The following is a 47,101-nucleotide window of genomic DNA, read 5'->3' on the forward strand; positions in this document are numbered from 1 at the left end:
ACTGATGTCGACTTCCGGAATGGTCTTGGAGCTGACGCTCAGGCGATCCGAGGCGCCGACGCCGCCGACCGGATCGGACTTGTTGTCAGGACTGAGATTGACGGCGCGCACGCGCACCAGCCAAGGGCTTTCTTGCGCTGCGACAAAAGGAGAAGCGGTAACGGTCCCGGCCAGGGCCAACAGCATTGCGATCTTTTTCATAATGATTTCCCCACACTTTTCTATCGACGAAAAGCGCATTTGTGAATGAAGTTGCGACGCAGCGAAATGTACGCTTGAAGAAAGGGAAAAGATTTGATGTCGATCAAAAAACGAAAAGAAGCGGCTCGCATTGCCTGGGCGACGTGCATGATTACGGTCGGATATGCCTTATATAGACTGCGTTTGCGCGCATTTTGATGTAGGTCAAGGTATGTGTGTAGGAGAATCCCTACACTGGCGGGGCCAGGCTCGCAGCCTCCTTGTTATCTTTGTCTTCGCGTTTTCCGCTGCGGCCGCATCTGGAGCTAAACAATTATGGTGGCATCCGCTATACCAATGGTCGCCGGGCCATCTGTCGAATTCGACGCACAATTGGTGCGCAAAATGAGCCAGTCCGGCCCACGATACACTTCCTATCCGACCGCGGATCGCTTTGTCGACACTTTTGGCTATCGCGATTACCTGCAGGCGGTGGCGGGGCTGCGCACGCGCGGCAGCCGCAATCCCTTGTCGCTCTATGTGCATATCCCGTTTTGCGAGAACATTTGCTACTACTGCGCCTGCAACAAGATCATCACCAAGAATCGCGACAAGGCGGCGACTTACCTGAGCTACCTCAAGCACGAGATCGAAATGCAGGGCAAGCTGTTCGACGGCATGAACCACGTCGAGCAACTGCATCTGGGCGGCGGCACGCCCACCTACATCTCGGACGCGCAAATGGCCGACCTGATGACGCATTTGCATCGCTGGTTCCGTTTCGCGGAAGATGAGGCCGGCGAATACTCGATCGAAGTCGATCCGCGCACGGTCTCCGCCGAGCGCGTCGCCAGCCTGCGCCGGCAAGGTTTCAACCGCCTCAGCCTCGGCGTGCAGGATTTCGATCCGCTGGTGCAGAAGGCCGTCAACCGCATCCAGCCGGAACATCTGACGCTGGACATCATCGACGTCGCGCGCCAGGAACGGTTCCGTTCGGTCAGCATCGACCTGATCTACGGCTTGCCGGGACAGAATGTCATCAGCATGGCGCAGACCCTGGCCAAGGTGGTCCGCGCCAGGCCCGACCGCATATCGCTGTACAACTACGCGCATCTGCCGCATCTGTTCAAGCCGCAGCGCCGCATCCTCGAACAGCATCTGCCGGGCGCCGAAGCCAAGCTCGACATGCTGGCGCTGAGCATTCGCCGCCTGACGGAAGCCGGTTACGTCTACATCGGGATGGACCACTTCGCATTGCCGACCGACGACCTTGCGGTGGCGCAACAGCAGGGGCGTTTGCATCGCAACTTCCAGGGCTATTCCACCCATGCCGAATCGGACATGGTGGCCTGCGGCGTGTCGGCCATCAGCGCCGTCGCCTCGACTTACAGCCAGAACGTCAAGACGCTCGAAGCCTACTACGACGCCATCGACAAGAACGAGCTGCCCATCGTGCGCGGGATACGCCTGAACATGGACGACGTGTTGCGTCGCCTGATCATCCAGCGCCTGATGTGCAATTTCGAGTTATCGATCGCCTCCATCGAGACGGCGTATCCGATCACGTTTGCGTCGTATTTCCAGAGCGAACTGGAAGAATTGCGCAAGCTTGAGGAGGACGGCCTGGTGCTGATCGACGAGGAGTGGATTACCGTCACGATGAAGGGCCGTCTGCTGATCCGCAATATCTGCATGGTGTTCGACCGCTATCTGCACACCAAGCCGACGGAACAACGTTACTCCAAAACCATTTGAGCGCGCCATGAGCAGCTTGAGCCTGCTTCCCGTATTCATGATCGGCCTGCTCGGCAGCGTGCATTGCATCGGCATGTGCGGCGGCATCGTCGGCGCGTTTTCGCTGGCGCCGGCGCCGGTGCGCGCGTTTCCCGTGGCGGTCAGGAACGAGATCGCGGGTTCCGCGAATGCCGCCAATTCCGTACTGGCGCGCACGCTTTCCTACAATCTGGGCCGCATCGGCAGCTATGCAACCGCAGGCGCGCTGGCGGGCGGTCTTGCCGGCGGCGTACGCCTGTTGCCCGGCATGATCGTCTGGCAAACCGGTGCCTATGTGCTGGCGCATCTGATGCTGGTGGCCCTGGGCCTGTACCTGATGGATGCCTGGCGCGGCCTGACGCGGCTGGAGGCGATCGGCCAGATTCTCTGGAAACGCATACGGCCGCTGACCGGTCTGCTGCTGCCGCTGGACAGTTCGCTCAAGCTGGTGCTGGCCGGCAGTCTGTGGGGCTGGCTACCGTGCGGGATGGTCTACAGCGTCTTGCTGACGGCGATGCTGAGCGGCTCGGCGGCATCGGGCGCGGCGGTAATGCTGGCGTTCGGCCTTGGCACGCTGCCGGTATTGCTGGCTGCCGGCGTGTTCGGCGCGCAGTTGCGCAGCGTGTTGCAGCGCCGCGGCGTGCGCGTGGCAAGCGGAATGATTGTGTTGCTGTTCGGCGTGTTCGGGCTGCTGCGCGCCACCCACGGCCTGACGCCGGATTGGCTCGCGGCGCTGTGCGTGAGCCCCGTCCATAGCGTGGGGGCGCCATGATTCCGGTCGAGCGCGGCGTGGTTGATGCCGTCTGTTTTCATTGCGGCTTGCCGGTCGACGAGGGGGCTTCGTGGCGCGTCGTCATCGACGGCGTCGAGCGCGCCATGTGCTGCCCGGGCTGCGAGGCGGTGGCGCAAAGCATCGTCGACAATGGATTTTCAAATTATTACGCGACGCGCAGCGGCTTTGCGGCGACGGTCTCGGCGCAGGACCTGGCGCCGCCCGAATTACGCCTGTACGACAGTGAACAGGCGGAAGCCGGCATGGATGCGGACATCGGCGAAGCCGTCTACTCGGTCCGCAATATCCGCTGCGCCGCCTGTATTTTCCTGATCGAATCGCGCCTGGCGCGCCTGCCGGGCATCGTGAGCGCGGAAGTCAACGCGGTCACCGAACGCCTGCTGGTGCGCTGGCGCGTCGGCGCGTGCAAGCCCAGCGATATCCTCGCCGCCATGCGCGCCATCGGCTACGCGGCCTATCCCTACGATCCGGTACAGCATGGCGAGCAGCTTGAGCGCGAGCGCAAGACGCTGTTTCGCCAACTCTTCATCGCCGGTCTGTCGATGATGCAGGTGATGATGTATGCCGTGCCGATCTACCTCGCCGGCGAGGGTGGCATGGATGCCGACATGGCCGGCCTGATGCGTTGGGCCGGCTTGCTGCTGACCGTGCCGGCGCTGGCGTATTCGGCGCAGCCGTTCTTCTTCGGCGCCTGGCGCGACATCCGCAATCGCGCGCCGGGCATGGACGTGCCGGTGGCGCTGGGCATCGCCGCCGCGTTCGCGGGCAGCGCGCTGGCGACGTGGCGCGGCGAGGGCGCGGTGTATTTCGATTCGGTGACGATGTTCATTTTCCTGTTGCTGTGCAGCCGCTACCTGGAACTGACGGCGCGGCGCAAGGCGGCGTCGGCGCTGGACAACCTGCAGCAATCGTTGCCGGCCTCGGCCTTGCTGATGGCGGATTATCCGCAGCGCACAACCGAGCTGGTGGCGGCGACGCAGTTGCGCGAGGGCGACGTGATCCTGGTGCGCCCGGGCGACGCCTTGCCGGCCGACTGCACCGTGATCGAAGGCGAATCGTCCGTTGATCTGTCGCTGCTGACCGGCGAAAGCCGGCCGCAGAACCGCATCGTCGGCGACGCCATTCCCGGCGGCGCGGTCAATGTGGCGCAGGCGTTGCTGGCGAAAGTCACGCGCAGCGTCGGCGACAGTACATTGTCGGTGCTGGTCAGGCTGGTCAACCGGGCCGGGCAGGCCAAGCCGCAACTGGCCTTGTGGGCCGATCGCGTCGCGGCGTGGTTCGTGGCGTGCTTGCTGTTGTTATCGGTAGCCGTGTTTTTCGCATGGCAGATGGTCGATCCGGCGCGCGCCTGGCCGGTGGCGATCGCCGTGCTGGTGGTGTCGTGCCCATGCGCCTTGTCGCTGGCCACGCCGACCGCGCTGGCGGCGGCGACCGACCGCTTGTTGCGACAAGGCATCCTGGTGGTGCAACCACATGTGCTGGAGACGCTGCATCGCGCCACGCACATCGTCTTCGACAAAACCGGCACGCTGACCACAGGCAAGCCCGCGCTGCAAGAAATCGTGCCGCTCGGCGCGCTGTCGGCGACGGACTGTCTGCGCATCGCCGCCGCCATGGAGTGCTCCAGCATGCATCCGCTGGCGCAGACCATATTGAAGGCGGCTGAAGGACTTGCCGCTGCGGAAGCCACGGCCCTGCGCCACGCGCCCGGCCAGGGACTGGAAGCGATCGTCGACGGCGTGCTCTGCCGCCTGGGGAATTTCGCTTTTGTCCATGCCCTCATCCCCACGGCGTCGACCATGCCGGCAGCCGATGCCGAAACCGAGGCCGAAGCCAGTTACGTCTTCCTCGCCTCCACCAACGGCTGGCTGGCGCGCTTCGACATCGCCGACGCGATACGGCCCGAAGCGCAGGCGGTGGTCAGCCATTTCCACAAACAGGGCAAGAGCATCGTCCTGCTCAGCGGCGATCGCCATGAAGTGACGCAGCGCGTGGCGGACAGGCTGGGTATTCCGACCGCGCTCGGCGATTGCCTGCCGGAAAGCAAACTATCCTTTGTCCAGCGCCTGCAGCAAGGCGGCGCGGTAGTGGCGATGGTCGGCGACGGCATCAACGACGCCGCCGTGCTGCGTGCGGCGGATGTCTCCTTCGCCATGGGCAACGGCGCGGCGCTGGCGCAGACCCATGCCGATTGCGTGCTGCTGTCGGGAACGCTGTCCTCGCTGTGCGAGGCCGACAAGGTCGCCGCCCGGGCGCTCTCGATCATCCGCCAGAACCTGGCCTGGGCCACGCTCTACAACGTCGTGGCGATACCGGCCGCGGCGCTGGGTTGGCTCAATCCCTGGCTGTCCGGCATCGGCATGTCGCTCAGCTCGGTGGTGGTGGTCCTCAATGCCTTGCGCCTGCGCCGCTCGCGCAACACACAGAACACGCGCAACATTCACCGGCAAGGATGACCCGGCATGGAAGCCCTTTATCTGCTCGTTCCTCTCAGTATCTTCGTGGTCTTCGCGGCAATCTGGCTGTTCTTTCGCATGTCCGACGGCGGCCAGTTCGACGATCTGGTCAGTCCGGGCTGGCGCATTCTGCAGGATGACGACAGGGCGCCCGCGCCAATTGTGCAAGCCGATAAAGATGTTTTGAAAAACAACGCAAGCGCCGATTGATCGTCATCAGTTTGATTCACATCAAGGACGTCGGCGCGGCATAAATCTACTCTTCGGGTATCTTGTCGCCAATCCTTGGGATCGGCGACAGGATCTCGACAAAAAATTCCGGGAGAGAGTGTGGAAAAAGAACTCAATTACAACTACAGGGTGGTCAAGCAGTTCACGATTGCCACCGTAGTATGGGGCGTCATCGGCATGTTGGCCGGTGTCTTCATCGCAGCGCAACTGGCCTGGCCGGCGCTCAATTTCGACATTCCCTGGCTGACTTATGGTCGCCTGCGTCCGCTGCACACCAACGCGGTGATTTTCGCGTTCGGCATCTGCGGCCTGTTTGCGACCTCGTATTACGTGGTGCAGCGAACCTGCCAGGTGCGGCTGTTTTCGGACAAGCTGGCGGCCTTCACGTTCTGGGGCTGGCAACTGGTCCTGGTGTCGGCTGCCATCACCTTGCCGATGGGCCTGACGCGCGGCAAGGAATACGCCGAGCTGGAATGGCCGATCGCGTTGCTGATCACCGTGGTCTGGGTGAGCTACGCGGTGGTGTTCTTCGGCACGCTGATCAAGCGCAAGGTCAAGCACATCTACGTCGCCAACTGGTTCTTCGGCGCCTACATCATCGCGGTGGCCTTGCTGCACGTCGTCAACGGCGCCAGCATGCCGGTGTCGATGTGGAAGTCGTATTCCGCCTACGCCGGGGTGCAGGACGCCATGATCCAGTGGTGGTACGGCCATAACGCGGTCGGCTTCATCCTGACGGCCGGTTATCTCGGCATGGTGTACTACTTCATTCCCAAGCAGGCCGAACGGCCGGTGTATTCGTACCGCCTGTCGATCGTCCACTTCTGGGCGCTGATCTTCACCTACATGTGGGCCGGTCCGCACCATCTGCATTACACCGCCTTGCCCGACTGGACGCAATCTCTCGGCATGGTGTTCTCGCTGATCCTGCTCGCGCCATCGTGGGGCGGCATGATCAACGGCATCATGACTTTGTCGGGCGCCTGGCACAAGCTGCGCTCGGATCCGCTGCTCAAGTTCATGATCGTCTCGCTGTCGTTCTACGGCATGGCGACGTTCGAAGGACCGATGATGTCGATCAAGACCGTCAACGCCTTGTCGCACTACACCGATTGGGGCATCGCTCACGTTCACTCGGGCGCGCTGGGCTGGGTCGGCTTCATCACGATGGGTTCGATCTATTACCTGATCCCGCGCATGTCCGGCAAGCGCGAGATGTGGAGCATGCGCCTGGTCGACCTGCATTTCTGGGTGGCGACCATCGGCGTGGTGCTGTATATCGCCTCGATGTGGATCGCCGGCGTGATGCAAGGCCTGATGTGGCGCGCGGTCAATGCCGATGGCACGCTGACCTACACCTTCGTGGAAGGCGTCAAGGCGACGTATCCATACTATGTGATCCGTTTCACCGGTGGCCTGCTGTACCTGTCGGGCATGCTGATGATGGCTTACAACACGTTCAAGACGATGCGGGACGCGCAGCCGGTTGAGGCTCGGATTCCGGCACTGTCGACTACTCACGCCTAAGCAGGAGCATTGAATGAAATTTTCCCATGAATGGATCGAAAAGAATCCCTGGCTCCTGATCGCGCTGGTGCTATTGGTGGTCAGCGTCGGGGGGCTGGTGGAAATCGTGCCGCTGTTCTTCCAGCGCTCGACCACCGAGCCGATTGCCGGACTCAAGCCGTATTCGCCGTTGCGCCTGGCCGGTCGCGACATCTACGTCCGCGAAGGCTGCTACAACTGCCACTCGCAGATGATCCGGCCCTTCCGCGCCGAAACCGAGCGCTACGGCCACTACTCGGTGGCGGGGGAATACGTCTACGACCGTCCGTTCCAGTGGGGTTCGAAGCGCACCGGCCCCGACTTGGCGCGCGTCGGCGCCCGCTATAGCGACGAATGGCATCGCATCCACCTGAACAATCCGCGCGATGTGGTGCCCGAGTCGAACATGCCGGGCTATCCGTGGCTGGCGAAAACCAAACTCGATCCACAAGGCATCGTGCCGAAGATGCGCGCCTTGCGGCGCCTGAACGTGCCGTACTCGGAAGACGAGATCAAGGCGGCGCCGGAAGAACTGGCCGGCAAGACCGAGGAAGATGCTCTGATCGCCTACCTGCAAGGCCTCGGCACCCAAATCAAGACAAGAAACTAGGGGAAAAACATGGCTATCGACAATTTCACGATACACGCCAGCAGCATCATGACCGTGGTCAGCTTGGCGACCTTCCTCGGCATCTTGTGGTGGACCTTCAGCGCCCGCCGCAACGACGACTTCGCCGAGGCAGAACGCATTCCCTTCGCCGACGAATTCCTGGATGCGCCGGACCAGACATCCCGGACGGAGGACCGCCATGTCTGATTTCACAAGCGGTTTCTGGAATATCTACATCACTGGCCTGACCATCATCAGCATCCTTGGCTGCGGCTTGCTGCTGTGGTCGCAATCGAAGGTCAAGGTCGAGAAAAAGCCCGGCGAGGATCCTGCGTCGGTCGGCACCACCGGCCACGTCTGGGACGGCGACCTGACCGAACTCAACACGCCCATGCCGCGCTGGTGGATGTGGTTGTTCTACCTGACCATCATTTTCGCGCTGGTTTACCTGTTCCTCTATCCGGGGCTCGGCACCTACGCCGGCAAGCTCGGTTGGAAGTCGAGCGAGGCGTATCAGGGCGAACTGAAGAAAGCCGACGCCGAATACGGTCCGCTGTTCGACAAATACCTGCAACAGGACATCAAGGCCGTCGCCGCCGATCCGCAGGCGCACATGATCGGCGAACGGCTGTTCCTGACTTACTGCGCGCAATGCCACGGCTCGGATGCGCGCGGCAGCAAGGGCTTTCCCAACCTGACCGACAAGGACTGGCTGTACGGCGGCGATCCGGAAGTCATCCAGACCACCATCCTGCACGGCCGCAACGGCCAGATGCCATCGATGGCGGCGGCATTGGGTTCGGACAAGGATGTCGAGAACGTCGCCAACTATGTGCTGAGCCTGTCGGGCTCGACGCATGACCCGATCAAGGCAGTGTTCGGCAAGCCCAAGTTTGCGGTCTGCGCCGCCTGCCACAACGCCGGCGGCACCGGCAACCAGGCCCTGGGCGCGCCCAACCTGAGCGACAAGATCTGGCTATACGGCGGCGGCATCGAGACCGTGATGGAAACCATCCGCAAAGGTCGCAACAACACCATGCCGGCATTTGAAACCTTCCTCGGCCCGGCCAAGGTACACGTGTTGGCGGCCTATGTCTGGAGCCTGTCGAATGCACCATCCACCGCAGACCAGAAGTAGGAGTTGAGTTTTTCATGGACAAGCCGCCGCCGGAAATCGCCGTTGTCAACATGTACGCCGCGCGCGAGGAAATTTATCCGCGCGAGATAAAAGGCCGCTACGCCAGCCTGCGTTGGGTCTGCCTCTGGCTGACCCAACTGGTGTTCTACGGTGTGCCGTGGCTGAGCTGGAACGGCCGCCAGGCGGTGCTGTTCGATCTCGGCGCACGCAAGTTCTATATCTTCGGCATCGTGCTGTGGCCGCAGGACTTCATTTATCTGGCGACGCTGCTGATCATCTGCGCCTATGCGCTGTTCCTGTTCACGGCGGTGGCGGGGCGCGTATGGTGCGGCTTTTCCTGTCCGCAGACCGTCTATACGGAGATATTCCTCTGGATAGAACGCCGCATCGAAGGCACGCGCAGCGCGCGCATGCGCCTGGACCGCCAGCCGTGGGGCGTGCAAAAGCTGCTCAAGAAGGGCGCCAAGCATGCCGTCTGGGGCGTACTGGCCTTGTGGACCGGGCTGACCTTCGTCGGTTATTTCACGCCGATTCATGATCTGATGGCCTCCGCCGTCGCCATGACGCTGGGACCGTGGGAAGCCTTCTGGATCGTCTTCTACAGCTTCGCCACCTACGGCAATGCCGGCTGGATGCGCGAGCAGGTGTGCAAATACATGTGTCCGTATGCGCGCTTCCAGAGCGCGATGATCGACAAGGACACGCTGATCATCACCTATGACCGCCAGCGCGGCGAACCGCGCGGCGCAAAAGTGAAAGGCGAAGAAAAGGGCGCTCAGAGCACCGGCGACTGCATCGATTGCTCGATGTGCGTGCAGGTGTGTCCGACCGGCATCGACATCCGCGAGGGCCTGCAATACGAATGCATAGGTTGCGCCGCCTGCATCGACGCCTGCAACGGCGTCATGGAAAAAATCGAAGCGCCGCTGGGCCTGATCCGCTATTCGACCGAGCATGCCATGACCGGCGGTTTGACACTCAAGGAAATGCAGCGCCGCGTGCTGCGTCCGCGCGTCTTGATCTATACCGCCTTGCTGGCGCTGATCGTGACGGCGTTCTGCACCGCGCTGGCGCTGCGCACGCCGCTCAAGCTCGACATCATCCGCGATCGCGGCATGATGTCGCGAGAAGTCGAAGACGGCCTGATCGAAAACGTCTATCGCCTGCAGATCATGAATACCGGCGAAACGCCGCATCGTTTCCAGATCACCGTGTCCGGCATCGACAGCATCGCGCTGGCGACGCCGGCCGAGGTGGAAATCGGCGGCGCCACGACACAAGCCGTTCCGGTGCGGGTGCGCGTGGCTCATGGCAAGGGTGAACACGGTTCGAACAAGATCACCTTCACGCTGACCTCCATTGACGATCCGCAATTGCAGGTGCGCGAAAAAGCCGCCTTCTTCGTACCGAGATAATGTTGAAAGGGAAAATCATGCAAGCGACGCCGACAATCCGCCCCTGGTACACCCATCGCTGGCCTTGGTTGCTGATGCTGGGCCCCGCTCTTGTGATCGTCGCCGGGACATTCACGGCCTGGCTGGCGGTGACGCGCGAAGATGCGCTGGTGGTCGGCGATTATTACAAGGAAGGCAACGCCATCAACCAGGACTTGCGCCGCGATCGCGTCGCCACCAGGCTTGGCGTGTCGATGCGGCTGGGATACGATCCGGTTGCGGGCAAATTGCAAGGCAACGTCCGCAGCAAGGGAGTGCCGCTGGAAGGAAAGCTGCAACTGCATCTGGCCCATCCGACACGGCCCGAGAAAGACATCCGGCTGGCGATCGACACCGACAGCCGCGGCGATTTCAGCGTCGCTCTGCCGATGCTGGAACTGTCCCGCTGGCAGGTCTTGCTGGAAAACGACAAGCGCGACTGGCGCGTGGCCGGCGTCTGGCACTGGCCGCAGCAACGCACCATCGACCTGGCGGCGGATCAGCCGTAACGGATTGAAGGACAAGCGAAAAACGAGGAGACTGCCATGCAACGCATTGTGCCGAACATCCTGTGGGCGTCGTTTCTGACGGCGATTGCAGCCGAAGGCTGTCTCTTTGCCTGGTTCGACCCGGATGAATTGCTGAATCTGGTCAACCAGCGCGACCGGCTGGCGGCCTATACCGCGGGGTTCTTTTTTCTGTGGCTGTTTTGCGCGATTTCGGCGGGGGTGGCTTTCCTGCTGAACCTGCCCGGACGGCAAGAGACTTTGGCTAGGCCAACGGACAGCTCTCGGTCCCGGCCGCCAACGCCCTGAGCCGGACCGGATCGAGCAACTGGATTTCGCGTTTGTCGACGCCCAGCCAGCCGAGCTTTCTGAAGCGCGAGACGAGGCGGCTGATGCTTTCTATCGTCAGGCCGAGATAATTGCCGATATCTTCGCGCGACATGCGCAACTGGAAGCAGGTGGAAGAATAACCGCGCGCCGCATAGCGCGACGACAGGTTGACCAGGAAAGCCGCGAAGCGCTGTTCGGCGCGCATGTTGCCGAGCAGTAGCATGGCGTTTTGCTCGCGCGTGATTTCCTGGCTCATGATGCGATGGAAATGGCGCAGCAGCGTCGGGATCACGCCGAACAATTCTTCCAGGCGGTGAAACGGAATCTCGCACACCTCGCTGTCCTCCAGCGCGGCGACATCGCAGTGATGCTTGTCGGTGCTGATCGCATCCATGCCCATCAACTCGCCGGCCATCTGGAACCCGGTGATCTGCTGCTCGCCGCCCGGATTGAGCTGAAAAGTCTTGAAATGGCCGAGCCGGATCGCGTACAGGTTCTTGAACGGATCATCCATCCGATACAGGCTGTCGCCGCGCGCGACGCGGCGGCGACGGCCGATGATCTGGTCGAGACGATTCATGTCGGAGTCGTCCAGTCCCATCGGCAAACAAAGCTGGTGCATGCTGCAATTGACACAGCTTGTCTTCATCGCATGGAAGGAAGGCGGTCGTTGTATCAAATGAAGTTCGCTCATGGCTGTGGATGGCGGACATGCGAGTGTCCACCTTGATGGTTATTCTAGTCAATATAGCGCAGGCATACCCACGGCAGGCGCATGATGCTTGGGTTTCTGGCGTCTCTTTGATCTGGATCAAGGGAAGAGTTGTAAATTGGGAGCACGAGCGGCTTGCGGCAATCATCAAATACGGAATTGAGGTTTTCTTTTTGGAAACAAACAGTTCATTTCCATGCGTAACCGACGCCTCGTCGGGAACATGTAAAGTTCTCCGAAACGCAGCCGTAAAGCAGATAGCGGACACCCGCATGCAGCTTGATGCTGCCCACTGCACGCATTTCGGACTTTTACATGACAAGTTTATCGGTAGCGGCCGCCTCCGCTTTGACCGCACCATCGTCGGCGGCACGCTCCGTTTTGCCTGCGGGCGGCGCCTCGGTGCAAAGCGGCGCGTCTTCCTCCGCATCCACCTTCGTTACGCTCGGCCGGAGCGGCGCGGTTGCCGATGCCACCAATATGCAGACCTATTCTGCATCGGGCGCCGTGTCACGCTGAGCATCCAGACCGCGAACGGCGCCCAGGTCGACCTGACTCTCGGCAGTCAGGACAACGGCCTGGCCGTGCAGGTGCAAGTCAGCAAAGGCAAACTGACCGACGCCGAGCGCGATGCGCTGCAAAAACTGGCGGGTGGATTCCAGGACGCCATCGACGGCCTGGCGGCGGTGCCGCCGCGCCTGAATCTGGGCGGACTGACGCAGTTCGATCCGGCGTTGCTGTCGTCGGTGGATTTGCATGCAAGCGTACCGGCCGGCGGTTCGGATAAACAGACGATCGATTTTCATGCCGACAGCAAACAGCGGACGGTCAGTGCCAACGGCCCGTCCGGCGCAATGAAAGTCAGCGTGGATACGAGCAATTCAGCCATCCTCGGCAGCGCCGCGCAACAGAAGCAGGCGATCGACCGCTATCTGAAACAGTTCGACGCCGCGCAAAACCGCGGCCACGGCGGCGCCTCGCTCATGGGGATGTTCAAGGACGCCTTCCGGGAAATGAACAGCAACATCGGCACGCAGCAGCAACAGCAGCAACAGCGCGCGCAGAATCCCTCGGCGATCTGGCTGAACAAGACCGATCAAAGCATGCTGACCGGTCTGGCGGACTTCTCGGCATCGGTCACGCAAAACGCCGACTGGTCCAATCCCATGCGCCGTGACGAATCCGACACCTTCTCCTACCAGACCTCGCAAAACAGCAGCGTCAAAGGCAGCGGCCAGTTGAATCGCAGCATCACGCAAGACCAGCAATCGCACCTGAGCGCCAGCTATCATGAGTCGCTGCTTGCGGACGTGCCGCTGAAGCTGAGCACCGACCGGCAGTCGCAGAATTACTATTATCGCCAGATCAAGGACGACGCCAGCAGCCACGCCTCCATCGCCTACGACAAGGGCGCGCTCGTCAGTGCATCACTGAAGCAGACCGCCAGCCAGTCCACGCGCGTCCGGAAATATGTGATGGGAAATCTGGAAGAGGACACGACCACGCCGTCGCAGGCCACGCTGTCGCGGGATTTTCTCGACCTGCTGAAGCCGTTGCAGAAAAAGGAAACGTCCCATGCGCCGGACGACATGAACACGCTGCAGCAGGCGCTATCGACCATCAACAACCTGGTTTACCTGCAAGCCGATCCGGCGCAATTGCGCAGCGAGGGGTTGACGTAGGCGGCAGTGCCGTCCATGCGGCTGCGCGGTTCCGGCGCGGCCGCGACCTGTTCACAGCCTCAGATGCCGCCCATGCACAGGTATTTGATCACCAGGTAATCGTCGATGCCGTAATGCGATCCTTCGCGGCCCAGGCCTGATTGCTTGACGCCGCCGAAAGGCGCGACTTCGTTGGAAATCAATCCGGTGTTGATGCCCACCATGCCGCTTTCCAGGCCCTCGGCGATGCGCCAGATGCGGCCGATGTCGCGCGAGTAGAAATAGCTCGCCAGTCCGAACTCGGTATCGTTGGCCAGGGCCAGCACTTCCTCATCGGTCTTGAAGCGGAACAGCGGCGCCATCGGGCCGAAGGTTTCTTCCCTGGCGACCATCATCTGCGGCGTCACGTCGGCGATCACGGTCGGTTCGAAGAAGCTGTGGCCGAGCGCATGGCGCTTGCCGCCGGTGAGCACGCGGCCGCCCTTGGCGCGGGCGTCGGCGATATGCTGCTCGACTTTCCTGACCGCCTTTTCATCGATCAGCGGACCTTGCGTCACGCCGTTTTCCACACCGTTGCCGACCTTCAGCTTGCCGACGGCCGTCACCAGTTTTTCGGCGAATGCATCGTACACGCCATCCTGCACGTAGAGGCGATTGGCGCAGACGCAGGTCTGGCCGGCATTGCGGAATTTGGAGGCGATGGCGCCTTCGACCGCGGCATCCAGATCGGCGTCGTCGAACACGATGAAGGGCGCATTGCCGCCCAGTTCCAGCGACAGCTTCTTGATGCTGGCGGCGCATTGTTCCATCAGCAATTTGCCGACCGCGGTGGAGCCGGTGAAGCTCAGCTTGCGCACGATAGGATTGCTGGTCATTTCGCCGCCGATAAGCTTGGCCGAACCGGTGACGACGCTGAACACGCCGGCAGGCACGCCCGCGCGCTCGGCCAGCACCGCCAGGGCGAGCGCCGAGAACGGCGTCGCCTCGGCCGGTTTCAACACCATCGGGCATCCCGCGGCAAGCGCCGGCCCGGCCTTGCGCGTGATCATCGCGGCGGGGAAATTCCACGGCGTGATCGCCGCGCAAACGCCGATCGGTTCCTTGGTGACGACGATGCGGCTGGTCGGCGACGGCGAGGGAATCGTATCGCCGTAGGTGCGCTTGGCTTCTTCGCCGAACCATTCGATGAAGGACGCGGCATAAGCGATCTCGCCCTTGGCTTCAGCCAGCGGCTTGCCTTGCTCGGCGGTCATGATCAGCGCCAGGTCGTCGGCGTTGGCCAGCATGAGGTCGTTCCATTTGCGCAGGACGATGCTGCGTTCCTTGGCCGTCTTCTTGCGCCAGCCGGTCCAGGCGGTTTGCGCGGCTTCGATGGCGCGCCGGGTTTCGGCGGCGCCCATGTCGGGAATGGCGCCGATCTTTTCGCCGGTGGCCGGGTTGGTCACGTCATGCGTGCCGCCGTTGTCGGCGTCGCACCAGATGCCGTCGATATAGGCTTGCTGGCGAAACAGGGTAGGGTCTTTGAGGTGTTCGGATAACAGCATGAAGTTTTTCCTTAAAATTTGGCTGCGGCTAGAACCCGCTTCGCCATAAAAAATGAGATGCGTTCTCCTCAGAAAGGGCGCTGGCAAGGCGTGCGACGCGTCGCGTGGCGGGCCACGCGCAAGGAGCGCAACGCAGCCAGCGCCCTTTCTGAGGAGAACCCGAAGGGAGCGGCCTGTTTGGGCGGATTGCTGCGTTACGAATATGGGACAAGACGGCCAGTCTTGCCCCATATTCGCGCCTTGCACTCCATCCCAAACAGGACACGCTCGCACTCATGTTTTATGGCGAAGCGGGTTCTTATTGCGGCCACGCAACCATTCCAGCACCAGCAGCAGGCAGGTGGAGAAAATGATCAGGATGGTCGCCAGCGCGGCGATGGTGGGGCTGATGTTGTCCTTGATGCCGGCGAACATCTGGCGCGGCAAGGTGGCCTGATTGGGGCCGGCGACGAACAGCGTCAGCACGACCTCGTCGAATGACGTGGTAAAGGCGAACAGCGCGCCCGAAATCAGGCCCGGCGCGATCACCGGCAAGGTAATGCGGAAGAAGGTGCGCAGCGGACCGGCGCCGAGGCTCAGGCTGGCGCGCACCAGATTGTGGTTGAAGCCTTGCAGCGTCGCCAGCACCGTCGTCACCACAAACGGCGCGCCCAATGCGGCATGCGCCAGGATCAGTCCGAGATAAGTGTCCGACAAGCCGATCTGCGCAAAAAACAGGTACACGCCGACGCCGACCACCACCACCGGCACGATCATCGGCGAGATCAGGATCGCCATCAGCACGCCCTTGCCGCGGAAGTCGGCCTTGTTGAGGCCGACGGCGGCCAGCGTGCCGAGCACCGTGGCGATCACGGTGGCGGCAGGCGCGACGATGAAGCTGTTGCGCGCGGCGCGCATCCAATCGTCCGATTCGAACAGGTTCTGGTACCAGCGCAGCGAAAAGCCCTTGATCGGATACATGAGGAAGCTGCTGTCGCTGAACGACAGCGGGATCATCACCAGGATAGGCAGGATCAGGAACACCAGGATCAATACGTTCAGGCTGCGCGAGACGAAGAACCACACGCGCTCCGGCAGCGACATGTAGGGCGGAAAGGACGGCAGGGACGATAGGTTGATCATGGCGTTATCCGATATCCGGTGTGATGAGTTCCAGGCGATTCAAGTTGCATGATGAGAGCAGGTTCCTGCGGCCGCGCCTATGCAATGCCGACATCGATCCTGGCGAAACGGCGATAGACCGCGTACAGGATCAGCGTTCCCGTCAGCAGCAGTCCGCCCAGCGCGCACGCCATGCCCCAGTTGATCGTGGTGTTGATGAAATAGGCGATGAAGTAACTCACCATCTGCTCGTTCGGACCGCCCAGCAGGGCCGGCGTGATGTAGTAGCCGCCCGCCATGATGAACACCAGCAACACGCCCGCGCCGATGCCCGGATAGGTCTGCGGCACATACACGCGCCAGAACGCCGCGAACGGATGGCTGCCCAGCGAGATGGCGGCTTTCAGGTAGGTCGGCGGCACCGACTTCATGACGCTGTAGAGCGGCAGGATCATGAACGGCAACAGGATATGCGTCATCGAGATGTACACGCCGATGCGGTTGAACACCAGCTCCAGCGGCGATTGCGTCAGGCCGACCAGCATCAGCGCGGTATTGACCAGGCCTTCCGATTGCAGCAGCACGATCCAGGCCGCCACCCGCACCAGGATCGACGTCCAGAACGGGATCAGCACCAGGATCATCAGCAGATTGGCGCGTCGTTCCGACATGGTCGACAGCCAGTACGCCAGCGGATAGGCCAGCAGCAGCGTGAAGAACGTCACCACCGCGCTCATCCACAAGGTACGGCCGAAAATGGAGCGATAGATGGAAGCGTCCGGATCGGCCTGGACGATATCGCCGGCGACGTTCTGTTTCAGGTCCAGCGACGCCAGCAGGTAATAGGGCGAATAGATCGAACCGTTGCGGGCGATGACCTGCCAACTGTCGAGCTCGGCCCATTGCGGATTGAGCGCGATCATCGCTTCCCTGATCTGCGCGGCTTGTGACGGTTGCGCAGCTTGCAGCTCCTTGCCGTCCGCGTCATGGAAAGGCAAGGCGCGCGCGGTGCCCATGATCAGCGAACGGGCGCCCGACAGTTCGCTGTTAATGCGGCGCGCCAGCGGGCCGGCGGTGCTGTCCTGCCGAGCCTTGAGCAGGTCGCCCGCCAGCGCGGCATAGGCCTGATCCGGCGGCGCGCTCTTGCGGTCCCATTTGGCCAGCGCGGCGACGGTATGGGGCAGGGCGGAGGCGATTTCGGGATTCTCCACCGCGCGCATCAGCAGTACGGCGATGGGCGCGATGAAGGTCATCAGCAGGAAAATCGCCAGCGGCGCGATCAACGCCAGCGCGCCAAGGCGTTTGCGCGTCTCGGCGGCGCGCAGGTCGCGCCTGAGTTGCTGCGGCGTCGGCTCGACGTGTCCCGCGTTTTCTGTCTCTGTGGCGATCGGCATCACTGCGCTCGGGCTGGTGGCTAGAGTATTCATCGTGATTCTGGATTCTGCATGCTGCCTGACAACGGATGATCGAACGACGACGGCATCGGACGATCGGGTAACCGGACGCATCGGCAGCAGGAGCAAGCTGAGTTGCAACTGCCGCCCGTGACGTCCTTGCTAGATGGATTCCTGTCGCGCTTTACTTCGCAACCCAGGCGGCGAAGCGTTGCTCCAGTTCCTCACCGTGATCGGTCCAGAATTGCTGGCTCAACTGGATCGCATCCTTGGCGTTGGCGGTGGAAGTCGGCAGGTTCGCCAGGGTCTTGGCATCCAGCAGCTTCAACGTGTTCTTGTTGACCGGGCCGTAAGCGATGTTGTTGGCGTAGACCTTCTGGTTCTCGGCATTGGTCGCAAACGTGATGAACTTCTCACCCAGCGCCTTGTTCGGCGAACCCTTTGGAATCACCCAGTAATCCAGCGTATAGACGCTGCCGGCCCAGACTACCTTGAGGTTCTTGCCTTCGCGTTGCGCGGCGTCGATGCGGCCGTTGAAGGCCGTCGACATCACGACGTCGCCGGACACCAGGAACTGCGCCGGCAAGGCGCCTGCTTCCCACCACTGGATATTCGGCTTGAGCTGATCGAGCTTCTTGAAGGCGCGATCGACGCCGCCCTTGGCGCTGAGCACCTTGTAGACATCCTTGGTCGGCACGCCGTCAGCCATCAGCGCGAATTCCAGGGTGTACTGGGCGCCTTTCTTCATGGCCCGCTTGCCGGGGAATTTCTTGGTGTCCCAGAAGTCGGCCCAGCCCTGCGGCGCGGTCTTGAGCTTGTCGCCGTTATAAGCCAGCACCGTCGACCAGACGAAGGCGCCCATGCCGCATTCACTGTTGAGCGATTCCGGGATGTAGTCGTCCTTCTTGATCGTCTTGAGCAGATCGAGCTTTTCGATCAGGCCGTCTTCACAGGCGCGCGCCAGATCGCCGCCGTCGATTTCCACCACATCCCAGGTAACCTTTTTGGCTTCGACCATGGCCTTGACCTTGGCCAGCTCGCCGTTGAACTCGGCGGTGACGACCTTGGTGCCGGTGCTTTTCTGGAACGGTTCCACATAGGCGACCTTTTGCGCGTTGGCATTGGCGCCGCCGAAATTGACCACGGTCAGTTCCGCCGCCTGGCTGATGCCGGCCGAGAACAGCAGACCTAAAGCGAGCGGAGAGAGCAGGGCGAGAGTGTGACGTTTCATGTGTTCCTCTTTGGTTGTGGTTCTTGGTGACGAAAGCAAAAATGAAAAAAGAAAACTTGGTCGAAGGCTCATCTATTCATCCCAAGTGTCAAACGCCTGTCGTCCTGACGAAAGTCAGGACCCAGCGTCGTATCGACCGTCTTCACGCCACTGGGTCCCGGCGTTCGCCGGGACGACGGCATAAGTTTTTCACCGAACTGCATACGATGACTCCTGGATTGTTGGTGCAGGTGAGCTCAGATAAAAATCCGCAGCCGTTCCATTGCAATGAACAGACTTGCTTAACCGCCTGTCGTCCTGACGAAAGTCAGGACCCAGCGTCGTATCGACCGTCTTCACGCCACTGGGTCCCGGCGTTCGCCGGGACGACGGCATAAGTTTTTCACCGAACTGCATACGATGACTCCTGGATTGGTGCAGGTGAGCTCAGGCAAAAATCCGCAGCCGTTCCGGTGCAATGGACAGGTTCACCTCACGTCCTTCCGCGAGATCGGCCAGCGCCGGATCGCTCAGCGACAACTTGACGAAGCAATCGTCCTGTCCGCTCACGATGCAGCGCACGCGCACATGATCGCCGAAGTAGATCAGGCCCGAGACGCGGGCCTTGACCGCGTTGCCGCCGTCCGGGGCAGACAAGTCTTGCAGGCGGATGCGCTCGGGCCGCACGCAGGCGACGACCTGTTGGCCCGCCGAGGCGCGATGCACATTGACGCCGACGAGGCTGGCGCCGTCGGGCAGGCGGATGGTGCAACGGTCGCCCTCGACCGCCTCCACGCTCGCCCTGAAACGATTGTTGTCGCCGATGAAGCCGGCGACGAACAGGTTCTCGGGGAATTCGTAGAGATCTTCCACCGGCGCCAGTTGCTGGATCACGCCCTGGTCGAACACCGCCACGCGGTCCGACATGGTCAACGCTTCGCTCTGGTCGTGCGTGACGTAGACGAAGGTCACGCCCAGACGCTTGTGCAAGGCCTTCAGCTCCAGTTGCATGTGTTCGCGCAACTGCTTGTCGAGCGCGCCGAGCGGCTCGTCCATCAGCACCAGTTGCGGATCGAACACCAGCGTGCGCGCCAGGGCCACGCGCTGCTGCTGGCCGCCCGACAATTGCGTCGGATAGCGATCGCCGAACTTGCCCATCTGCACCATGTCCAGCGCCTGCCTGACCTTGGCCGCGCGCGTGGCGCTGTCCATCTTGCGCACGGAGAGCGGGTAGGCGACGTTCTGCGCAATCGTCATGTGCGGGAACAAGGCATAGTTCTGGAACACCATGCCGATGTTGCGCTTGTGCGGCGGCACGCGATTGAGCAGTTGCCCGTCCAGGCGGATCTCGCCGCTGGTAGGGAACTCGAAGCCGGCCAGCATCATCAGGCAAGTGGTCTTGCCGGAACCGGACGGTCCCAGCAAGGTCAGGAACTCGCCGCGGCGGATCTCCAGGTCGAGATGCTTGACGATCAGGTTTTCACCGTCGTAAGTCTTCTTCACGCCGCAGAACTGCACCAGCGTATCCGCCGTCTGTTCCTGCAACGGCAGTGTCTCCATGGCTGCATTTATCTTCATGCTCGCTCTTTCTCCCTGTCTTGTTGTCCCGATCGGACGCTTTGATGAAAACCGGATCAGGCGTTGGCTTCGCGCACAGCCTTTTCCAGGATGGCCAGCGCTTCGTCCATGACGGTATCCGGAATCGTCAATGGAAACAAGAAGCGAATCACATTACCGTAGCTGCCGCAGGTGAGCAGCAGCAAGCCGTCCTTGAGCGCATTGGCCTGCACGCGTTTGGTGAATTCCGCATCCGGCTTGTCGGTGCCGGGCTGGACGAATTCCACCGCGACCATCGCGCCGAGGCCGCGCACCTCGCCGATGGCAGGCACGCTCGCTCCCAGTCCGGTGAGACGGTCCTTCAGCACCTCGCCCAGGCGCGCACCGCGCACCACCAGATTTTCTTCCGCGATCACATCCATCACGGCCAATGCCGAAGCAACGGCCAGCGGATTGCCCGCATAGGTGCCGCCCAGGCCGCCCGGCGCCGGCGCATCCATCAGCTCGGCGCGGCCGCACACCGCCGCCAGCGGCATGCCGCCCGCAAGGCTCTTGGCCATCGTCATCAGGTCGGGCAGGACGTCGTAATGCTCCATCGCAAATAATTTACCGGTGCGGGCAAAACCGGTCTGCACCTCATCGGCGATCAGCAAGATGCCATGTTCGTCGCACAGCGCGCGCAAACCGCGCATGAACTCCGGCGGCGCCGCGTAGAAACCGCCTTCGCCTTGCACCGGCTCCAGGATGACGGCCGCCACGCGCTTCGGATCGACGTCGCTCTTGAACAAGCCGTTGATCGCCGCCAGCGCGGCTTCGCTGCCGACGCCATGCAGCGCCATCGGGAAGGGCGCGTGATACACCTCGCCGGGGAAGGGACCGAATCCCAGTTTATAAGGCGCCACCTTGCCGGTCAGCGCCATGCCCATCATCGTGCGGCCGTGGAAGCCGCCGGAGAAGGAGATGATGGCGGAGCGGCCGGTCGCGGCGCGCGCAATCTTGATGGCGTTTTCCACCGCCTCGGCGCCTGTGCTGAACAGCGCGGTCTTCTTGGCATGCTTGCCCGGCGTGACGGCATTGATGCGTTCGGCCAGTTCCACATAGCTCGCATAAGGGACGATCTGATACGCCGTATGCGTGAAGCGCTCCATCTGGGCGCGAATGGCTTCCATCAGCTTGGGATGGCGATGGCCGGTGTTCAATACCGCGATGCCGGCGGCGAAGTCGATGTAACGGCGTCCCTCGACGTCCCACAGCTCCGCATTCAAGGCGCGATCGGCATAAAAATCGCACATCACGCCGACGCCGCGTGGCGTGGCGGCATTCTTGCGTGCCAGCAATTCCGCATTGGAGAAGACTTTCGCTGGCGCGACGGTCGAGATGGGGACGATGCTCTTGACTGCAGTGGATGTCATTGCTTGCTCCGGTATCCGGTTCTGAAAAAATCTGGGTTGAAGCAATACTAAATCCGTACTGGACCTGTAAGATAGAGCCAATTCTAGATATTTAATGGAGCCACTTTGCGCATCGCCTCGTTATCTGATTATTTGCTGCTACGCGTCAATCGCGACCCCTCCGCTCAAGAAAGTACTCGCATTCCACGCGGGGCGCGCGTACCGCGTGTGCCTGCCAATCGCCAGATTTATCAACTGATCCGCGAAGCCATCCTGGCCCAGACCTTGCCGGCCGGCCTGCAACTGCCGTCGACCCGCGATCTTGCCGGCGAACTCGGCATGTCGCGCAACACGGTCACCTACGCCTACGAACAATTGCTGGCCGAAGGCTATCTGGAAAGCCGCGCCGGCGCCGGCACCTTCGTCGCCGACACCGCCCCGGACCAGATTCCCGAAACCGCCGAACGCCACATCCCGCTCACCGATCCCTCCGGCAAATCCGAACTCTCCGCGCGCGGCGCCATGCTCACGCGCCAGGCCGGCGTCAGCGACAAGCAGTGGGGCGCTTTCATGCCCGGCATTCCCGACGTCACGCAGTTCCCGCACAAAGTCTGGAGCCGCCTGCAAAACAAACACTGGCGCCGCGCGCAGGCGGAAATGCTCACCTACGGCCCCGGCGCCGGCTACGGTCCGTTGCGCGAAGCCATCGCCGAATACCTGCGCATCTCGCGCTCGGTCAACTGCAACGCCAGCCAGGTCATGATCACCAGCGGCATCCATCAATCGCTCGACACCGTCGTCAAACTGCTCGGCGAACACGGCGACTCCGCCTGGGTTGAAGACCCATGCTACTGGGGCACGCGCAGCGTACTCAATTCGCTCGGCATCCAGGCGGTGCCGATCCCCGTCGACCAGGAAGGCATGCGCATGCGCCTCGCCAACCTGCGTCGTCCGCCGCGCTTCATCTGCACCACGCCCTCGCACCAATATCCGCTCGGCATGGTCATGAGCCTCTCGCGCCGCCGCATGCTGCTCGAATATGCCGCCGCCCATAAAGTCTGGATCATCGAAGACGACTACGACAGCGAGTTCCGCTACGGCGGCCGTCCGCTCGCCTCGTTGCAAGGCATGGACACGCACAACCGCGTGCTCTACATGGGCACCTTCAGCAAGATCATGTTTCCCGGATTGCGCATCGGCTTTCTGGTCGTGCCCGAAGCCCTCGCAGGCGCCTTCGCCACCGGACTCGCCGAACTCTATCGCGGCGGCCAGGTATTCCTGCAAGCCACGCTCGCCGACTTCATGGCCGAAGGACATTTCTCATCGCACATCCGCAAGATGCGCGTCCTCTATGCAGAGCGATTGCAACTCCTGCAGCAAGCCATCCAGCGCAACTTCGGCGACGACATGCACATCACCGGCGGCGAAGCCGGCCTCCATCTGACCATATCGCTCCCGCCGCAATGCGACGACAAACTGATTTGCGCAGATGCTTGGAAGGATGGAGTCATCGTGCGTCCCCTCTCGACCTACTACATGACACCCAAAACAGCGCGGTGCGGACTGTTGCTGGGATATGCAAGCGTGCCGAATGAGATGATCCGACCAGCGTTCGACAAGCTTGCGCAAATCATTCGAAATGCGGCGATAGACTAATTAAGCAGATGCTTAAAGAACGATGTCATCGGGCTCTCCCCTCGGCGTATTTCATGACGGACAAAAAACAGTGCGGCGTGGCTTGTTACTGGGATGTACGAGTGTGCAGAATGGAATGATCGGGCTAACGTTCGAGAAGTTCGCGCAAGTCATTCGAAATGCGGTGATAAGCAAATTTAAGCATATGCTTTAAAGAATGATGTCATCGGACACTTCTCTCGGCCTATATTGCATGATGTACAAAACGGCGCGGCTCTGCCTGCTACTGGGATGTGCAAGCGTGCTGAATGGGATAACCGGACCGGAGCTCGGAATGCGGCGATAAACTAATTTAAGCAGATGCTTGAAGGAATGATATCGTAGGACTCCTCTTTGCCCATTACATGACACACAAAACAGTGTGGTGCGGCCTGTTACTGAGATGTGCGAGCGTGCGAAATGAAATGATTAAACTTCTGTTCGACAATCTCGCGAAAATCATTCGAAAACACGCTTTATTGCAGGTGTAATCTGTAACGAAAAATTCACAAAAAACTTCTGGAAAAAATGAAAGGAATTTCTAAACTGGTGAAACAAGTGAGATGACCGTCGCCAGTCGTGCGGCTATTCTCCGCATCGCAATTGCCGGAGCAAGAGGCTATACCTCGCCAAAGTCGCCTGTCAGTCGATATCCTGCGGTCGGGAATCAGCCTTACCGTTGGTGCGGGGCGTCAGTTATCCCAGCGTATAAGCAGAGAATTCTTAAATCACCTTCAAAAGGCGTTTGAAATCACCGACAAGGATTTAATCCTGGAGGCTTCTTGTGCTTGCACCTCATTGTTACCGATCACAATGGACGCTTTAGGGGCATGACCTGCCGATTCTATTAAGTCCATCCGCCGATGAGCGACTGCATGGTCCGCACAGTCACATTCTTCCCTTTATATTCAAATGCTAAGTGGGGAAAGCAATGGCAAAAAAATACTGCATGGCATGTGGAAAAATATTTCAGACGCTCCCACAAGTAGCAAATCAACGCTATTGCTCTTCTGCAGAATGTCAGAGTGAACGCAGACGAAAATGGCAGAAAGAGAAATTGAAGTCTGACGCAGACTATCGCGACAATCAAGCACGTGCCCAGAGCGAATGGAGAAGGCGTAATCCAGATTATTGGAAGAGCTATCGAGAACTGAATGCAGAGTACGTTGAACGCAATCGTGATCAGCAACGAAATCGGAATAGCCAGATGAAAGCGATCACTGTTGCAAAAATGGACGCGTCTTCTATTCCTCCAGGAATTTATAGACTTATCAAAGTTAATTCTCGTGAAATTGCAAAAAGTAACGAATGGATTGTGGAGATAAAAGTACTTTCAGGCCCATATTCCCCGTTTCCAAAAATTGTAAAGAGATGACGTGATCGCAGCCAAACTATTTGGCTGATATGGTCCTTCCAATGAGCAGAATCGCCAGATATATGAATTCGAAACGCCATACTGGAACAAGATACGGCAGGTGGAACCTATGCGATACGGTGAGCCAAAAAAAGAATCTGACTTGACTCTCAAGGCTGTCGAATATGTACGGATGTCTACAGAACATCAACAATATTCCACTGAGAATCAATCAGCAAAGATCAGAGATTACGCCGCTCGCCGCGGAATCCAAATTATCCGAACTTATGTGGACGCGGGTAAAAGTGGGCTGCGATTGGATGGAAGAGATGCACTACAGCGCTTGCTGAAGGACGTTGAAAGTGGATCCGCAGATTTTCGGACGATTTTGGTATACGACATTAGTCGTTGGGGACGTTTTCAGGATGCAGACGAAAGTGCGTATTACGAATATCGATGCCGTCGTGCTGGAATCCAAGTGACTTACTGTGCTGAGCAGTTTGAAAATGACGGCTCCCCGGTATCAACTATTGTCAAAGGCGTAAAACGCGCGATGGCTGGAGAATATAGTCGGGAGCTATCATCGAAAGTATTCGCCGGACAATGCCGACTAATTGAGCTAGGCTTCCGACAAGGGGGATCTGCAGGATTCGGTTTACGTAGGGTACTCTTAGATCAAAACGGTATAGTCAAGGCAGAGCTGGGAAGAGGGGAGTATAAAAGCTTACAGACTGATCGCGTCATTTTGATGCCTGGACCAGAAGCTGAGATTCGAACTGTCAATCTTATGTATCGGTGGTTTGTCGAAAATCTAGTCGAAGCTGAAATAGCAGATCGCTTAAACAAGATGTCTGTTTTGACGGACTTGGGACGAGAATGGACACGTGCTACCGTTCATGAAGTATTAACTAACGAAAAGTATATTGGTAACAATGTTTTTAACCGGACCTCATTCAAGTTAAAAAGACTGCGGGTGACAAACACGCCGGATATGTGGATTCGCAAAGAGGGAGCTTTCGCCCCAATTGTTCCCCCAGATATTTTCTACACTGTCCAAGGGATTATCCATGCTAGGTTTCGTCGCCACACTAACGAGGAGCTTATAGAGAGATTACGCGTTTTATATCAAAAGCGCGGATACATTTCTGGTTTGATCATCAATGAAACTGAAGGAATGCCATCAAGCGCTGTCTATGTGAGCCGCTTTGGAAGTCTCCTCAGAGCGTATCAGACGGTAGGATTTACCCCTGACCGAGATTATCGTTACCTTGAAACCAATAAATTTCTGCGCAGATATCACCCGGAGATTGTTACTCATACAGAATCCATGATCGCCAGTCTAGGTGGTGTTGTTAAACGAGATCAAGCCACCGATTTGCTTCGAATAAATGACGAATTCAATGTGTCCTTGGTGCTCGCTCGCTGCCAACAATATGCTGGCGATAAGCGTAGATGGAATATTAGATTCGACACGAGTCTAAATCCCGATCTCACCGTTGCAATTCGTCTAGATATATCAAATACCTCCCCCTTGGATTACTACCTACTGCCTCGTTTGGACTTTGGGAATAAGCGTATATACCTTGCCGATAGGAACTCTATTGAGTTTGAGGCTTATCGCTTCGATACATTGGACTATTTGTATGGCATGGCGGAACGATCCCGTTTGCGGAGAGCCGCATGACGCATATACAGATCCCAAACGAAGTGCAGATGGTTCCCTTGGAGAAAATTGAGGTGCTAAATCCGCGAGAGCGAAATAATCGCGTTTTCGAAGAAATCGTTGAGAATATCAAGACGATCGGATTAAAAAAACCAATTACTGTGACAGCCCGCAGAGAAGCAGATGGGTCTGACCGATTTTTGCTGGTATGTGGTGAAGGACGACTCAAAGCATTTCGTGCTTTAGGAGAGACGGAAATTCCGGCACTCGTCGTAACCGTCACTGATGAGGATGCCTTCATCATGAGTCTTGTTGAGAACATTGCAAGACGGCAGTATCGCCCGCTAGAACTGCTTACTGGGATTGAACGATTACACGACAAAGGCTATGACAAGAAAGCAATAGCGACTAAGACAGGCCTTCGTCCTGAATATGTGCAAGGTATTTTAAGGCTCCTGAAACACGGCGAGGAGCGTCTATTGGATGCTGTTGAGAAAGGACGATTACCCATAACTGCGGCTCTTACGATTCTCGAGGCTGGTGATGATGACAAGTCAGTTCAAGTGGCCTTACAAGATGCTTATGAATCTGGAAAACTTAGAGGTAAGCATCTCCGGCAAGCAAGAAAAGTGATTGAGCGACGACGAACATTTGGTCGCACTATGTCTCGTGCCACGAAGCAAAATAACGACGGCATCACCTCATCCACTTTAGTACGTACCTATCAAAAAGAAGTCGGTCGCCAACGCCTAATGATTAAGAAGGCCGAGTTTGCTCAACAAAGACTTATGTTTGTCATTGGCGCGTTACGCGAGCTGTTAGCAGATGAGAACTTCGCAAATTTGCTGAGAGCGGAAGGTCTAGATAGCTTGCCTAAATATCTAGCGGATCGCGTCTGGGCCAAAGGAGTACATGCATGACTCAAGTGGCCATCGGTTTCATCCCCGAGCCGCTTAGCATCCCCTTGGAGAAAATTCTACCGTCGAGAAAAGTACCTGATGGACTAGAGATATCTAAACGCTTCGCTCAGATATGCTCTTCTATCGAAGAAGTGGGATTGATAGAGCCCCTGTCCATAGCGCACGCGGATCAGTCGTCTGGCTTTCACGTCCTATTGGATGGGCACATTAGGTACATCGCGCTGCAGAAGATGAATTACGTGGAAGCTCCCTGTTTGATTGCAATTGATGATGAAAACTATACTTACAACAGCAGGACCAATCGACTATCGACCGTTCAAGAACATTACATGATCCGTCGCGCTATACAGCGCGGCGTAACCCCTGAACGCTTAGCGAGAGCATTACATGTAGATGTCAGTCATATCTTTAAAAAAATGAATCTTCTGGATGGAATATGTCCAGAGGCGGCAGATTTACTTGTAGATCGACACTTCTCTCCAGAGTTGGCACGGGCTATCCGGAAAATGAAACCCACTCGCCAGATTGAATGCGTTGAACTTATGGTCTCTGCCAACAATTTGACTATCGCATACGCCGAGGCAATGTTAGTAGCGACGCCCTCGGAAATGCTCGTGACAGGGAAAAAACCCGCGAAATTAACGGGTGTCACTCCTGAGCAGATAGGGAAAATGGAACGGGAAATGAGCTGCTTACAAGATCAATACAAGATGGTCGAGCAGACATATGGTCAAGATATTCTTAATCTCGTTTTGGCTAAAGGATATTTGTCTAAACTTCTAGAGAATAAATCTGTTGTACGTTACTTGCAAAAGCGACACTCAGAACTCTTGGCCGAGTTTGAAATAATTGTCCGGACCGTATCGCTTGATTAATGGATTTTGCTCTTTACTAAAAGCACGTCATTCTCTGCTCGTGCTAGTACGTTTCAAGGTTCCGAGAAAATCTCAAGTTCGGTATTGCAGATGACAGTCAGCGTCTCAGCGAACGCATTAGCACACTGGCAGCCCAGTGTGACGGGGCGGGGCCGGCAATGCGTTATTGCGGCCCCAGCCTGGCGATCAGCGCCCCCAGCGCTTCCGACTCGGCGTTGTTCAGATCCGTCAGCGGCGGGCGCACCGGGCCGGCGTCATGGCCGACCAGGCGGGCGCCGGCCTTGACGATGCTGACGGCATAGCCTTGCATGCGGTTGCGGATCTCCAGATAAGGCATGAAGAATTCGCGCAGCAGGCGATGCTGGGTGACGAGGTCGTCGACGGCGACGGCGCGATAGAACTCCATCGCGGTCTTCGGGATGAAATTGAACACCGCCGACGAATACACCGGCGTACCCAGCGCCTTGTAGGCCGCCGCATAGACTTCCGCCGTCGGCAAGCCGCCGAGGTAGGCGAAGCGGTCGCCCATCTTCATGTAAATCGAGGACATCAGTTCGATGTCGCCGATGCCGTCCTTGAAGCCGACCAGGTTGGGGCAACGCTCGGCCAGGCGGGCCAGGGTGGCGGGCTGCAGGCGGCATTGGCCGCGGTTGTAGACGATGACGCCGAACCTGACGCTCTTGCAGACCGCTTCCACATGCGCCGCCAGGCCGTCCTGGCCGGCTTCCGTTAGGTAGTGGGGCAGCAGCAGGATGCCGTGGGCGCCGGCTTTTTCCGCAGCCTGGGCGCATTCGATGGCGTAACGGGTCGGACCGCCGGCGCCGGCGATGATCGGGACCTTGCCGCGGCAGGTGTCGACCGCGGTCTGGATGATGCCGGGGTATTCGTGTCCGGTCAGCGAAAAGAACTCGCCGGTGCCGCCGGCCGCGAACAGCGCGCTGGCGCCGTGAGGAGCCAGCCATTCCAGGCGCTCGGCATAGCCGCGGGCATTGAAGTCGCCGTTGGCGTGGAAGTCGGTCAGGGGAAACGAAAGCAGGCCGGAGCCCATGATGGATTTAAGTTCTTGTGGCGTCATGATTGCGGTGAGTTGGCTGAAGAAGGGTCTCGTCGTGCGTTTTAATTCATTGTTATCAGTCATCATACAATGTGATTTCTTTCTTTGCCAATGGCTTGCTCTCAATTCTTTATGGGGCGGGGCTGTGCCGGGATAAGCGAATGCATGGTTTTGTGCATTGCTCAGAGAGTGGGTTGCCTGCAATAGACATTCTAATTAATGACTTTAATTATCTTGCTTAATTATTTGTATTTAAATGCTTAGTTTTTAAATCTAACTTAAAGTGTTTTCTCATCATCGGGCCTTCTTGATCGCCTCGTAATCCCTGTAATTATTGCGGTGCAGCGGCAATTGATTTTGTTTTTATCTCGGACTTCGTTTGACAATGAAATGAGCCGAGGTCGATAATCCTTGCTCCCGTTATAAGACAACGTATCACGTTGGACCCGCAATACATCGTCCGGAACGCGGCCGGACTGGTTCTCGAGACATCAATACTGGAAATTTCGATATGGCCGATCAAGCAGTACAAGATAAGGATTTCCCCACATTTCGCCGACTGTTGCTGACCGGCGCAGCCGGCGGCCTCGGCAAGGTATTGCGGCCAAGGCTGGCGGCGTTTGCCGATATCCTGCGCGTCTCCGACCTGGCTGCCGCATTGTCCGAGGAGGCGGCACCGCATGAGGAGGTCGTTCCCTGCGATCTGGCCGATCGCGCCGCGATGGATGCGCTGATTGCGGGATGCGACGCTATCGTCCATCTGGGCGGCGTCTCGGTGGAGCGGCCTTTCGAGGAAATCCTGGAGGCCAATATCAAGGGCGTCTTCCATGTTTATGAAGCGGCGCGCCGCCACGGCGTCAAGCGCGTGGTGTTCGCCAGCTCGAACCACGTCACCGGTTTTTATCGTCAGGACGAGCGCATCGATGCGCGCGACCTGCGTCGTCCGGATGGCTATTACGGCCTCTCGAAGTCGTATGGCGAGGACATGGCTCAGTTCAATTACGACCGCTACGGCATTGAGACCGTGAGCATCCGTATCGGCTGGTCTTTCCCCGAGCCGAAGGACCGTCGCTCGCTGGCGAGTTGGCTGAGCTACGACGATCTCACCGAACTGATGCGCTGCAGCCTTTTCACACCGAACGTCGGGCACACGGTCGTCTATGGGATGTCCGCTAATCCGGCGACGTGGTGGGACAACCGCTACGCCGAGCATCTGGGTTTCAAGGCGCGCGACAGCTCGGAAATCTTCCGCGCCGGGATCGAGGCGCAGCCGATGCCTGCGGCCGACGATCCGGTGCGGGTCTACCAGGGCGGAATCTTCACGGCGACAGGGCCGTTCGATCCCAAATAAGACGGCTGGCGAGGGTGGCGCAAGCGACGGAAAAAGCCTGTCGCGCTTGCGTTTGATACTGAATTGTATGTTATCGTACATCCGTGTTATATTTGCCGCCGCCTGAGGCAATAACGGGAGTAATAACGAAAACCCGGGGCAGCAATCGAGCAAATAAACACAAGCAGAATTGCAGGGGCTGGTAGCGAGACAGCCAGCCTCGTCCAGCGGACCGGCAGGAGACAACGCAATGTTGCCGGCCATGAACGGGGTGTACGGAGACGGTAGTAGTGACAGTGGGCGAACGTAGCCAATAACAACAACGCACACTGCAAGGGGCGACGACTGCGGCACGGGATTCATCCCCGTCGAAAGCGTCGCGGTGCAGGAAAACCAATCCGGTTCATCGCCTTGCGGCGCGGTCGTTGCGGTTCCTCGCGTCCGCCATTGTCATTACATCGCCGAACAAAGCAGAACGCCACGTATAAAGGGCATCATCGGCATGGGTTTTTCACTTAATTTCGGTCCTCTTGCGCCATATTGGCCGGTCTTCCTGACCGGCGCCTGGCTGACGCTGAAGATGACCACGGTCGCCATCGTCGTCGGCGTCTCGGCCGGAACGCTGATCGCTTTCCTCAAGCGCGGCAGCAACCGCTTCATTTCCAAAGCCTGTACGGCCTATATCGAGGCGGTGCGCAATACGCCTTTCCTGGTGCAGATCTTCCTGCTGTATTTCGGTCTGGCCAGCCTCGGCATCCATATGCCGACGTTTGGCGCAGCCGTGCTGGCCATGATCATCAACATCGCCGCTTATGCGGCGGAAATCATTCGCGCCGGTCTGGAATCGGTACCGCGCGGCCAGATCGAAGCCGCCGAATGCCTGGGCTTGTCGCGCTGGCGCATTGCCTGGCATGTGATGTTGCAGCCGTCGATCGAGCGCGTGTATCCGGCGCTGACCAGCCAGTTCCTGCTGATGATGCAGGCTTCGGCGATGGCTTCGCAGATTTCGGCGGAAGAGCTGACTGCGATTGCCAACACCGTGCAGTCCGATATCTTCCGCTCGCTGGAAACCTATATCGTGGTGGCTCTCCTGTATCTGGCCCTGTCAGTGCTGGTGAAGCTGCTGGCCTGGGGTTTCGGCGAATACCTGTTCAAGCGCCGCCGCGTGATCCGCCGCGCGGCAGCGGAAGCGGCGCGACGCCGTCCGTCCCCGGTTCCGCCGTTTCAACCGCATGCCGCCAAGGCGGCGCCTGGCGTCAACAACGGGAGCGCGTCATGATCGGCAGTTTTTCCTGGGGACATTTCCTCTATCTGGTGCAGTCGATCTGGTGGACGCTGGTGTTGTCCGGCCTGGCTTTCATCCTCGGCAGCATAGGCGGTTTCGCGGTCATGCTGGGGCGTATTTCGCCGCGCCGCTGGCTGTGGATGCCGACGCTGCTGTATATCGAATGCATCCAGGGCATTCCGTTGCTCATCCTGCTGTTCATCGTCTATTTCGGCCTGTCCGTGTACGGCTACGCGTTGCCGGCGCTGGTCGCCGCCGGACTGGCGATGATGGTCTACACCAGCGCCTACCTGGGCGATATCTGGCGCGGCTGCGTCGAAGCCATGCCGCGTCCGCAGTGGGAGGCCGCCGAATGCCTGTCGCTGACACGCTGGCAGACGCTGCGCCTGGTGATCATTCCGCAGGCTTTTCGCCTGTCGCTGCCGCCGACCGTCGGCTTCCTGGTGCAGGTGATCAAGATGACTTCGCTGGCGTCGGTGATCGGCTTTATCGAACTGACTCGGGCCGGTCAGATCATCAACAATTCAATTTTTCAGCCTTTCCTGATTTTCAGTCTGGTAGGGGCGTTTTATTTTGTGCTGTGCTACCCGCTCTCGCGCTGGAGTGAATCGATGGAGAATAAGCTTAATGTTAGCAACCGCTAAAGTCGTCAGGTTGGATCGGATCTACAAGAGCTTCGGCGCCAACCAGGTATTGAAGGGCGTGTCGTTCGAGGTCGACAAGGGTGAAATGATTGCCATCATCGGCGCCAGCGGCTCCGGCAAGAGTACCGCGCTGCGCTGTATCGACCGCCTGGAGAAGGTCGATTCCGGCACCATCGAAGTCTGCGGCATGCGCGTCGACGATCCGCACGTCGACTTGCACAAGCTGCGCCAGGAAGTCGGCATCGTGTTCCAGAGCTACAACTTGTTTCCGCACCTGACCGTGCAGGAAAACATCATGCTGGCGCTGCGCCACGTCAAGCAGCAGTCGCGCGCCGAGGCCTTGAGCGTGTCGATGGCCGCGCTGGAGCAGGTCGGTCTCGGCGACAAGGCCGCCGCCTATCCTGAGCAATTGTCGGGCGGCCAGCAGCAGCGCGTGGCGATCGCCCGTTCGCTGGCGATGGCGCCGAAAGTCATGCTGTTCGATGAAGTCACCTCGGCGCTGGACCCGCAACTGACCGGCGAAGTGCTGCGCGTGATGGAGGATCTCGCCGCCGGCGGCATGACCATGCTGCTCGTGACGCATGAAATGGCCTTCGCCAAACGCGTGGCCGACCGCATCATCTACATGCACCAGGGCACCGTGTGGGAAGTCGGCCCGGGCGAGATGCTGGACAACCCCAAGACGCCGGAATTGCGAGCCTTCCTCAATAACGGCCTGTAGGGCATGGCATGCTCTAAAACGCGCTAAAACGCTCTGATCACGCCCTGATCTATTCTTCATTGCACCACAATCAAACCAAGGAGACCTGCATGAAACTGACACAACTCTTCACCCGCACCTGCGTCGCTGCGCTCTTGGCCGGCGGCCTCGCCCATGCGGCAATGGCCGATCAACTGGACGACATCAAGAAGGCCGGCAAGGTGCGCGTGGCGATCGCCATGGGCACGCCGTTGTTCAGCTTCGCCGACGCCAACCTGCAACCGGTCGGCTCCGACGTCGAAACCGCCCAGCAACTGGCCAAGGACCTCGGGGTCAAGCTGGAAATCGTCTCCATCACCAATGCTGCCCGCATCCCGACGCTGCAAGCCAATCGCGCCGATCTGGTCGTTGCCGACCTGTCGATCACGCCTGAGCGCGCCAAGGTGGTCGACTTTTCGGTACCTTACGCGGTCATCACGATTATCGTCGGCGGTCCGAAGAATATCCCGATCAAGGATTACGCCGATTTGAACGGCAAACGCATCGGCCTGACCCGCGCCACGGTCAACGACACGCTGACCACGCAACTGGGCAAGGGGGCGGAAATCGTCCGCTATGAAGACGACGCCACCCTGATCACCTCGATGGTCACCGGCCAGGTCGAGATTTTCTCGAGCACGCCTTCCAATCTTGCCGAAATGATCAAGCGCGCGCCGGAGAAGAACCTGGAACTGAAATTCGCGCAGAAGGATTTCGACCTCGGCATCGCCCTGAACCAGAACCAGCCGCGCCTGAAGGAATGGGTCAACAACTGGGTCGCGGCCAACATGCGCAACGGCAAGCTCGATGCGATCTATGTCAAATACCACGGCCGTCACTTGCCGGCGTCCGTGACCAAGCAATAACCAACAAAAACAGCCCGTGCATCGTCCCGCACCGCGTGGATGACCTGAAAGCCGCCGGATGGACAGGGCGGCTTTTTTTATTGCCTCGGGATTGCCGGTCGGGATTCGGACGCGGATCGGGCCGCCGCGTGTCGGAGCAAATCCGACGCAATAATCGGCACATGCCTGCTGCGCGCCGGCAGGTAGCGCGATATCATGAACCGTCATCATTTCTTCCGTGTATTGTCGCCGCCTTCATGTATCCGCCGGATCTCATCTTCGACAGGCTGCAACATTCGGCCTTTCGCCGCCGCTTCAGATTGAAGCTGCCGGAATACCGTTATCTGCAGGAACACGGCCTGGCGCAGGTATTACAGCATGCGGAAGGATTCATCGCCGCTCGGTTGGCGCCGGCGCGGCCCGACAACGATGGCAGGCAGACGCCGTTTCGCGGTCACCCGGTGTTCGTCGCCCAGCACGCCACCGCCACTTGCTGTCGCTCCTGCCTGCAAAAATGGCATGGCATCGGCGTCGGAGCACCGTTGACCACGCTCGAACAACGGCACGTCGTGGAGGTCCTGGCGCGTTGGCTGCAGGAGCAGGAAGCGCCGCCTGAAACGCCGCGCAAGGCTGCGCCCAAGACCGACAAGCGCCAGGGCGTCCTGTTCTGACCGGCCCGGAACCGCATTGCCTGTCGTCCGGCGGTACATTAAGGTGCTAACCGACTGAATCGCCGCCCGGCTTGTGCGATACTTTCCAATCGGGCGTCATGGGACGATCATCATGCGAAGCGTTTTATGGAAGAGCGCGATCAGCTTCGGGCTGATCAACATTCCGGCCGTGCTGTCCGACGATGCGGCCGAGCTGCGCGCGCCCTGCGTCAGAAGAACGCCAAAATCCGTCGCCGGATCGGAAACAGGGACCGCGTCGTCAGCGCGGGCGGAAGCATGAGCCTCGCCCGCTACCGCGGCAAGCGCGACTTCAGCGTCACACCGGAACCGCCGCCGGTCAAGCGCAGCTCCGGCAAGACCCTCAGCTATTTCATCCAGCGCCATCATGCGCGCACCCTGCATTACGACTTTCGTCTTGAAGTCGATGGCGTACTCAAGAGCTGGGCGGTACCCAAGGGGCCGAGCCTGGATCCGCGGGACAAGCGCCTGGCCATACAGGTGGAAGACCATCCCTACGACTATGGCAGCTTTGAAGGAACGATCCCGGCGCATCAATACGGCGCCGGCGAAGTCGTGCTGTGGGATCGCGGCGAATGGCTACCGCTCGGCGATCCTGCGGCCGGCCTGGAAAAAGGTCGGCTGGAATTCGAGTTGCGCGGCGCCAAGCTGAGCGGACGCTGGGTCCTGGTGCGCATGAGCAAAGGAGATTCCGCCAAGGAAAACTGGCTGCTGATCAAGGAAAACGACGACGCGGCGCGCACAGGCAAGCAGGCCATGATTACCGAGCTGCGCCCCGAAAGCGTTGCGCCGACCGCAGGAAAAGCCTCTGCCCCCAAAGGAAATGGGGCCGGATCTGCGCCGGAACCGTCCGCCCAAGACCGTACCGAAACGGTGGAAGGCATTCGCCTGACGCATCCGGACAAGATGTTGTTCGCTGATGTCGATCTGACCAAGCTCGATCTCGCAAAATATTATGTCGCCGTGGCCGACTGGATCTTGCCGCACATACAGCAGCGGCCGATGACGATGGTGCGCTGTCCCGACGGCCGCGACGGCAAGTGCTTCTTCCAGCGCCATCTGGGCAGGGGGGCGCCGGCGGCGGTCAAGAAGATCGTGGTGCCGGAAGGCGAGGGCAGCGCCGATTACATGATGGTCAACGACATCGCCGGGCTGGTGGCGACGGTGCAGATGGACGTGCTGGAGCTGCATACCTGGGGATCGAAAGAGGGCAAGCTGCTGCAGCCCGATCGGGCGGTCTTCGACCTCGACCCCGGCCCCGACGTGCCGTGGAACAAGGTGATCGACGGCGTCAGACTGCTGCATAGTCTGTTGGCGGAGATCGGACTGGTCAGCTTCCTCAAGACCTCGGGCGGCAAGGGATTGCATGTGGTGTTGCCGATCGTGCCGGAACACGACTGGGATACCGTCAGGGACTGGTCGCGCAGCGTGGCGGAGCACATGGCGCGCGTGCAGCCGGATTACTTCATTGCCAAAATGGCGAAGTCCGCGCGTCGCGGCAAGATTTTCATCGACTATCTGCGCAATGCGCCGGGGGCGACGACGGTGGCGGCCTATTCGCCGCGCGCGCGTCCGGGGGCGCCGGTATCGGCGCCGCTGAGCTGGACGGAATTGCGCCCCGAGATTCGTGCGGACAGTTTTACCGTTTCCAACGTGCTGCAGCGGCTGGGCTCGCTCCAGCGCGATCCCTGGCAAGATTACGCCAACACCAACGCCAACCAGCGGCTTGACAAGGAAATCCTGGCATTGTTTTCCTCTGAAAGGGAGGCGCCATGATCGTTCCCTGCAAACGGCGTCACTTCCAGTCCGCGCGCGTGCTCCATGAACTCAGCCAGCCGCTCAGGGCGTCCGCCGGAAAAGGGTGGGAAATCCCGTATCCCTGCGCCAGTTCGCAGCCGAGTTGCAGAAGTCTCTTGCCATGCTCGACGGTTTCCACGCCTTCTGCGATCACTTTGCGCCGGAACGCCTTGGCCAGTCCGATCACGCCGCGCACGATGGCGAGGTCTTCGCGGTCGGTCAGCATGTCGCGTATGAAGCTCTGGTCGATTTTCAGGGTATTGGCCGGCAGGCGCTTCAGATAAGTCAGCGATGAATAGCCGGTGCCGAAATCGTCGATCGAGAATTGCACGCCGAGCTTGCGGCACGATTGCATGACGCACGAAACGGCCTCAATGTCCTGCAAGGCGCTGGTTTCCAGTATTTCCAGTTCGAGGTCGCTGGGTGCAATTTCCGGGTAACGCGCCAGCAGGCCGGCGAGAATCGACGGGAAGTTCTTGTCCTGCAACTGGTGAGGGGCCAGGTTGACGCTGACCGGCATGCGCATGCCGAGTTGCCGCCATTCTTCCATTTGCTGCAACGCGCGGCCGATCACCCATATACCGATTTCTTCGTTAAGGTGGTGTCCTTCGATCAACGGCAGAAACTGCGCTGGAGACAGCAGGCCCTGCTCCGGATGCTGCCAGCGGATCAGCGCCTCGACACCGATCACGGCGCCGGTTTTCATATTCACTTTCGGCTGGTAGTGCAGCACCAGTTCACTATTTTGCAACGCTTCGGCCAGGCGGCGGACATAAGTATGGCGGCTTTTGCCCTCGGCCTCGCGGAAGGCGTCGAACATATGATAGCGGTTTTTGCCGGCCTGTTTTGCTTCATACATCGCCAGGTTGGCATGGCGCATCAACTGGTCTTCGTCGACGTCGTCGTGCGGATAGACCGTCACACCGATGCTGGCGGATACTTCAAGTCGTTTGTCATCGACGTAGACCGGCGCGGCGCAGGATTTCAGAATGCGGTCGAGCACGCATGTCAGCTTTTTGTCGCTGTCGATGTCCACCAGCACTGCCGCAAACTCGTCGCCGCCGATGCGCGCCAACGTGTCGGCGGCGCGCAGGGAAGCGGCGATGCGCCGGGAGATATCGCCCAGCAGAGTGTCGCCGACGACATGGCCGTGAATGTCATTGATCCGTTTGAAGCCGTCCAGGTCGAGGTAAAGCACGACGAGCTGGCGACCCGTGCGCTTGCTCATGGCAATCGCCTGGTGCAGGCGATCGGTCAACAGCATGCGGTTGGGGAGGTCCGTGAGGCTGTCGAAATGCGCAATATGTTCCAGTTGTTCCTGCTGCCGGCGCAGCGGCGTGATGTCGCGCAAGATGTGGGAGGCGCCGACGATATTGCCCAGGCGATCGCGTATCGGTAAGACCGTCGTCGATACGTGGATGGGCTCACGGTCTTTACGGATGCGGACGGTTTCAAAATGATCGATCTTCTCGCCGGCCATGATATTGCCGAGGATGAAAGCTTCTTCATCGACGCGTTCTTCCGGAAGCAGCCGCAGCATGGGCTGGCCTACCGTTTCTTCCGCGCTGTAGCCGAAGATGGCCCGGGCTGCGCCGTTCCAACTGCAGATTCTGCCATCCAGCGTCTCGGTGATGATGGCGTCGTCGGAACAGTCGAGCAGTGCGCGAAACTGCTGGGCATCGCTTTCCAGCCCGACTTGCTCGGTGATGTCGCGGGCGATTATGGAGGCGCCGACGATGCCGCCATCCTTGTCCCGCACGGGAGAAATGGCGGCGGAGACATCGACAGGCGTGCCGTCCTTGCGGATGCGCACGGTGTTGAAATGAGGCACTTGCTCGCCGTTGAGGATGCGCTCGATGACGTAGTACTCCTCGTCTATGCGTGCGATCGGAAACAAGCGCAATGTCGATTGGCCGATCATTTCCTTTTCGGTATAGCCGAAGATATGTTCCGCACCCTTGTTCCAGCTTGTGACGATGCCGGTCAGCGTCTTGACGATGATAGCGTCGTCGCAGGACTGGATGACCGCTGCGAAGCGGTCGTCACTGCCGTTGTCCGGCGAGGAGGGCGGGGATTTCGGCGCCGGGAATCTGGGCGGGCGCCGATGCTGCATGCAGCCGTAGGTGCGGGCGGCAGATATGCGTTCGCATAGATGATTCTTCATGGCTTGCCATCCTTTGCAGGCGGTCGATGGGGGGAATGTTGTCTTTGCGTGCTCCTGCTTTCTGGCCTACGGAGCAGTGCAATACAGAGATGGTACGTGGCAAGGCCTGTCGGTTGTATCGGGATTTTCCTGAAGGTCGCAGACTCGGTTCATCATTTGTTATTATCTAAAAGCAACAAATCCTGCCACCCTCAATCACGGAGATTCTATGCTTGCACTTCCCGACTACGGCGATGTCATCGCCGCAGCCCAACGTATCGCGGGCCATGCCAACAAGACGCCGGTGCTGACATCGCATACTGCGAACGCGGATGTTGGTGCGCAGGTCTTTTTCAAATGCGAGAATTTCCAGCGCATGGGCGCGTTCAAGTTCCGCGGCGCGATGAACGCGCTGGCGCGCTTCACGCCGGCACAGCGCAACGACGGCGTGGTCACGTTTTCGTCGGGCAACCATGCGCAGGCCGTCGCGCTGGCGGCCAGGGAGCTTGGCATGCCGGCCACCATCGTCATGCCGGAGGACGCTCCCGCAGCCAAGGTTGCTGCCACCAAAGGCTATGGCGGCAAAGTGGTGAGCTTTAACCGTTACACGGAAAATCGCGAGGAAATCTGCGCTCGTCTGGCCGAAAAACACGGCCTGACCATGATCCCTCCATACGACCACCCTGACGTGATCAGCGGACAGGGCACCGCCGTTAAGGAATTGCTCGAGGAAACCGGTCCGCTCGACGCCTTGTTCGTCTGCCTGGGCGGCGGCGGATTATTGTCAGGTTCTCTGCTGGCAGCGAAGGCTTTGTCGCCGGATTGCATGACCTACGGCGTCGAACCGGAAGCCGGCAACGACGCCCAGCAATCGCTGCGCGCCGGCAAGATCATCCATATCGACACGCCTCGCACCATCGCCGACGGTGCGCAGACCCAGCATCTGGGGAATTACACGTTCGAGATCATCCGACGCGATGTTGAAGACATCCTGACGGTGAGCGATGACGAGTTGATCGCCTGCATGCGCTTCTATGCCGAGCGCATGAAGATGATTGTCGAGCCGACCGGCTGCCTGAGTTTCGCCGCCGTGCGCAAGATGAAGGATAGCCTCAGGGGCAAACGGGTCGGTGTGATCGTCAGCGGCGGCAACGTCGACCTGGCGAGGCTGGCGGATTATTTCGCAGCGGCATGAGGCTAAATCAACTGAAACGGTACAAATCCCGAACCCGAACAACTGTCGTCCCGACACATGTCAGGACCCAGCGTCGTATTGGACGTCTTCACGACGCGGGGACGACTGCGATAGATTGAAACGTGTTTAATCGAATACAAAGGAAATCTCTGCCATGACAAATTCGACAACAGAAAACCCGACATTGCGCACACTCTATCCACCGATTGCGCCCTACGACAGCGGCATGCTCGATGTCGGCGACGGTCATCGCGTGTACTGGGAAGTCTGCGGCAATCCCGACGGCAAGCCGGTCGTGTTCCTGCATGGAGGCCCGGGCGGCGGCTGCGGCCCATCGCACCGGCAACTGTTCAATCCCGAGAAGTACCGCATCGTCCTGTTCGACCAGCGCGGCTGCGGCCGCTCGCAGCCGCACGCCAACCTCGAAGCCAACACTACCTGGGACCTGGTGGCCGACATCGAACGGCTGCGCGTCATGCTTGGCATTAACAAGTGGCAGGTATTCGGCGGATCGTGGGGCAGCACGCTGGCATTGGCTTACGCAGAAACCCATCCCGACCGCGTCAGCGAACTGGTGTTGCGCGGTATTTTCCTGCTGCGCCAGAAAGAACTGGACTGGTATTACCAGGAGGGGGCATCGTGGCTCGCGCCGGATCGGTGGGATGAGTTTCTCGCGCCGATTCCGCAAGCCGAGCACAGTGACCTGATGAGCGCTTACCGCAAACGGCTGACCGGCCATGATGAGGCCGCCAAGCTCGACGCCGCGCGCGCCTGGAGTCGCTGGGAAGCCAGCACGGTGACGCTGGTGCCCAATCAGGGCATGATCGACAGTTTCAACGACGCGCATTTCGCGCTGGCGTTTGCGCGCATCGAGAACCATTACTTCGTCCACCGCGGCTTCATGGAAGAAGGGCAATTGCTAGCCAATGCCGGGCGTCTCAAAGGCATACCCGGCGTGATCGTACAAGGCCGCTACGATATCGTGACACCCGCAAAATCGGCCTGGGACCTGCACAAGGCTTGGCCGGACGCCCAATTGCACCTGGTCGGCGGCGCCGGCCACGCCTATAACGAGCCGGGCATACTTGACCGGCTGATCCGCACCACGGATGGTTTTGCGGATCGCTGAATCCTGAGGAAAATTAATGACCGATATCGCGGATAGCGCAATACAACAGACGAGGATTGAGTCAACTCTTTTTGCGCCCGCGAAAGGTCACTGAAATGCCGAAAACGAATGAATGTGAGGAAAGCAACTTTTCAGTTTCGGAGAAGAAGAACGCCGCAGGCCGGAGAAGTTGCTGGGGCAGCGGGGAAACCACAGTTGAAGATCCGGAAGATGCTGAACACTATGCCGATGCTGAATACCATGCTTCATGGCTTCCTGATCGTCGTCAGGTGTCTGAGCGCGCCGTACATGCATTGATGGAGCAATTCACCGATGCGCTCAAGAGCGCAGGGTACGTCATCGCTGAATCCATACTGTGGGAAAACACGGCAGAAGTGCTGAGCCAGCTCGATCGTGGCGAGATTGCACCCAGCGAGGCAATGCTTGTTGTCGAAGAGGAGATTCGAAGGACGAAACTCAATTCCGGCTTCATGGAAAGCGCAGGGATGGAATCGCAAGCATCATCATTGGATGATCAAGGCCGGCCGCAAGCGAAACCGGAAAATCCGGCGCAGAATCTGACCGATCTGGAGATCGTGTTTGAGAACCTGGCCCGCGATATTGGGGCGCAGGCGATCCAGACATTTCTGACGCGCATTGTCTGGCACATGGGAGGCGTGTTCTCTGGTGCATTGACGGCGGCGTATACGCTCAGGGACGTCATTGATGTATTGCGTCGCGATCAAGGTCGATGGAACAGATTTTTCGCCGGGTTGAAAATGGCGGCCACCTTATTGATCGGCACATCTGCGCATGCGGCCGCCATTGAGTATCTGCGCACGCTCACGCCCGGCAAGACGCAAAAAATATTGAGCGAAATCGATAGGTACGGCGAGGAGATGAAAGGGGCATTATCGTCGCCGGCGGCATTGATGCTGATGGGGTTGTTGGCGGTGTACGCGAGGACCCTGGACAATACGCCGCGCGCCGAGCCTCGGAGATGGGGCGTCCGCGCCGTTGAGACGATGCTGGAGTGGCGGCATGTTGTCTGGAGTGCGTGCGGCTGGATTCAGTCGTTTCTGAAACTCTCTGCCGGTGCCGCCGCTTCTGAGGCTGCATCCGGCAATGTCTCCACTCTCGGAAATGCGACCAATGTACGTGGCAATGCAGCCGGTGCGGCCAGCGATGTAACCACTGTGCAGTTGTCGGCAGGCCATCAAAATTCATTTGGAGAAGTTTATTTTGAAAGCACTGAAGCATCGTCGCTGACGTCTGCTCCCAATGCAACGGTCGAAGCGACATACAAGAAAGAACGCATTGGCGCCGATCACGGTCTTCAATCTGCTATTGATGGAAAACCCAGCATGCGATTGACGACAGTCGAGGCCATCAATCTAAACGCGTCTCGACTGTCCGGTGAAGCAAGGGCTGTTGTCGTCCCCAACCTGGGGCCATTCGACTCTCCTCGTCGTCCCAATCCTTTGCTGCACCCTCCGGCACCTGCGGTTCCTGCAGATCATCGCACTTACGTCGAGGCTGCCGTGGAACGCTGGGCAAACAAAACGGAACAATTCCGTGTGATTCATGTGGAGTTCCACAAAGACGGCACAACTGCGCGGCCTTATCTGGCTCAATTCGAAGTGCGTCAAGTGAGTCGGGATGGAACGTCAACCAAGATGAAATGGGCGGTGCCGTGCAGCGACAGGCACAAGGAAGAATTGCTGGCGGCAGTGCGTCCTCCCGCAGGAAGCGGATCGGCCCCTATCAGCTTGTCTGCTGAAACACAGGAATTACTTGAACCGGCGATGCGGTTTTTTAGTGAAACCTGGACCGGGGAGGATGGCGCGCAGGCGAATGATGTGGCGAGCCGCGCGAGGACGCCGGAAGTGATCAGGGACATGCAATCGTTTGCGACGAGCGATGCAAAAAAATATACCTACAGCTCCTTGCTTCCCGGGATAGAAATAGGCGCCGCAGCGTATCTTGTCGGAGGAGGAATCGCCTTCATTGTTACCGGTGCGGCGTATGGAGGATATCAACTGGCTCTGTGGGCGGATGCTTACTTTGCGCAAAGACATTCGAAGGAAGCGGTCGCAAGAGAGACCGGTACAAGTACTGAGGAAGCCTCAATTGCAAATAATAAGAATATTTCGAAAGAGGGTGCTGCGAGCGCGGCAGCAGAGTCGCCTTCGGCAACGACTCCCGAGTCGGGCGCCAATACAGCGGAACAGACAACTGCTGCGAGCAGCACCGCTGTTGCGGCTGGACGTTCGACGGAAAAAACGCAAGGAAGCCCTGATCTTGACGAATCAATGCAGGCGGATCAGGCAGCGCCGGATGCGGTGCGACCGGAAAGCGAAACAGAAGACAGCCAGTTGGACAGCATCGTTTTACGTCAGATCCGACACGAATACCGAGTCAAAAAACTGCCTGCCGCCAATGCGCAAGACTGGGGAACGATAGAAGACAACGAGGAGGAAAGAGATAACTCGATAGAGCGAATATCGGCAAATATAACGTATTTCTCCACCGTAATTAATGAAACCTTCTTTTTCGATAAAAAACCGCCCTATTCAGAAGTTTTTCTTCACATGCGTACCTTTGAAGGAGGGCGTTGGGGGCTAACGGATGCCCGGGACATCGATTTTTCCTGGTTCTGGGGAAATGGTTATTCCATTGAATATCAGATATTTTTTTCTGAATCCAAGAAACTCAGTGTGAAATTTAAAATATCAAAAAAGGGAGAGGAAGACTGTACGGTTATTTTGGACGGCGATAAAGAGACCGTCACGCGTGTTGTCAATAATTTTAATCTTGTAAAAAATAATCTCTCGGCCATCAATTCAAGGCTAAAAGGAGAAAAGGCGCAGCAGTATCGATTCGTTCGGCAGGGAAAGATCGTTGTTCTGATGTCGAAGATCAATACAAATGGGGTTACGGTGGGGCACGCGGATAGGTCTTGTCGGTTCCCGCTAAAGTTGTAGCGGCATTAATCTTCTTCTGCCTGTGGTTGGAATGCAAGGCGCGCCGATTTGGCAATGGTTGTTCAACATTGCTTTGCGGTCGGTATGCGACGGTCAGCAAACTGGACGACCTCGCAAGACATTTTTAATTCATTTTTATTAGTTGAAAAAGGACTGATCAATGGATGGTAAGACTTCTGTCTCCTGTGAAGAAAATGAAAATCAAGAAGAATCGACACGTAGAACGAGAAAGAAGCTGCGGGCAAGACCGTACGTACAACTTGGCGGAGTTGAGACCGGCGAATCGTCCTCCGATGAGGACGAGGAAGCCGGCAATGCCGACGAAGAATTTCCAGATATAGAACAGTTATTTGCGCGAATCGCGGAAAGATCGCGCGCCGAGGAGCGCAAATTTGACGGCAATATGCCTTCGTCCGGAATGGCGGGACAGGGCAGCGGGAATCCGCAAGCTTCGGCCGGAAAGATGAGCCGGGGCACTGCGGATGCAGGTGATCAAGGGCAAGCGGCGCAAGCGTCAGCCAAAACGTCCAGTTCGAAGAAAGGCATATTGAAATCTCCGACGGTCAGTTTTCTGGCGCCCAGGGAAAAAACACCGCGAAAAGTTCACGGCAGGCTGCCGGCCTTGGAGCGAGAAAAAATCAGATTGGAGAAACTGCGATCGACAGGTCGGACACTGCAAGAAAAAATTGAACACTTGACCAATCAAGACGAGAAATCGGCTCATGCGTATCACCTCGAAAAAATCGCAGGTGAATATACCGGTCTGGCGATCAGGAGGGCAGTGTCGGATGCGTCCTATAACAGGAACTCTCACAAATCACGTCTTGCTCATCTGCAGGCAGCCAGGCAGGCCTTCGATGAAGGCCTGTCCATCGACGAGGTGCAACGGCATTCTATGGAATTGCGAGTGCTGCTCGAAAAAGAAAAACAGAGCCGCAGTACGGAACATGACGAATTGCAACTCTCCCATCTCGTTGCAAAACGCGAACGGCTTCAGCTTTTGCAACGCCGTTATGGCACTTGGCATGATGACTCCAGCGGAAGGTTGGAATGGGTGCCGGACATACCCCAAAGTCGAGTTGATGAATTAGATAGAGCGATTGAATCGCTAGGTGCTTTTCTACCGGGAAAGAATTTGCAAGAGCGCCGTTTTGAACCCGATGAAGACACCGGTGCCTGGCGTGAAGTCTCCAAAGGAGAGTATGACGCGGTGCCGGATCTTGCCCGAGACAGAGTCGGCGCCATCATTGCATCGCTGATTGCTGAGCGTAAGAAGTTGCTGGAGGACTGGGAAAATAAAGCCACTCTTGCAAGAATCGCATTTGAACAGCATTGGAACAGCTCCGCGCCTCACAACTGGAAGACATTATTGTTCTTCACGGCGGCGCAGCTTATGGCTCAGGAAAAAACAATAAGTCCAGGCGGTGGAAAGGATATCTTGACGCTTCTCAAGGAGGCCTCGCATTGGCGCAAGACATCCGAGATGATCGATAGCTCGGATTGGATATTCCTTACATCCGATGAAAGAGTGGCGCTGAAGAAAATCCACGAAATACTTAAGACATGGAATAGCGCATACGATGCGGCGGATGCTGAAACACGCGCAGGCATGGATAGAGCTATCGAGGCAGCAGGTTGGTCTGGCCACGTCAAGTCAGCGTTGCTGGAAGCAGGGCAAGTGACAGGCGGAAGGGGGGAATTCCCGGTCGGACAAGATCCCATGACAGAGTCGCTTGTCTCGCCTGATTCCGTTGCCACTGCGGCAGCGGCCGTTCAATCCATCAATGATTTCCATGTCAACGTCACTAGACGTGCCAACGCCAGTATCTCCGCATCCCTATTTTCAACGCGCCCTGCAGATTCTGCCGAGGAGTCTGCGCGATCAACCAAGAAAAGAGAGGCCGTAGAGTTGCAGACAATGCTTCCTGCCGTTTTTGGTTTGGGCCTTGGTCGTCTGGCGGGAGCAGGGCATGCCGTACAGGCTGGGGACATTGATGCGGTGGCGCCAGGCGTTGACGCGGAGGTGCAAGTGAACGCGCCGCTACTGGAAATGGACGCTGGGCTTAATCCAGCGCCGGTTGCGGGGGCTGGCGCGGGGGTGCTAGGCGGACGCAACCAGGCACGACACTATGGGTCGTGGTTGCTCTCCCTGCTTATTGTCGCCACGGGGCTGCTCGCGACGGTGGCATGGTTCGCCAAATTTATATATGAACAACTTGCCGGATCGGCTACGGTAAAAGAATCTTCCCTTGGTGCCGGAAGCACGGGTAACCTCACAGAGGCAGCCGGAATCGGTCGCACTCCTTTCAGGGCGGGCGGTTCTGATGTCAAGGCGTCCCCCGAGACAAACTTTGCTGCAGCAGGGCAAACAATTCCGTCCGATGCGCCAGACGCCGCCGCTATCGGGGTAGAAAATTCGACAGAAGAGTCATTAAGGATTACTGACAGTACTGATGATGTTGACTATGAAATGCAAGGGATCGCCCCAGCGCCGGATGATGTGCCGGCGGAAGACAAGGAAAAAACAGAAGACGCTCCAGGCAAAGAAAAAGAGAACAACAGGCAGGTGGACGAGATCGTTCGACGTCGGCTTCTGCATGAATACCGCATCGAGAAAGCGCCTGCCGCTACGGCCGAACAATGGGGCGTAGCGGAGAGCTACGACGAGGAAGACGACAAGATATGGCGAGTGGCGTCATCTGGTTATCACTTTAGCCGCATTAGTAATCAGATTTTGTATATTGTACAAAAACCGCTCTATTCGGAAGTTTATCTTTATATTTATGATATGTATTACAAGGATGGCATTGACATCCGAGACATAGATTTCTTCGAATTATGGAGGAATGGCTATTCTATTAAATTTCATACTCCTGTTGGAGACGACGAAAGTCTGTCCGTAAAAATTACAATATCAAAAGAAGGTGAAAGTGATTGCACGCTTATCTTGAATGGTAGTAGAGGGCCTATTACTCGTATTGTTAATAATTTTCATTTTAAAGAAAATAATCAAAAAATTTTATTCGAAAAGAAATTGTGGGAAAACTGGGAGCATTATAAAAATTATCATCAGAAAGAAGAAAGCAATCAAGAAAATGATATAAGTGATATTCCAGCTAATATTCCAGCTAATATTCCAGCTAATATTCCAGCTAATATTCCAGCTAATATTCCAGCTAATATTCCAGCTAATATTCCAGCTAATATTCCAGCTAATATTCCAGCTAATATTCCAGC

The 47,101-nt window shown here is 58.4% G+C and carries 39 protein-coding genes (1 of these 39 running past the window's edge); 29 read left to right on the forward strand and 10 right to left on the reverse strand.

Annotated features, from left to right (window positions below; genetic code table 11):
• On the reverse strand, window positions 1-201 hold the 5' end (the start) of the coding sequence (locus RV1423_RS07860) for an OmpW family protein (RefSeq protein ID WP_034295097.1). It extends 417 nt beyond the left edge of the window; 201 of the gene's 618 nt are visible here — the first part of the coding sequence; the start codon lies at window positions 199-201; the stop codon falls past the left edge of the window.
• A 315-nt stretch (window positions 202-516) separates the two neighbouring features.
• Between RV1423_RS07860 and hemN the strand changes: the two genes are divergently transcribed.
• The 11 genes from hemN to RV1423_RS07915 all read left to right on the forward strand — a co-directional run bounded on the left by hemN (window position 517) and on the right by RV1423_RS07915 (window position 10,974).
• Window positions 517-1,935 carry an oxygen-independent coproporphyrinogen III oxidase gene (gene hemN / locus RV1423_RS07865; RefSeq protein ID WP_034295099.1) on the forward strand — a complete coding sequence of 473 codons (1,419 nt, stop codon included), beginning with the start codon at window positions 517-519 and terminating at the stop codon, window positions 1,933-1,935.
• A 7-nt stretch (window positions 1,936-1,942) separates the two neighbouring features.
• Window positions 1,943-2,725: a sulfite exporter TauE/SafE family protein gene (locus RV1423_RS07870; RefSeq protein WP_034295101.1), complete on the forward strand. Its 783-nt coding sequence runs from the start codon at window positions 1,943-1,945 to the stop codon at window positions 2,723-2,725.
• Entirely contained in the window at window positions 2,722-5,202 is a 2,481-nt protein-coding gene (locus RV1423_RS07875; protein WP_051516554.1) for a heavy metal translocating P-type ATPase, read from the forward strand. The genes RV1423_RS07870 and RV1423_RS07875 overlap by 4 nt, the downstream gene beginning before the upstream one ends.
• 6 nt (window positions 5,203-5,208) lie before the next feature.
• Window positions 5,209-5,412: a cbb3-type cytochrome oxidase assembly protein CcoS gene (gene ccoS, locus RV1423_RS07880; RefSeq protein WP_051516555.1), complete on the forward strand. Its 204-nt coding sequence runs from the start codon at window positions 5,209-5,211 to the stop codon at window positions 5,410-5,412.
• 120 nt (window positions 5,413-5,532) lie between these two features.
• Window positions 5,533-6,960: a cytochrome-c oxidase, cbb3-type subunit I gene (gene ccoN, locus RV1423_RS07885; RefSeq protein ID WP_034295103.1), complete on the forward strand. Its 1,428-nt coding sequence runs from the start codon at window positions 5,533-5,535 to the stop codon at window positions 6,958-6,960.
• Between the two features lie 13 nt (window positions 6,961-6,973).
• The gene (gene ccoO, locus RV1423_RS07890) at window positions 6,974-7,588 is read left to right on the forward strand and encodes a cytochrome-c oxidase, cbb3-type subunit II (RefSeq protein WP_034295104.1); all 615 of its coding nucleotides are present in this window, start codon (window positions 6,974-6,976) and stop codon (window positions 7,586-7,588) included.
• Between the two features lie 9 nt (window positions 7,589-7,597).
• Window positions 7,598-7,795, forward strand: a complete 198-nt coding sequence (locus tag RV1423_RS07895) for a CcoQ/FixQ family Cbb3-type cytochrome c oxidase assembly chaperone (protein ID WP_034295105.1) — start codon at window positions 7,598-7,600, stop codon at window positions 7,793-7,795.
• The gene (gene ccoP / locus RV1423_RS07900; RefSeq protein WP_034295107.1) at window positions 7,788-8,726 is read left to right on the forward strand and encodes a cytochrome-c oxidase, cbb3-type subunit III; all 939 of its coding nucleotides are present in this window, start codon (window positions 7,788-7,790) and stop codon (window positions 8,724-8,726) included. Before RV1423_RS07895 ends, ccoP begins: the two co-directional genes overlap by 8 nt.
• A gap of 14 nt (window positions 8,727-8,740) precedes the next feature.
• Complete coding sequence (gene ccoG / locus RV1423_RS07905; protein WP_034295109.1) at window positions 8,741-10,141, forward strand: cytochrome c oxidase accessory protein CcoG; 1,401 nt, start codon at window positions 8,741-8,743, stop codon at window positions 10,139-10,141.
• Between the two features lie 17 nt (window positions 10,142-10,158).
• A complete protein-coding gene (locus RV1423_RS07910; protein ID WP_034295111.1) occupies window positions 10,159-10,668 on the forward strand; it encodes a FixH family protein in 510 nt (169 codons plus the stop codon).
• Window positions 10,669-10,704: 36 nt separating this feature from the next.
• The gene (locus RV1423_RS07915) at window positions 10,705-10,974 is read left to right on the forward strand and encodes a hypothetical protein (protein ID WP_051516556.1); all 270 of its coding nucleotides are present in this window, start codon (window positions 10,705-10,707) and stop codon (window positions 10,972-10,974) included.
• On the opposite strand, the gene fnr is transcribed toward RV1423_RS07915, so the two are convergent.
• Window positions 10,931-11,617, reverse strand: coding sequence for a fumarate/nitrate reduction transcriptional regulator Fnr (fnr, locus tag RV1423_RS07920; RefSeq protein WP_306409265.1), 687 nt, complete (start codon window positions 11,615-11,617; stop codon window positions 10,931-10,933). The two genes, RV1423_RS07915 and fnr, sit on opposite strands and share 44 nt — an antisense overlap.
• A 405-nt stretch (window positions 11,618-12,022) precedes the next feature.
• Between fnr and RV1423_RS30355 the strand changes: the two genes are divergently transcribed.
• Both RV1423_RS30355 and RV1423_RS07925 read left to right on the forward strand, forming a co-directional pair.
• The gene (locus tag RV1423_RS30355) at window positions 12,023-12,226 is read left to right on the forward strand and encodes a hypothetical protein (RefSeq protein ID WP_197034903.1); all 204 of its coding nucleotides are present in this window, start codon (window positions 12,023-12,025) and stop codon (window positions 12,224-12,226) included.
• A gap of 71 nt (window positions 12,227-12,297) precedes the next feature.
• On the forward strand, window positions 12,298-13,389 hold the full coding sequence (locus tag RV1423_RS07925) for a hypothetical protein (RefSeq protein ID WP_231502103.1): 1,092 nt from the start codon (window positions 12,298-12,300) through the stop codon (window positions 13,387-13,389).
• Between the two features lie 59 nt (window positions 13,390-13,448).
• On the opposite strand, the gene gabD is transcribed toward RV1423_RS07925, so the two are convergent.
• The 6 genes from gabD to gabT all read right to left on the reverse strand — a co-directional run bounded on the left by gabD (window position 13,449) and on the right by gabT (window position 21,586).
• Window positions 13,449-14,912: an NADP-dependent succinate-semialdehyde dehydrogenase gene (gene gabD, locus RV1423_RS07930; protein WP_034295115.1), complete on the reverse strand. Its 1,464-nt coding sequence runs from the start codon at window positions 14,910-14,912 to the stop codon at window positions 13,449-13,451.
• Window positions 14,913-15,185: 273 nt separating this feature from the next.
• The gene (locus RV1423_RS07935) at window positions 15,186-16,034 is read right to left on the reverse strand and encodes an ABC transporter permease (protein ID WP_034295117.1); all 849 of its coding nucleotides are present in this window, start codon (window positions 16,032-16,034) and stop codon (window positions 15,186-15,188) included.
• Between the two features lie 77 nt (window positions 16,035-16,111).
• Entirely contained in the window at window positions 16,112-17,440 is a 1,329-nt protein-coding gene (locus RV1423_RS07940; protein ID WP_081768741.1) for an ABC transporter permease, read from the reverse strand.
• Window positions 17,441-17,591: 151 nt separating this feature from the next.
• Window positions 17,592-18,638, reverse strand: a complete 1,047-nt coding sequence (locus RV1423_RS07945) for an ABC transporter substrate-binding protein (RefSeq protein WP_034295121.1) — start codon at window positions 18,636-18,638, stop codon at window positions 17,592-17,594.
• Between the two features lie 426 nt (window positions 18,639-19,064).
• Window positions 19,065-20,195: an ABC transporter ATP-binding protein gene (locus RV1423_RS07950; RefSeq protein WP_051516557.1), complete on the reverse strand. Its 1,131-nt coding sequence runs from the start codon at window positions 20,193-20,195 to the stop codon at window positions 19,065-19,067.
• A gap of 56 nt (window positions 20,196-20,251) precedes the next feature.
• The gene (gene gabT, locus RV1423_RS07955; RefSeq protein ID WP_081768742.1) at window positions 20,252-21,586 is read right to left on the reverse strand and encodes a 4-aminobutyrate--2-oxoglutarate transaminase; all 1,335 of its coding nucleotides are present in this window, start codon (window positions 21,584-21,586) and stop codon (window positions 20,252-20,254) included.
• Between the two features lie 105 nt (window positions 21,587-21,691).
• Between gabT and RV1423_RS07960 the strand changes: the two genes are divergently transcribed.
• The 5 genes from RV1423_RS07960 to RV1423_RS07975 all read left to right on the forward strand — a co-directional run bounded on the left by RV1423_RS07960 (window position 21,692) and on the right by RV1423_RS07975 (window position 28,051).
• Window positions 21,692-23,221 carry a PLP-dependent aminotransferase family protein gene (locus RV1423_RS07960; protein ID WP_034295124.1) on the forward strand — a complete coding sequence of 510 codons (1,530 nt, stop codon included), beginning with the start codon at window positions 21,692-21,694 and terminating at the stop codon, window positions 23,219-23,221.
• A gap of 949 nt (window positions 23,222-24,170) precedes the next feature.
• Window positions 24,171-24,614: a hypothetical protein gene (locus tag RV1423_RS28990; protein WP_081768743.1), complete on the forward strand. Its 444-nt coding sequence runs from the start codon at window positions 24,171-24,173 to the stop codon at window positions 24,612-24,614.
• A gap of 109 nt (window positions 24,615-24,723) precedes the next feature.
• Entirely contained in the window at window positions 24,724-26,277 is a 1,554-nt protein-coding gene (locus RV1423_RS07965) for a recombinase family protein (RefSeq protein WP_051516558.1), read from the forward strand.
• Entirely contained in the window at window positions 26,274-27,176 is a 903-nt protein-coding gene (locus tag RV1423_RS07970) for a plasmid partitioning protein RepB C-terminal domain-containing protein (protein WP_034295128.1), read from the forward strand. Before RV1423_RS07965 ends, RV1423_RS07970 begins: the two co-directional genes overlap by 4 nt.
• Window positions 27,173-28,051, forward strand: coding sequence for a plasmid partitioning protein RepB C-terminal domain-containing protein (locus tag RV1423_RS07975; protein WP_034295129.1), 879 nt, complete (start codon window positions 27,173-27,175; stop codon window positions 28,049-28,051). Before RV1423_RS07970 ends, RV1423_RS07975 begins: the two co-directional genes overlap by 4 nt.
• Before the next feature lie 163 nt (window positions 28,052-28,214).
• Here the strand turns inward: RV1423_RS07975 and kdgD are convergent, their stop codons facing one another.
• Complete coding sequence (kdgD, locus tag RV1423_RS07980; protein ID WP_034295242.1) at window positions 28,215-29,126, reverse strand: 5-dehydro-4-deoxyglucarate dehydratase; 912 nt, start codon at window positions 29,124-29,126, stop codon at window positions 28,215-28,217.
• A 490-nt stretch (window positions 29,127-29,616) separates the two neighbouring features.
• Here kdgD and RV1423_RS07985 point away from each other — a divergent pair, with 490 nt between their 5' ends.
• The 7 genes from RV1423_RS07985 to ligD all read left to right on the forward strand — a co-directional run bounded on the left by RV1423_RS07985 (window position 29,617) and on the right by ligD (window position 36,413).
• Window positions 29,617-30,456: an NAD(P)-dependent oxidoreductase gene (locus RV1423_RS07985; RefSeq protein WP_051516559.1), complete on the forward strand. Its 840-nt coding sequence runs from the start codon at window positions 29,617-29,619 to the stop codon at window positions 30,454-30,456.
• A 481-nt stretch (window positions 30,457-30,937) separates the two neighbouring features.
• A complete protein-coding gene (locus RV1423_RS07990) occupies window positions 30,938-31,714 on the forward strand; it encodes an amino acid ABC transporter permease (RefSeq protein ID WP_034295131.1) in 777 nt (258 codons plus the stop codon).
• Window positions 31,711-32,364: an amino acid ABC transporter permease gene (locus RV1423_RS07995; protein WP_034295133.1), complete on the forward strand. Its 654-nt coding sequence runs from the start codon at window positions 31,711-31,713 to the stop codon at window positions 32,362-32,364. Before RV1423_RS07990 ends, RV1423_RS07995 begins: the two co-directional genes overlap by 4 nt.
• The gene (locus tag RV1423_RS08000) at window positions 32,348-33,085 is read left to right on the forward strand and encodes an amino acid ABC transporter ATP-binding protein (RefSeq protein ID WP_034295135.1); all 738 of its coding nucleotides are present in this window, start codon (window positions 32,348-32,350) and stop codon (window positions 33,083-33,085) included. Before RV1423_RS07995 ends, RV1423_RS08000 begins: the two co-directional genes overlap by 17 nt.
• A gap of 89 nt (window positions 33,086-33,174) precedes the next feature.
• A complete protein-coding gene (locus RV1423_RS08005; RefSeq protein ID WP_034295137.1) occupies window positions 33,175-33,969 on the forward strand; it encodes a transporter substrate-binding domain-containing protein in 795 nt (264 codons plus the stop codon).
• A gap of 236 nt (window positions 33,970-34,205) precedes the next feature.
• Complete coding sequence (locus RV1423_RS08010; protein ID WP_034295139.1) at window positions 34,206-34,619, forward strand: DUF4186 domain-containing protein; 414 nt, start codon at window positions 34,206-34,208, stop codon at window positions 34,617-34,619.
• A 276-nt stretch (window positions 34,620-34,895) separates the two neighbouring features.
• The gene (gene ligD, locus RV1423_RS08015; RefSeq protein ID WP_034295141.1) at window positions 34,896-36,413 is read left to right on the forward strand and encodes a non-homologous end-joining DNA ligase; all 1,518 of its coding nucleotides are present in this window, start codon (window positions 34,896-34,898) and stop codon (window positions 36,411-36,413) included.
• Between the two features lie 19 nt (window positions 36,414-36,432).
• Here ligD and RV1423_RS08020 read toward each other — a convergent pair whose 3' ends face one another.
• The gene (locus tag RV1423_RS08020; RefSeq protein WP_051516560.1) at window positions 36,433-38,598 is read right to left on the reverse strand and encodes an EAL domain-containing protein; all 2,166 of its coding nucleotides are present in this window, start codon (window positions 38,596-38,598) and stop codon (window positions 36,433-36,435) included.
• Window positions 38,599-38,806: 208 nt separating this feature from the next.
• Between RV1423_RS08020 and RV1423_RS08025 the strand changes: the two genes are divergently transcribed.
• The 4 genes from RV1423_RS08025 to RV1423_RS08045 form a co-directional block, all read left to right on the forward strand.
• Window positions 38,807-39,772, forward strand: coding sequence for a threo-3-hydroxy-L-aspartate ammonia-lyase (locus RV1423_RS08025; RefSeq protein ID WP_034295143.1), 966 nt, complete (start codon window positions 38,807-38,809; stop codon window positions 39,770-39,772).
• A 154-nt stretch (window positions 39,773-39,926) separates the two neighbouring features.
• Entirely contained in the window at window positions 39,927-40,901 is a 975-nt protein-coding gene (gene pip, locus RV1423_RS08030; RefSeq protein ID WP_034295145.1) for a prolyl aminopeptidase, read from the forward strand.
• 95 nt (window positions 40,902-40,996) lie between these two features.
• On the forward strand, window positions 40,997-43,864 hold the full coding sequence (locus RV1423_RS08040) for a hypothetical protein (protein ID WP_155835048.1): 2,868 nt from the start codon (window positions 40,997-40,999) through the stop codon (window positions 43,862-43,864).
• A 160-nt stretch (window positions 43,865-44,024) separates the two neighbouring features.
• Window positions 44,025-47,101, forward strand: a 3,077-nt coding sequence (locus RV1423_RS08045; RefSeq protein ID WP_034295150.1) for a hypothetical protein, incomplete at its 3' end; no start/stop codon positions are given.

Origin of the sequence: Herbaspirillum sp. RV1423, from assembly GCF_000577615.1 — a bacterium.
In the GTDB taxonomy this organism is placed as follows: domain Bacteria; phylum Pseudomonadota; class Gammaproteobacteria; order Burkholderiales; family Burkholderiaceae_D; genus Herbaspirillum.

Bases quoted from the DNA above. Each gene is read 5' to 3' on its own strand.
- hemN (WP_034295099.1), top strand. From the start codon at position 517: ATGGTGGCATCCGCTATACCAATGGTCGCCGGGCCATCTGTCGAATTC.
- RV1423_RS07870 (WP_034295101.1), top strand. From the start codon at position 1,943: ATGAGCAGCTTGAGCCTGCTTCCCGTATTCATGATCGGCCTGCTCGGC.
- RV1423_RS07875 (WP_051516554.1), top strand. From the start codon at position 2,722: ATGATTCCGGTCGAGCGCGGCGTGGTTGATGCCGTCTGTTTTCATTGC.
- ccoS (WP_051516555.1), top strand. From the start codon at position 5,209: ATGGAAGCCCTTTATCTGCTCGTTCCTCTCAGTATCTTCGTGGTCTTC.
- ccoO (WP_034295104.1), top strand. From the start codon at position 6,974: ATGAAATTTTCCCATGAATGGATCGAAAAGAATCCCTGGCTCCTGATC.
- RV1423_RS07895 (WP_034295105.1), top strand. From the start codon at position 7,598: ATGGCTATCGACAATTTCACGATACACGCCAGCAGCATCATGACCGTG.
- ccoP (WP_034295107.1), top strand. From the start codon at position 7,788: ATGTCTGATTTCACAAGCGGTTTCTGGAATATCTACATCACTGGCCTG.
- ccoG (WP_034295109.1), top strand. From the start codon at position 8,741: ATGGACAAGCCGCCGCCGGAAATCGCCGTTGTCAACATGTACGCCGCG.
- RV1423_RS07910 (WP_034295111.1), top strand. From the start codon at position 10,159: ATGCAAGCGACGCCGACAATCCGCCCCTGGTACACCCATCGCTGGCCT.
- RV1423_RS07915 (WP_051516556.1), top strand. From the start codon at position 10,705: ATGCAACGCATTGTGCCGAACATCCTGTGGGCGTCGTTTCTGACGGCG.
- fnr (WP_306409265.1), bottom strand. From the start codon at position 11,617: ATGCACCAGCTTTGTTTGCCGATGGGACTGGACGACTCCGACATGAAT.
- RV1423_RS30355 (WP_197034903.1), top strand. From the start codon at position 12,023: ATGACAAGTTTATCGGTAGCGGCCGCCTCCGCTTTGACCGCACCATCG.
- gabD (WP_034295115.1), bottom strand. From the start codon at position 14,912: ATGCTGTTATCCGAACACCTCAAAGACCCTACCCTGTTTCGCCAGCAA.
- RV1423_RS07935 (WP_034295117.1), bottom strand. From the start codon at position 16,034: ATGATCAACCTATCGTCCCTGCCGTCCTTTCCGCCCTACATGTCGCTG.
- RV1423_RS07940 (WP_081768741.1), bottom strand. From the start codon at position 17,440: ATGAATACTCTAGCCACCAGCCCGAGCGCAGTGATGCCGATCGCCACA.
- RV1423_RS07945 (WP_034295121.1), bottom strand. From the start codon at position 18,638: ATGAAACGTCACACTCTCGCCCTGCTCTCTCCGCTCGCTTTAGGTCTG.
- RV1423_RS07950 (WP_051516557.1), bottom strand. From the start codon at position 20,195: ATGAAGATAAATGCAGCCATGGAGACACTGCCGTTGCAGGAACAGACG.
- gabT (WP_081768742.1), bottom strand. From the start codon at position 21,586: ATGACATCCACTGCAGTCAAGAGCATCGTCCCCATCTCGACCGTCGCG.
- RV1423_RS28990 (WP_081768743.1), top strand. From the start codon at position 24,171: ATGGCAAAAAAATACTGCATGGCATGTGGAAAAATATTTCAGACGCTC.
- RV1423_RS07965 (WP_051516558.1), top strand. From the start codon at position 24,724: ATGCGATACGGTGAGCCAAAAAAAGAATCTGACTTGACTCTCAAGGCT.
- RV1423_RS07970 (WP_034295128.1), top strand. From the start codon at position 26,274: ATGACGCATATACAGATCCCAAACGAAGTGCAGATGGTTCCCTTGGAG.
- RV1423_RS07975 (WP_034295129.1), top strand. From the start codon at position 27,173: ATGACTCAAGTGGCCATCGGTTTCATCCCCGAGCCGCTTAGCATCCCC.
- kdgD (WP_034295242.1), bottom strand. From the start codon at position 29,126: ATGACGCCACAAGAACTTAAATCCATCATGGGCTCCGGCCTGCTTTCG.
- RV1423_RS07985 (WP_051516559.1), top strand. From the start codon at position 29,617: ATGGCCGATCAAGCAGTACAAGATAAGGATTTCCCCACATTTCGCCGA.
- RV1423_RS07990 (WP_034295131.1), top strand. From the start codon at position 30,938: ATGGGTTTTTCACTTAATTTCGGTCCTCTTGCGCCATATTGGCCGGTC.
- RV1423_RS07995 (WP_034295133.1), top strand. From the start codon at position 31,711: ATGATCGGCAGTTTTTCCTGGGGACATTTCCTCTATCTGGTGCAGTCG.
- RV1423_RS08000 (WP_034295135.1), top strand. From the start codon at position 32,348: ATGTTAGCAACCGCTAAAGTCGTCAGGTTGGATCGGATCTACAAGAGC.
- RV1423_RS08005 (WP_034295137.1), top strand. From the start codon at position 33,175: ATGAAACTGACACAACTCTTCACCCGCACCTGCGTCGCTGCGCTCTTG.
- RV1423_RS08010 (WP_034295139.1), top strand. From the start codon at position 34,206: ATGTATCCGCCGGATCTCATCTTCGACAGGCTGCAACATTCGGCCTTT.
- ligD (WP_034295141.1), top strand. From the start codon at position 34,896: ATGAGCCTCGCCCGCTACCGCGGCAAGCGCGACTTCAGCGTCACACCG.
- RV1423_RS08020 (WP_051516560.1), bottom strand. From the start codon at position 38,598: ATGAAGAATCATCTATGCGAACGCATATCTGCCGCCCGCACCTACGGC.
- RV1423_RS08025 (WP_034295143.1), top strand. From the start codon at position 38,807: ATGCTTGCACTTCCCGACTACGGCGATGTCATCGCCGCAGCCCAACGT.
- pip (WP_034295145.1), top strand. From the start codon at position 39,927: ATGACAAATTCGACAACAGAAAACCCGACATTGCGCACACTCTATCCA.
- RV1423_RS08040 (WP_155835048.1), top strand. From the start codon at position 40,997: ATGCCGAAAACGAATGAATGTGAGGAAAGCAACTTTTCAGTTTCGGAG.